50 protein-coding genes (1 of these 50 only partly in view) are annotated in these 55821 nt (G+C 66.7%); 17 read left to right on the top strand and 33 right to left on the bottom strand.

Annotated features, from left to right (window positions below; genetic code table 11):
- The 3 genes from Q8M13_RS05465 to Q8M13_RS05475 all read right to left on the bottom strand — a co-directional run.
- Positions 1–2065 (bottom strand): AAA family ATPase (locus Q8M13_RS05465; RefSeq protein WP_305298738.1); only part of this gene is annotated, 2065 nt, incomplete at its 3' end.
- Between the two features lie 141 nt (positions 2066–2206).
- Positions 2207–4117 carry a S9 family peptidase gene (locus Q8M13_RS05470; protein WP_305298740.1) on the bottom strand — a complete coding sequence of 637 codons (1911 nt, stop codon included), beginning with the start codon at positions 4115–4117 and terminating at the stop codon, positions 2207–2209.
- A 76-nt stretch (positions 4118–4193) separates the two neighbouring features.
- Complete coding sequence (locus Q8M13_RS05475; RefSeq protein WP_305298741.1) at positions 4194–6434, bottom strand: sulfatase-like hydrolase/transferase; 2241 nt, start codon at positions 6432–6434, stop codon at positions 4194–4196.
- A gap of 154 nt (positions 6435–6588) precedes the next feature.
- Between Q8M13_RS05475 and Q8M13_RS05480 the strand changes: the two genes are divergently transcribed.
- Positions 6589–7878: an OmpP1/FadL family transporter gene (locus Q8M13_RS05480; RefSeq protein WP_305298743.1), complete on the top strand. Its 1290-nt coding sequence runs from the start codon at positions 6589–6591 to the stop codon at positions 7876–7878.
- A gap of 70 nt (positions 7879–7948) precedes the next feature.
- Here the strand turns inward: Q8M13_RS05480 and Q8M13_RS05485 are convergent, their stop codons facing one another.
- The 5 genes from Q8M13_RS05485 to Q8M13_RS05505 all read right to left on the bottom strand — a co-directional run bounded on the left by Q8M13_RS05485 (position 7949) and on the right by Q8M13_RS05505 (position 11795).
- Positions 7949–9358, bottom strand: coding sequence for a M20/M25/M40 family metallo-hydrolase (locus Q8M13_RS05485; protein ID WP_305298744.1), 1410 nt, complete (start codon positions 9356–9358; stop codon positions 7949–7951).
- 190 nt (positions 9359–9548) lie between these two features.
- Complete coding sequence (locus tag Q8M13_RS05490) at positions 9549–9974, bottom strand: DUF1178 family protein (RefSeq protein WP_305298746.1); 426 nt, start codon at positions 9972–9974, stop codon at positions 9549–9551.
- Positions 9971–10804 carry a carbon-nitrogen hydrolase family protein gene (locus Q8M13_RS05495; RefSeq protein WP_305298749.1) on the bottom strand — a complete coding sequence of 278 codons (834 nt, stop codon included), beginning with the start codon at positions 10802–10804 and terminating at the stop codon, positions 9971–9973. Before Q8M13_RS05495 ends, Q8M13_RS05490 begins: the two co-directional genes overlap by 4 nt.
- A gap of 38 nt (positions 10805–10842) precedes the next feature.
- Positions 10843–11100 carry a glutaredoxin 3 gene (grxC, locus tag Q8M13_RS05500; protein WP_305298751.1) on the bottom strand — a complete coding sequence of 86 codons (258 nt, stop codon included), beginning with the start codon at positions 11098–11100 and terminating at the stop codon, positions 10843–10845.
- 32 nt (positions 11101–11132) lie between these two features.
- A complete protein-coding gene (locus tag Q8M13_RS05505) occupies positions 11133–11795 on the bottom strand; it encodes a ComF family protein (RefSeq protein ID WP_305298753.1) in 663 nt (220 codons plus the stop codon).
- Between the two features lie 146 nt (positions 11796–11941).
- Between Q8M13_RS05505 and Q8M13_RS05510 the strand changes: the two genes are divergently transcribed.
- Positions 11942–12853 carry a methyltransferase domain-containing protein gene (locus tag Q8M13_RS05510; RefSeq protein WP_305298755.1) on the top strand — a complete coding sequence of 304 codons (912 nt, stop codon included), beginning with the start codon at positions 11942–11944 and terminating at the stop codon, positions 12851–12853.
- A gap of 41 nt (positions 12854–12894) precedes the next feature.
- The gene (locus Q8M13_RS05515) at positions 12895–13191 is read left to right on the top strand and encodes a sulfatase-like hydrolase/transferase (protein WP_370869959.1); all 297 of its coding nucleotides are present in this window, start codon (positions 12895–12897) and stop codon (positions 13189–13191) included.
- Between the two features lie 48 nt (positions 13192–13239).
- Here the strand turns inward: Q8M13_RS05515 and Q8M13_RS05520 are convergent, their stop codons facing one another.
- The 3 genes from Q8M13_RS05520 to Q8M13_RS05530 all read right to left on the bottom strand — a co-directional run bounded on the left by Q8M13_RS05520 (position 13240) and on the right by Q8M13_RS05530 (position 15550).
- Positions 13240–13995, bottom strand: a complete 756-nt coding sequence (locus tag Q8M13_RS05520; protein ID WP_305298759.1) for a hypothetical protein — start codon at positions 13993–13995, stop codon at positions 13240–13242.
- Between the two features lie 29 nt (positions 13996–14024).
- Complete coding sequence (locus Q8M13_RS05525; protein ID WP_305298761.1) at positions 14025–14507, bottom strand: DUF202 domain-containing protein; 483 nt, start codon at positions 14505–14507, stop codon at positions 14025–14027.
- A gap of 146 nt (positions 14508–14653) precedes the next feature.
- Positions 14654–15550 carry a bile acid:sodium symporter family protein gene (locus tag Q8M13_RS05530; protein WP_305298763.1) on the bottom strand — a complete coding sequence of 299 codons (897 nt, stop codon included), beginning with the start codon at positions 15548–15550 and terminating at the stop codon, positions 14654–14656.
- Positions 15551–16034: 484 nt separating this feature from the next.
- Between Q8M13_RS05530 and Q8M13_RS05535 the strand changes: the two genes are divergently transcribed.
- Complete coding sequence (locus Q8M13_RS05535; protein WP_305298764.1) at positions 16035–16418, top strand: DUF4168 domain-containing protein; 384 nt, start codon at positions 16035–16037, stop codon at positions 16416–16418.
- Here Q8M13_RS05535 and Q8M13_RS05540 read toward each other — a convergent pair.
- The 8 genes from Q8M13_RS05540 to mutT all read right to left on the bottom strand — a co-directional run bounded on the left by Q8M13_RS05540 (position 16415) and on the right by mutT (position 23041).
- Positions 16415–17281, bottom strand: coding sequence for a kinase (locus tag Q8M13_RS05540; RefSeq protein ID WP_305298766.1), 867 nt, complete (start codon positions 17279–17281; stop codon positions 16415–16417). The genes Q8M13_RS05535 and Q8M13_RS05540 overlap by 4 nt on opposite strands.
- On the bottom strand, positions 17268–18032 hold the full coding sequence (locus Q8M13_RS05545) for a LytTR family DNA-binding domain-containing protein (RefSeq protein WP_305298767.1): 765 nt from the start codon (positions 18030–18032) through the stop codon (positions 17268–17270). The genes Q8M13_RS05540 and Q8M13_RS05545 overlap by 14 nt, the downstream gene beginning before the upstream one ends.
- 4 nt (positions 18033–18036) lie before the next feature.
- Positions 18037–19128, bottom strand: a complete 1092-nt coding sequence (locus Q8M13_RS05550) for a sensor histidine kinase (RefSeq protein WP_305298768.1) — start codon at positions 19126–19128, stop codon at positions 18037–18039.
- A gap of 151 nt (positions 19129–19279) precedes the next feature.
- Positions 19280–20158, bottom strand: a complete 879-nt coding sequence (locus tag Q8M13_RS05555) for a LysR substrate-binding domain-containing protein (protein ID WP_305298770.1) — start codon at positions 20156–20158, stop codon at positions 19280–19282.
- Between the two features lie 263 nt (positions 20159–20421).
- Entirely contained in the window at positions 20422–21495 is a 1074-nt protein-coding gene (rsgA, locus tag Q8M13_RS05560) for a ribosome small subunit-dependent GTPase A (protein ID WP_305298772.1), read from the bottom strand.
- A gap of 194 nt (positions 21496–21689) precedes the next feature.
- Positions 21690–22007, bottom strand: a complete 318-nt coding sequence (locus Q8M13_RS05565; RefSeq protein ID WP_305298774.1) for a hypothetical protein — start codon at positions 22005–22007, stop codon at positions 21690–21692.
- Positions 22007–22537: a phage baseplate assembly protein V gene (locus tag Q8M13_RS05570; RefSeq protein WP_305298776.1), complete on the bottom strand. Its 531-nt coding sequence runs from the start codon at positions 22535–22537 to the stop codon at positions 22007–22009. The genes Q8M13_RS05565 and Q8M13_RS05570 overlap by 1 nt, the downstream gene beginning before the upstream one ends.
- Before the next feature lie 93 nt (positions 22538–22630).
- Positions 22631–23041, bottom strand: a complete 411-nt coding sequence (gene mutT, locus Q8M13_RS05575; RefSeq protein ID WP_305298778.1) for an 8-oxo-dGTP diphosphatase MutT — start codon at positions 23039–23041, stop codon at positions 22631–22633.
- Between the two features lie 306 nt (positions 23042–23347).
- Here mutT and Q8M13_RS05580 point away from each other — a divergent pair, with 306 nt between their 5' ends.
- Positions 23348–24829, top strand: a complete 1482-nt coding sequence (locus Q8M13_RS05580) for a DEAD/DEAH box helicase (RefSeq protein WP_305298780.1) — start codon at positions 23348–23350, stop codon at positions 24827–24829.
- A 92-nt stretch (positions 24830–24921) separates the two neighbouring features.
- On the opposite strand, the gene argJ is transcribed toward Q8M13_RS05580, so the two are convergent.
- Together argJ and Q8M13_RS05590 are read right to left on the bottom strand one after the other, a co-directional pair.
- Positions 24922–26340 carry a bifunctional glutamate N-acetyltransferase/amino-acid acetyltransferase ArgJ gene (argJ, locus tag Q8M13_RS05585; RefSeq protein WP_305298782.1) on the bottom strand — a complete coding sequence of 473 codons (1419 nt, stop codon included), beginning with the start codon at positions 26338–26340 and terminating at the stop codon, positions 24922–24924.
- Entirely contained in the window at positions 26337–27314 is a 978-nt protein-coding gene (locus Q8M13_RS05590) for a peptidylprolyl isomerase (protein WP_305298784.1), read from the bottom strand. The genes argJ and Q8M13_RS05590 overlap by 4 nt, the downstream gene beginning before the upstream one ends.
- A 153-nt stretch (positions 27315–27467) precedes the next feature.
- Between Q8M13_RS05590 and Q8M13_RS05595 the strand changes: the two genes are divergently transcribed.
- From Q8M13_RS05595 to Q8M13_RS05605, 3 genes are all read left to right on the top strand, one after another.
- A complete protein-coding gene (locus Q8M13_RS05595; RefSeq protein WP_305298785.1) occupies positions 27468–28640 on the top strand; it encodes an acetyl-CoA C-acyltransferase in 1173 nt (390 codons plus the stop codon).
- 274 nt (positions 28641–28914) lie between these two features.
- A complete protein-coding gene (gene secA / locus Q8M13_RS05600; protein ID WP_305659450.1) occupies positions 28915–31623 on the top strand; it encodes a preprotein translocase subunit SecA in 2709 nt (902 codons plus the stop codon).
- Positions 31624–32448, top strand: coding sequence for a bifunctional 2-polyprenyl-6-hydroxyphenol methylase/3-demethylubiquinol 3-O-methyltransferase UbiG (locus tag Q8M13_RS05605; RefSeq protein ID WP_305298788.1), 825 nt, complete (start codon positions 31624–31626; stop codon positions 32446–32448).
- Between the two features lie 36 nt (positions 32449–32484).
- Here Q8M13_RS05605 and Q8M13_RS05610 read toward each other — a convergent pair whose 3' ends face one another.
- Complete coding sequence (locus Q8M13_RS05610; RefSeq protein WP_305298790.1) at positions 32485–32949, bottom strand: hypothetical protein; 465 nt, start codon at positions 32947–32949, stop codon at positions 32485–32487.
- 8 nt (positions 32950–32957) lie between these two features.
- Complete coding sequence (locus Q8M13_RS05615; protein ID WP_305298792.1) at positions 32958–33755, bottom strand: DUF4198 domain-containing protein; 798 nt, start codon at positions 33753–33755, stop codon at positions 32958–32960.
- Positions 33756–33925: 170 nt separating this feature from the next.
- Here Q8M13_RS05615 and Q8M13_RS05620 point away from each other — a divergent pair, with 170 nt between their 5' ends.
- Both Q8M13_RS05620 and Q8M13_RS05625 read left to right on the top strand, forming a co-directional pair.
- Positions 33926–35992, top strand: coding sequence for a TonB-dependent receptor domain-containing protein (locus tag Q8M13_RS05620; protein ID WP_305298794.1), 2067 nt, complete (start codon positions 33926–33928; stop codon positions 35990–35992).
- A gap of 1 nt (position 35993) precedes the next feature.
- Positions 35994–36716, top strand: a complete 723-nt coding sequence (locus tag Q8M13_RS05625) for an energy transducer TonB (protein WP_305298795.1) — start codon at positions 35994–35996, stop codon at positions 36714–36716.
- A 176-nt stretch (positions 36717–36892) separates the two neighbouring features.
- On the opposite strand, the gene Q8M13_RS05630 is transcribed toward Q8M13_RS05625, so the two are convergent.
- Genes Q8M13_RS05630 through Q8M13_RS05645 form a run of 4 tightly spaced genes read right to left on the bottom strand, consistent with a single transcriptional unit; the run spans position 36893 to position 40751 of the window.
- The gene (locus tag Q8M13_RS05630; RefSeq protein WP_305298797.1) at positions 36893–37267 is read right to left on the bottom strand and encodes a nuclear transport factor 2 family protein; all 375 of its coding nucleotides are present in this window, start codon (positions 37265–37267) and stop codon (positions 36893–36895) included.
- Complete coding sequence (locus Q8M13_RS05635) at positions 37264–38244, bottom strand: NADPH:quinone reductase (protein WP_305298799.1); 981 nt, start codon at positions 38242–38244, stop codon at positions 37264–37266. Before Q8M13_RS05635 ends, Q8M13_RS05630 begins: the two co-directional genes overlap by 4 nt.
- A 42-nt stretch (positions 38245–38286) precedes the next feature.
- On the bottom strand, positions 38287–39675 hold the full coding sequence (locus Q8M13_RS05640) for a carotenoid oxygenase family protein (protein WP_305298801.1): 1389 nt from the start codon (positions 39673–39675) through the stop codon (positions 38287–38289).
- A gap of 26 nt (positions 39676–39701) precedes the next feature.
- On the bottom strand, positions 39702–40751 hold the full coding sequence (locus tag Q8M13_RS05645) for a DUF2855 family protein (protein WP_305298803.1): 1050 nt from the start codon (positions 40749–40751) through the stop codon (positions 39702–39704).
- 81 nt (positions 40752–40832) lie between these two features.
- On the opposite strand from Q8M13_RS05645, the gene Q8M13_RS05650 reads away from it, so the two are divergent.
- Together Q8M13_RS05650 and Q8M13_RS05655 are read left to right on the top strand one after the other, a co-directional pair.
- Positions 40833–41435, top strand: a complete 603-nt coding sequence (locus tag Q8M13_RS05650) for a TetR/AcrR family transcriptional regulator (protein WP_305298804.1) — start codon at positions 40833–40835, stop codon at positions 41433–41435.
- 63 nt (positions 41436–41498) lie between these two features.
- Positions 41499–42644, top strand: a complete 1146-nt coding sequence (locus Q8M13_RS05655; protein ID WP_305298806.1) for an epoxide hydrolase family protein — start codon at positions 41499–41501, stop codon at positions 42642–42644.
- Here the strand turns inward: Q8M13_RS05655 and Q8M13_RS05660 are convergent.
- Positions 42641–44959, bottom strand: coding sequence for an ATP-binding protein (locus Q8M13_RS05660; RefSeq protein WP_305298808.1), 2319 nt, complete (start codon positions 44957–44959; stop codon positions 42641–42643). The two genes, Q8M13_RS05655 and Q8M13_RS05660, sit on opposite strands and share 4 nt — an antisense overlap.
- 97 nt (positions 44960–45056) lie before the next feature.
- Between Q8M13_RS05660 and Q8M13_RS05665 the strand changes: the two genes are divergently transcribed.
- Complete coding sequence (locus tag Q8M13_RS05665; protein ID WP_305298810.1) at positions 45057–46067, top strand: low specificity L-threonine aldolase; 1011 nt, start codon at positions 45057–45059, stop codon at positions 46065–46067.
- 33 nt (positions 46068–46100) lie between these two features.
- Here the strand turns inward: Q8M13_RS05665 and Q8M13_RS05670 are convergent, their stop codons facing one another.
- The 4 genes from Q8M13_RS05670 to Q8M13_RS05685 form a co-directional block, all read right to left on the bottom strand.
- A complete protein-coding gene (locus Q8M13_RS05670; RefSeq protein ID WP_305298811.1) occupies positions 46101–47096 on the bottom strand; it encodes a nitronate monooxygenase family protein in 996 nt (331 codons plus the stop codon).
- 74 nt (positions 47097–47170) lie between these two features.
- On the bottom strand, positions 47171–48133 hold the full coding sequence (locus Q8M13_RS05675; protein ID WP_305298813.1) for an acetyl-CoA carboxylase carboxyltransferase subunit alpha: 963 nt from the start codon (positions 48131–48133) through the stop codon (positions 47171–47173).
- Positions 48134–48225: 92 nt separating this feature from the next.
- Positions 48226–49137, bottom strand: coding sequence for a site-specific tyrosine recombinase XerD (locus Q8M13_RS05680; protein WP_305298815.1), 912 nt, complete (start codon positions 49135–49137; stop codon positions 48226–48228).
- Positions 49134–50435 (bottom strand): hypothetical protein, encoded by a 1302-nt coding sequence (locus Q8M13_RS05685; RefSeq protein WP_305298817.1) that lies wholly within the window; start codon positions 50433–50435, stop codon positions 49134–49136. Before Q8M13_RS05685 ends, Q8M13_RS05680 begins: the two co-directional genes overlap by 4 nt.
- Positions 50436–50504: 69 nt before the next feature.
- Here Q8M13_RS05685 and Q8M13_RS05690 point away from each other — a divergent pair, with 69 nt between their 5' ends.
- The 4 genes from Q8M13_RS05690 to Q8M13_RS05705 all read left to right on the top strand — a co-directional run bounded on the left by Q8M13_RS05690 (position 50505) and on the right by Q8M13_RS05705 (position 54013).
- Entirely contained in the window at positions 50505–51053 is a 549-nt protein-coding gene (locus Q8M13_RS05690) for a shikimate kinase (protein ID WP_305298818.1), read from the top strand.
- A complete protein-coding gene (gene aroB, locus Q8M13_RS05695; protein WP_305298820.1) occupies positions 51050–52162 on the top strand; it encodes a 3-dehydroquinate synthase in 1113 nt (370 codons plus the stop codon). Before Q8M13_RS05690 ends, aroB begins: the two co-directional genes overlap by 4 nt.
- A gap of 2 nt (positions 52163–52164) precedes the next feature.
- Entirely contained in the window at positions 52165–53448 is a 1284-nt protein-coding gene (locus Q8M13_RS05700) for an HlyC/CorC family transporter (protein WP_305298837.1), read from the top strand.
- Positions 53449–53635: 187 nt separating this feature from the next.
- A complete protein-coding gene (locus Q8M13_RS05705) occupies positions 53636–54013 on the top strand; it encodes a response regulator (RefSeq protein ID WP_305298822.1) in 378 nt (125 codons plus the stop codon).
- Here the strand turns inward: Q8M13_RS05705 and Q8M13_RS05710 are convergent.
- A protein-coding gene (locus tag Q8M13_RS05710) for a xanthine dehydrogenase family protein molybdopterin-binding subunit (RefSeq protein ID WP_305298823.1) crosses the window boundary here: on the bottom strand, positions 54010–55821 show its 3' portion. 453 nt of this gene lie beyond the right edge of the window; 1812 of the gene's 2265 nt are visible here — the last part of the coding sequence; its start codon lies beyond the right edge, outside the window; the stop codon is at positions 54010–54012. The genes Q8M13_RS05705 and Q8M13_RS05710 overlap by 4 nt on opposite strands.

Raw genomic sequence — 55821 nt, forward strand, 5'->3', positions numbered from 1 at the left:
GCACGTTGAAGACGTCGGGGTGAGCCTTCTCGACCTCGTCGAACAGCACGACCTGGTAGGGCCGACGCCGAACGGCCTCGGTCAACGCCCCGCCTTCGTCGTAGCCGACATAGCCGGGAGGCGCGCCGATCATGCGGCTGACCGAGTGCTTTTCCATGTACTCGCTCATGTCCATGCGCGTGATGGCGCTCTCGTCGTCGAACATGAAGCCGGCCAGGGCCTTGGTCAGCTCGGTCTTGCCGACGCCGGTGGGACCAAGGAACAGGAATGAGCCGATCGGACGGTTGGGGTCCTGCAGGCCCGCACGCGCGCGGCGCACGGCGTCGGACACAGCGACCAGCGCTTCTTCCTGGCCGACGACCCGCTTGCGCAGGGCGTCCTCCATGGCCAGCAGCTTTTCGCGCTCGCCTTCCAGCATCTTGTCGACCGGGATGCCGGTCCAGCGGCTGACCACGCCGGCGATCTGCTCGGCGTCGACGACCTCGGGACTGACTGGGTTCTCGGCCGCTGCAGCTTCTTCCTCGGCCAGGCGCCGCTCAAGCTGCGGGATCTCGCCATAGGCGATCTCCGACGCACGCTGGAGGTCGCCGCGACGCTGAGCGGTGACCAGTTCGGCGCGTAGCCGGTCCAGGGCCTCACGGGCCTGCGCGGCCTGCCCGACCTTTTCTTTCTCCGAACGCCAGCGGGCGGTCATCTCGGTGGACTGGCCCTCGAGATCGTCGAGTTCCTCGTCCAGCTTTTCCAACCGCGCCTGGGAGGCCGCATCGGTTTCCTTGGCGAGGGCCTCACGCTCGATCTTCAGCTGCACGATGCGGCGGTCGATCTCGTCCAGTTCCTCGGGCTTGGAATCTACGGCCATCCGCACGCGGCTGCCCGCCTCGTCGATCAGGTCGATGGCCTTATCCGGCAGGAAGCGGTCGGCGATGTAACGGTTCGACAGGGTGGCGGCGGCCACGATGGCGCTGTCGGAGATGCGGACCCCGTGGTGGACCTCGTACTTCTCCTTCAGGCCGCGCAGGATCGAGATCGTGTCCTCGACCGTGGGCTCGGCGACGAACACCGGCTGGAAGCGACGGGCGAGGGCCGCGTCCTTTTCGACATGCTTGCGGTACTCTTCCAGCGTGGTGGCGCCGACGCAGTGCAGTTCGCCCCGCGCCAGGGCGGGCTTCAGCAGGTTGGACGCGTCCATCGCCCCGTCGGTCTTCCCGGCCCCGACCAGGGTGTGCATCTCGTCGATGAACAGGATGATCGAGCCTTCGGCCTGGGTGACCTCGTTCAGGACCGCCTTCAGGCGCTCCTCGAACTCGCCGCGATACTTCGCGCCAGCGATCAACGCGCCCATGTCGAGCGCGTGGAGTTGCTTGTCCTTCAGGCTTTCCGGCACGTCGCCATTGACGATGCGCAGGGCCAGGCCCTCGACGATCGCGGTCTTGCCGACGCCAGGCTCACCGATCAGCACCGGGTTGTTCTTGGTTCTCCGCGACAGGACCTGGATCGTGCGGCGGATTTCTTCGTCGCGGCCGATCACCGGGTCGAGCTTGCCGTCACGGGCGACCTGGGTCAGGTCGCGGGCGTAGCGCTTCAGCGCGTCATAGCCCTCCTCGGCCGAGGCGCTGTCAGCGGTCTTGCCCTTGCGCATGGCCTTGGCGGCTTCTTCCAGAGCCGCGGCGTTCGCCCCGGCGTCCTTCAGGGCCTTGGCGGCGTCGCCGCCTTCCTTGGCGATGGCGATCAGCAGGCGCTCGGTCGTGACGAAGGCGTCGCCCGCGGCCTTCGCGCCGGCCTCGGCCTCGGCGAAGATGCGCGCAGTTTCGGGCGCCATATAGAGCTGGCCGGAGCCGCCCTCGACCTTGGGCCGTTTGCCCAGCAAGGTGTCAGCAGCCTTGTCGGCGTCATCGGGCCGTCCACCGGCGCTCTGGATCAGAGCGCGGGACAGACCGTCCTTTTCTTCAAGCAGCACCTTCAGCAGATGCTCGGGACCGAGCTGCTGGTGACTGCGGGCGAGCGCGAGGCTCTGGGCCGACTGGATCGCCTGCTTGGCCCGGTCGGAATAGAGATCGATGTTCATGGCTTCCCCTCGATAGGCGGACTTGGGGCGTCGCCTCATGCAAGCACGACACCCTCATCCAGGGATGTAGTGTTGCTTTGCCGCCACACAAGACAATCCGGCCAGGACCGGAGAGTTCCCCGCGAAAACCCTCGGCCCGATCTAATGCGGCGGGTTGTGCTGCTCCACGAAGGCGACGACCGAGTTCAGCATTTGCAATCGGGTGTCGCCCCGCGAGAGCCAGTGGTCCTCACCCGCCATCACCACCAGCTCGACGGGCTTGCCGGCCTTCTTCAATGCGGTCTCCATCAACCGGCTCTGTTCCAGGGGAACAACGGTGTCGTCCTTGCCGTGGATGAGCAGGATGGGGATGGCGACCTTGTCGACGTTCAGCGCCGGCGAGATCTGTTGCAGGACCGGATCGGACTGGCTCTGGGCGCCCATGAACCGCGACCAGTAGCGCTGGGCCTCCACACCCGAGCCCATCTTGGACCAGGCCACGAAGCGGCGCAGGTCTGAGAGGCCCGCGATCGAGGCGGCGCAGCGATAGACCCCGGGATCCAGGGTCGCGCCAGCCAGGGCGGCGTACCCCCCATAGCTCGCCCCGACGATGCAGACACGCTTGGGATCGATCGTCCCTTCGGCGGCCAAGTGACGGACGCCATCGGAGAGGTCGGTCTGCATCTTGCGGCCCCACTGGCCAAAGCCGGCCTGCATGAAATTCCAGCCAAAGCCCGCCGAGCCGCGATAATTGACTTGCAGCACCGCATAGCCCCGCGAGGCCATCGCCTGCGCCCACCAATCGAAGCCGGGCGTGTCGCGAGAGGCCGGGCCGCCGTGCGGATGGACGATCAACGGCAGGTTCTTCGGCGCCCGACCGTTCGGCAGGGTCAGATAGCCGGTCAGGGGAAGGCCGTCGGCGGCCTTGAAGCTGACAGGGCGAACAGGAGAGATGTCCGCCGGCTTGAGGTTCTCATATTTGACGCCCAGCCAAACGCCTTTGTGGGTCGCGAAATCCACCAGGGCGTAGGCCGGCCCCTCGGTCGGGGAATCGACCAGGGCGACCACCTTGGAGCGATCATCCGACCAGGCGACCAAGGTGACCCGATCTCCCGGATAGGCCTTCACGATCTTCGCCCAGGCCTTGGCCGACTCAGGATCGAAGAAGACATGACGGCTTTCATCGCCGACCAGCCCCCTAAAGCCGATCAGGGCGTGGGTCTTGGGATCGAAGATCGGCTGGCCGTTCTCCAGTCTGCTGAAGGGTTCGCCCCATACGCCATCGGCAGGCGCGATCTCGCGCATCACCGCCTGGTCCTCGTCGCTGTCGGCCACGAGAACCGATTGCCCATCGCGGCCCAGCCCGAGCAGCACCGGCCGCTCGTTGGCCGCCTCCACGACACGCACGGTGCGCCAGCCTGAAGGAGCCTTGATCTTCAGCGTCCAACGCGCCTTGTCAGCGTCGTATTCACTCTCGGCCAGCGGCTCGCCATCGGGGCCGACCAGCCAGTCGCGGGTGTTTTCATATCCCTCATGCACCAGCTTTGAGCGCGAGGTCTTCAGGTTCACCTGGAACAGCGCCGTGCGGCCGCGGTTGTTCACGAACCTGACGCCCTCCAGGAATACGGTCGGCTGACCATCGACCCGGCGAACCACCGGCGGTCCCTGGATTGTGTTGAGCGCTCGCTCCGCGTCGCGGAGCAGCAGCTTCATTCTCTGCTCGGGCACATTGTAGTGGAAGGCCTGGAAATACTCCCGCGCCGGGCCGGTCAGCCCCATGATCAGGGCGGTGGTCGAGGTGGTGACGAGGAGGTTTTCGCCGTCCGCCCATTTCAGATCCCGCACCTTGGCCGGCCCGACGCCTAGGACGCTGAGCTTACCGTCCGCCTGGTTGCGCAAGACGATCTGGCGATCTTCGCCATTCGTGTAGATCATCGCGACCATCCCTCCATCCGGCGAGATCGCGACATCCTCGATGTTGGGCAGGCGCCCGTAGAGTTCGAGCGGCGCGGCGAACGCGGGCAAAGCCGTGAACGCGAGACAAACGGCGGCGACAAGCAATCGAACTGACATGGACCCAGCGCTCCCCCCGGAGATCGGGGACAGTGGCGAGATACGAGAGTTCGATCAACCCCTAGTTGGAACGACGTTACTGCCGCGCCATCTCGGCTTCGCCCACGGCGTCGCCGTCAAGGTCCTGGTCGGCGTCCATCTTGACGGTCACGGTTCGCAGCGCGCCCGTGAAGCTGAACGGATGGGCGTAGTCGCCGACCGCGCTGCCCCGGTCGCGGCCGATATCGAGCCCGGACCAGGAAATCAGGGTCATGAAGCCGAGATGGGTCGACAGCTTGCCCGCCGGCTCACCGTCGATGGTCAGGGTGAAGTGGCGACCATCGTCCTGGATCACGCGCACGCCGAGCTTGCGGCGCCCCGGCGCGATCTGCTGCTCCGAGCTGACCGTAGTGCGCAGGCCGCCCACGTTCAGGGTGTGGTGCAACCGGCCGTCGCGGACGAACAGGCTGTAGCCGCTGGTGGCGTCGCCATGGGCGATCAGCACCCCCTCGTCGCCCTCGCCCAGATTGACGTCGGCCTCGATGAAGTAGGAGCGCGAGCGCACATCTGGCGCGCAGTCGCCCGGCAGGTGGCCCATGCCCTTGTGGAACACGAAGGTCTTGCGATGCCCCTGGTGACGCAGGGCGTTCTCGGCGAAGCGCGGGCCAAAGCGGTCATCCAGCGGCAGGACGTTGCAACGCTCGGCCTGGGTCCACCACTCATCGACCAGGGCCTTCAGGCGCTCGGGCTCCTGCTCGGCCAGGTCCTGGGTTTCCGAGAAGTCGGCGTCGAGATGGTAAAGCTCCCAACGATCTGCGTCGAACGGCGCGCCGGGCGGGTGGAAAGCGACGGCCTTCCAGCCATCCTTCCAAAGGCCGCGGTGCCCAAACATCTCGAAGTACTGCGGACTGGCCTTCGACGGCGCGGCCGGGTCGGTGATCGAGGCGGCGAAACTGACGCCTTCGATCGGCATCTGCGGCACGCCGGCTATCACCTGCGGCGAGGTCAGGCCCAGCATGTCGAGCAAGGTCGGGGTGAAATCGCTGGCGTGGGCGAACTGGTCACGCGTCTCGCCCCGGGCGGCGATGCCGTTCTTCCAGGAGATCACCAACGGATCGCGGATCCCGCCGCCGTGGGTGTTCTGCTTGTAGCGGCGCAGCGGCGTGTTCGACGCCATGGCCCAGCCGTGCGGGAAATTCGAGTGGCTGTCGGGCCCGCCGATGTTCTCGATGTTGGCGAGCTTCTCCGGCATCGGCTCGAACTTCATGTTGTAGGGGCCCATGGCGTTGACGAAGCCGAGAGGGCCGCCCTCCTGGCTGGCGCCATTGTCCGACAGCACCAAGATCAGGGTGTCGTCCTTGACACCCGCCTCTTCGAGGAAGCTCACCAGCCGGGCCAGCTGACGGTCGGCGTGGTCAAGCATGCCGGCGAAGGCGCTCTGCAGCCGGGTGAACACCCGCTGCTCGTCCGGGCTGTGGTCCGCCCAGGGCTTCACCCCGTCGTTGCGAGGCGGCATCTGGGTTTCCGGCGGCACGATGCCCAGCGCCTTTTGGCGCTCCAGCCGGCGCTCGCGCTCGACATCCCAGCCCTCGGCGAAGACGGCGTCGTAGCTCTCGATGATCTCTTTCGGCGCCTGGTGCGGCGCGTGACAGGCGCCCAGGGCCAGCCACAACAGCCAGGGCTGGTCCGGTGCATCGGCGATGTGGTCGGCGACGAAACGGATGCTCTCGTCCACCAGATCGGCGGTCAGGTGATAGCCGTCCGGGAAGTGGCCGGGCGCATCGATGGGCGTGTTGTCGCGAACCAGCTCCGGCGAATAGTGGTCCGTCTCGGCGTCCATGAAGCCGTAATAGCGATTAAAGCCGCGCCCCAGCGGCCACCCGTCGAACGGCCCCCTGGCGCCGACCTGGCTGAGCGGCGTCGCGTGCCACTTGCCGACCATGTAGGTCCCGTAGCCCTGGGCGCGCAGCATCTCGGGCAGGGTTCCAGCCTCATGGGCGATCTTGCCGCGATAGCCGGGGAAGCCGGAGTCGAAGTTGGCCAGGCAGCCCATGCCGACCGAGTGGTGGTTGCGCCCGGTCAGCAGCGCCGCGCGCGTGGTCGAGCACATCGCGGTGGTGTGAAAGCCGGTGTAGCGCAGCCCCTCGCCCGCCAAGGCGTCGATGGTCGGCGTCTTGATCGGCGAGCCGTAGCAGCCGAAATCCGAGAACCCGACATCGTCGAACAACACCACCAGCACGTTGGGCGAGCCCTTGGGCGCCTTCACCCGCTCAGGCCAGTACGGAACCGAGTCCGCCAGAGTCCGGCCGATCTTCGCGGTAGCGCTCGAGATAGTCATGGCATGCTCCCTGCCAATTTATTTCTTTGTGGCCCAGCGGCAACGGGTTGGCAAGGTTCAGACCAGGGTTCTGCAACGAAATCGACGCGCTCGGTGTTCTGCGCCTAGCCATCCGGTGGCCGAAGCAGCTCATCTTCCCGGAAAGACCCGCGTCATGACCCGATTGAAAACCCTCGCGGCCACCACCGCGCTCGCTGGCCTGATGGCCTCCCAGGCCCAGGCCGCCGGCTACTATCTTCAGGAACAATCGGTGCGCGGCGCGGGCCGCGCGTATTCCGGCGAGGTCGCCGACCAGGGCGTAGCCTCGCTGTGGTGGAACCCCGCGGCCATCGCGCGCTCGCCGCGGGAAGTCTATGGCGGCGCCCACGCCGTCTTCGTGGACGCCAGGGTCGAGAACCACGGCTCGACCATCACCTATCCCGGCGGCCTGACCGTTCCGGTCCAGGGAGAGCCGCGCGCCTTCAACCCGATCCAGGACGGGGTGGCCCCGAACTTCGCCATCGCCACGCCGATCGGGGAGCGCTTCGCCCTGGGTCTGTCGGTAGCTGCGCCGTTCAACTTCACCACCGAATACCGCCGCAACGCCTGGGCGCGGTACGACGCCCTGACCTCGCGCCTGACCACCGCCGACATCCAGGTGACCGGTGCGATGCAGGTCACCGACTGGCTGGACGTCGGGGTCGGCGTCAGTTCCCAATACACCGAGGCCAAGCTGCAGACCGCCTATCCGAACCTGTCGCCGCTGCTGCCCGACGGGATCTCGCAGCTGAGCGGCGACGGCTGGGACTTCGGTTGGTCGGCGGGCGCCCAGGCCCATCTGGGCGCGGTGACGCTGGGCGCCAGCTATCGTTCAAAGATGGAGCACGACCTCGATGGGCGCGTGTTCGTCGGCGGGCTGCTCGGGCCACTGGCCCCGGCCAATCGCGACCTGAAGGGCTCTGCCGCCTTCACCACCCCTTGGATCGCCACCCTGGGCGCGCGCTGGCAGGCGACCGACAAGCTGGCCCTGAACGCCCAGGTCCAACGGATCGGCTGGGGCGAGTTCAAGTCCATCGACGTGAACTTCGAGGGCGGCGGCGGCGAGACACTGTTCCAGGGCTACGAAGACACCACGTCGGGCGGCGTCGGCCTCGACTATGCGGTCAATGACCGCCTCACCCTGCGGACCGGCGTCCAGTACGATCCGACCCCGACGCCGGACGAGGCTCGCACGGCGCGGGTTCCGGACGGCGACCGCTGGCTCTACAGCGCCGGCGCAACGGCGCAGCTGACCGACAGCCTGAAGCTTGACGCAGCGCTCACATACATCAGCTTCGCCGACAGCGACGTCCTGCACGACACCACCTTCTATGAAGGCACGCCGGCCGCCACCACGACCCGCCTGCGCGGCGAGGTGCAGGGCCAGGGCTATGTGATGTCCCTGGGTCTGCGGAAGACGTTCTAGGCCACACCACCAATCCTCATCCCCCGGATCTCGCTTCGCGAGCCCGGAGGATGAGGAGGTGTGTGGGTCCCTACTTCTGGTTCGCGTAGATCTTGACCACCTCGTAGAGGAAATCACGGCCTTCATAGAGCGAGCGGACCCGCATCTTTTCGTTCAGACCATGGGCGCCATTGCCGGTCGCCTCGCTGAAGAAGCCGGTCAGGCCATAGGTTGGGATGCCGACCGCGTTGAGGAAGCGGCCGTCGGTGGCGCCGGTCGCCATCACCGGCACCAGCGGCACGCCCGGCCAGAGCTTGGCGGCGACCTTCTCGACCGGATCGGTGATCGACTTGCCAAGCGTCGGCGGCGGCGACACCGGGCTCGGCTCACCAACCGTCGTCACCTTGATCGCGTCGTCAGCCAAGACCTTCACGAGGGCCAGGCGGGTTTCCTCGACGCCTTCGCCGGGCAGGATGCGGCAGTTCACATTGGCCCGCGCGCGCTGCGGCAGAGCGTTGGGCGCATGGCCGGCATTGACCATGGTCGCCACGCAAGTGGTCCGCATCATCGAATTGCGGCCCGGCTCCTTGGCGACGATGGCCACCGCCGCGGCGTCGGCGGGGTTCTTGGCGACGGCGGCCAGGGCCTTGCCGGTCTCACCGCCGTCGATCACCGCCATGCGCTCGAAGTTGGCGCGGACAGCATCGTTCAGCTTCACCGGGAAGTCGTAATCGCCCAGGCGCGAGAGGCCGGCCGACAGGTGATAGACGGCGTTGTCACGCACGGGGGCCGACGAGTGCCCGCCCTTGTTGGTCACCTCGAGGGTGTAGTCCTGGTAGACTTTTTCGCCCGCCTGGATGCCAAGGGAGACGCGGTTTCCGTTGGCGTCGAGCCGCCCGCCCGAGCCTTCGTTCAGCACGAAGGCGGCGTCCATCAGGTCGCGATGGTTCTGGATCAGATACTGCACGCCATTGAAGGTGTCGGGTGTTTCCTCGCCGCAGGTCAGCGCCATCTTGATGGTGCGGCGGGGCTTGAAGCCCTCCTGCTTCATGCGGATGAGGCTATCGGTCCAGACCGCCGCCTGGGCTTTGTCGTCGCTTGAGCCGCGGGCGTAAAAGTAGCCGTCTTCCTCGATCAGCTTGAAGGGATCGCGCTCCCAGTCGGCGCGATTGGCCTCGACCACGTCGATGTGGGCCAGCAGCAGGATCGGCTTGGCCTTGGGATCGGAGCCCTTGAGGGTGGCGACGAGATTGCCGTCCTTGGGACGGTCTGGAGCGACGATGATCTTCAAGTCCGCGTCGGCGAATCCAGCGGCTTTCAGGCGCGAGGCCATGGCCTCCGACGCCGCGGTGCAGCTTCCCACCGACAGGGTCGTATTGATCTCGATCAGCTCCTTGTAGAGCTCGCGGAAGGCTAGCTGGTCGGGGCGCGGGGACTGCGCGGCGGCCGGCGAGGCCAAGGCGGCGAACGCCAGGGCGGCGGCGGAAATTGAACGGATCATTATCAGCTCCACAACAATGGGAGCGACCCTATGGGGCGTACGGATGGCCGGCAACGGGAATGGTGAGGCTTGCCCCCTCCGTCGCGCTGCGCGCGCCACCTCCCCCAAATCGCGCTTCGCGCTGGGGGAGGATCTGAGGAATAGATGCTCCCCCTGTGGGGGAGCTGTCAGCAAAGCTGACTGAGGGGGACTAGTTCACTTCCGACTTCTTCGGCGGCGCGGGCGGCATGGCGGCGATCGGCACGCCGTCCTCAGTCAGGGATTTGATCTCGGCGGGCGTCGCCTCGCCATAAATGCCGCGATCCTCCGAGCGGCCCTCGTGGATCGCACGCGCTTCGTCGGCAAAGGTGTCGCCCACATAGTCGAAGTTGTCCTCGACGTGTTTTCGTACCCGGCCCATGGCTTCCATCACCATCGAGCGCACCTGCGGGGCCAAGTCTGTGGTCTTCTTAGTCCCCGCGACGGAGGGCGCCATGATCTGCTTGGTCACGGCCTTGGAATCGCAGATCGGGCAGCCGACGAGGCCGCGCTCCGATTGATCGTCGAAGTCACCCGACGAACCGAACCAGCCCTCGAACTCATGGGCCTCGTCACAAACAAGCGCATAGCGGATCATAGGATAGATATAGGCGCCTCGAAGGCCCGCGCATTGGCCAGGGCCGGAATTGCAGTCCGCGCCTTGTCCACCGCCTCGATATCCAGATCCACGACCAGCACGCCCGGCTCATCGTGGTCGAGCTTGCCCAGCACCTCGCCCCAGGGACCGATCGCCAGGGTCCGGCCATAGGTTCCGCGGCCGTCCTCGTGGAAACCGCCTTGGGCGGGGGCCAGCACGAAGCTGCCGGTTTCGATGGCGCGGGCGCGCAGCAGGATCTCCCAATGCGCCTCACCGGTGGGACGGGTGAAGGCGGCGGGCGTTACGATCACCTGGGCGCCGGCGAGCGCCAAGGCGCGATAAAGGGCAGGAAAGCGAACGTCGTAGCAGATGGTCAGGCCAAGCCGCATCTGGCCGGCCTGCACGGCGATGGCCCGGCCGCCGGGCTCGTAGGTCGCGCTCTCACGGGCGCTCTCGCCGGTGGGCAGATCGACATCGAACATATGGAGTTTGTCGTATGTCGCCACGATGTCGCCGAGCGGCGAGATCAGGGCGGCACGGTTGGCGGCCTTGCCGTCCTCGCGCTTCACCAGGGCCGAGCCGACCAGGATCGTCACAGAGAGCTCGGCGGCCAGGGCTTGCAGGCCCTGGACGACCGGGTCGTCCTCCAGCAGCGTCAGTTGGGGCAGCAGCGACTGCTTGTCCCGCTGGAGGATGTTGGTTCCCTCGGGCGTGGCGATGAAGGTCGCGCCCTGGGCGGCGGCCTGCCGCACCAGCGGCGCCACATGGGCCAGCGCCGCGGCGTGGGCGGCCGGCGTCCGGGTCTGGATCAGTCCAACGCGCAGGATCATGAGCTCACCCGTAGGTCACGCCGGACGGAAGCTCAAGGCTAGGCCGCGAGCAGGGCGTCCAGCTTGCCGTCGTACTCCAGCGCCATCATGTCATCGCAACCGCCGACATGCTGATCGCCGATGAAGATCTGCGGGAAGGTCGCCCGGCCGTTGGAACGCTGGATCATCTCCTGGCGCTTCTCGGGTTCGAAGGCGGCTTCGATCTCGGTGAATTCCACGCCCTTCTTCTCGAGCAGCGAAACCGCTCGGATGCAGTAGGGGCAGTAGGGCTTCGTGTAGATTGTGACTTGGGCCATGGCTCGTCTAACGCGGGAAACAGGGTTCGGATCTATATGGAGCGGTTTGCGGCTTCTTTCACCCTCGCAACCACTGCGACATCAACGCACGTCGCACCGGCGGCCAGCAAGGCCCTGGCGCAGCCCTCCAAAGTGGCGCCCGTGGTCATAACGTCATCGATCAAGAGGATGCGCTTGCCCGCCACCTGAGCCGCGCGGCCAGCCGGCACGGCGAAAGCCGCGGCGACGTTGCGCCGCCGGCCCGACCCTGACTTGCCGCCCTGCGTCTCAGTCGCTCGCACCCGAACCAGGGCGTCGGGCAGATAGGGGACGCCAGTCAGGCGGCTGAGCGGCCGGGCGATCTCGGCGGCCTGATTGTAGCGCCGGCCCAGCAGACGTCCGCGATGCAAGGGCACCGGCGCGATGGCGTCGGCGTCCTCCAGCAGGTCGCGGGCCGAACGGCTGATCCAACGCGCCAGCATCGGCGCCAGGTCGGTGCGGTCGGCGTGCTTCAATTGCAGGATCACGCCGCGCGAGGCGTCGTCATAGAGGCAGGCGGCGCGGCCACGGGAAAAGGCGCGCGGCTTGGCCATGCAGTCGGCGCAACGCACGCCCTCGCCAAGGTCGTATTCGAACGGTGTTCCGCATCCATCGCACAGCGGGCCGTCGATAAAGGGAATGCGGCTCCAGCCCTGGGCGGTGAACCCGGTCGACATCGGCGCGGGCCCGTCGTCCAGCGATTGAGGTGGGAAAAGCAGATCGAGCGCGGTACGAAACGCGGCCTTCGCGCGCGGCCCGGGTTTCCACCAGGGGCTCGCATCGCCATCTGACAGGCTTCCAGTCGAAAAGCGTCCCGCCGCCAATGTCCGCCCCGCCCCGCCTCTTCAACCGCGACCTGCTTCGCACCCGCCTGAACAGGGCCGCGGCCGTCTACGCCAACGCCGACTTCCTCAAGCGGCGCGCCGCCGAGGACGCCGTGGTGCGCCTGGAAGCGATCATGCGCGACTTCCCGCTCGCCGTCGATCTCGGCGCGCGCAACGGGGCGTTCGCCGACGCGCTGGCGCTCAGCGACGCCAAGCCGCGCGTCGGCCATCTGATCGAGGCCGACCTTTCGAGCGCCATGCTGTCGGGCCGCGCGGGACCGCGCCTGGTGGCCGATGAAGAGCGCCTGCCCTTCGCGTTCGGCAGCCTGGACCTGGTGATCTCGACGCTTTCGCTGCACTGGACCAACGACGTGGTTGGGGCGCTTATCCAGATCCGCCGGGCGCTGAAACCGGACGGCCTGTTCATCGGCTCGATGCTGGGGGGCGCGACCTTGACCGAGCTGCGCCAGTCAATGCTGGCGGCAGAGGCCGAGTTGACCGGCGGCGCCGGCCCGCGGGTTTCGCCCTTCGCTGACGCCTACGACGCCGCTGGCCTGCTGCAACGTTCCGGCTTCGCCCTGCCCGTCGCCGACGTTGATCGGGTGACGGTGCGCTACGCCCACCCCCTGAAGCTGCTGGCCGACCTACGGGCCATGGGCGAGACCAGCGTGCTGGCCGAACGCCACCCACGCCAGCTCACACGGCAAGTCCTAGCCCGCGCATTTGAGCTCTACATCGAGAAGTTCGCCGAGCCGGACGGCCGCGTGCCCGCCACCTTTGAGATCCTAACCCTGACCGGTTGGGCGCCCGATCCCAGCCAGCAAAAACCCCTGAAGCCCGGTTCGGCCAAGATGCGCCTCGCCGACGCCCTGGGCGTGGTCGAAAACCCGCTGCCGCGCGAAGAGGAATAGCCCAGCAGGGCGCGAACTTCAGCTGCTACACGAGGGGACTGATGGGGTGCGGGACGCCCAACATTGATCGGATCGCCAAGGAAGGCATGATCTATACAGACCACTATGCCGAGCAGAACTGCACCGCTGGTCGGTCATCCTTCATCACAGGACAGTGCGGGTTGCGCACCGGCCTGACCAAGGTGGGGCTACGGAGTGGTGATCTGGGCTTGAAGGCCGAAGACATAACTATCGCCGAAGTGCTGAAGCCGCTCGGCTATCGCACAGGCCAATTTGGAAAGAACCACCTCGGAGAACGAGTAGACCCCCGTGCGAACCAGCTGCGCTGGTTGGCCTGAGCCAATGTTCCTTGAGGGGTTCAAAAGGATCAGCCGCCGAACGGCCGCTCACCAGCGGAAGGTGACGCCCATGATCGGGCCGCTCTGGGTGACGTCGTAAACGAAGCCGTCCTCTTCGTAGTCAACGCCGTAGTGTCGCCAGCCGGCCGACAGCGCCCACCGGTCGTTGAAGGCGTAGCTGGCGGTGGCCAGGACTTGGTAGGTCAGGTCGGATGACACGCCAAAGCCGCCGACGTCGCCATACGCGGCCAGCGACCAGCGCGGGCTGAGCTGCACGCTCGTACGGGCGCCGATAACCGGATCGAACCAGCTCGCGTCAGGATTGGCGCGCCGGACGACGGTGTCCTGCACGATCAGCGCAAGGTCGGGCGACACCTTCGAGAAGCGCACGCCGCCGACGAAATCGATGCTGTACTGCGGCTCGTCCACCGCTCGCCATGCGCCGGCCAAGGTCGCCGTCAACAGTTCGTTCCCGAGCGTCACACCGGTGAACCGGGGATCGCGGATCGTGACGTCGTCGGTGCTGCTGTCGGTCTTCACATAGCCTACGTCCATGATCAGGCCGAGCCGGCCACGCTGGGCCTCGGCTTTGACCATAATCGCGCCGTCCAGTTCCTCAAGGACGTCGCCGAAGGATAGGTCGACCTCGGCCGTTGGAAGGTTCGGGAACGCGCCTATGTCGCCTTCCAGCCCCGCGGCCCAGAGGTACGGCGTCACGCTGAACTTCCACTCCTGCGCCGCCGCAGGGGAAGCCAACATGGCCAGCGCCAGAGTCGGTACGACAGGATTCCTGAAGAGTCTCATCTCTTGCCTTTCACTGCCGAGAGGGCGCCTCATCCAAACGGCCCGGTGCGCGCGATCATCCCAAGCACGGCCAACAGGCCGACCAGCAGAAGCAGCAGGGCGAGCACCGATGTGAGAGACGTTCGATACTGGGGCGCGGTCCGTAGCAGCTTCAGATCGTGCAACCGGCCCCGCCGGACTCTTAGGTTGGTGAGGAATTCATAGTGGGTGAAGAGGCCCGCTATCAGCAGGCCCACACCCAGCAACACCAAGGCCAAGCCAAAATTGCGCGCCGATTGCTGCGTGACCGCCGGTGAGCCAAGCTCTTCCGCCAGCCTGCCGACAAACTGAAAGATGGTGAAGCCGAAGCTGATCAAGGACAGCGAGGTCCGGATCATCGCCATCAAGGTGCGATCAGAAGCGATGCGCGTGCGCTCGAACGCCAACGCCGTGCGGTTCGACGCGAGTTCCGTTCCTGCATCGCCGAGCACCAGGTCGCCTGCCGAATTTGCGGATTGGGGCTCCGCCGCCATGGGCTCCTCCTAATGAGCGCCGACGTCCGAGCCGGGCCCTGCTCGGCCGTTTCCAGTTGGGCGCGCGGTCGATCAGGGACGATCGAGCAGGGTGAGCCAATCGGGCGTGACCCGCACGCACCTCCGTGAAAACCCCTGGCAGGTATTCAAATGACGCCGGGCGGCGTTCCCCTCGGCGCAGGCGCCAGCCGCATACGTCGCATGAGCCGTCTCTTGTAGAGCTCAGCCGTAAGCATTGCGGCGACCAGGAACAGCAGAATGACCGCCGATACCTGCTCATCGACGACGTTGGCGCTCGCGATCATCGTTGCGATTCCGGGGTGGCGGGTGGCGCTCGCCAGGGCTAGGGCGCCTCGCTCCCCAAGGTCCGGGCCACCGAGCAAGTGGCCGGAGAAAAGCCCGATGGCCGAAATCACCACCATCACCAGCACGGTTCCATCGCCAACCAGGGCCATCATCATTGGCCAACTGGTTGCGAAGACCGGTACTTCGCCAACGAACAGCAAGGCTAGGCTGAGCCTCGACACCCACGGCGCTGCGCCTGCCGCCAGCCTGGGCGCGAGCCGGCGCAGCGCCAAGCCCGTGCTGAGTGGCAGCAACACCTGCCATCCCACCTTACTGGCTACCGCCTCCACAGGAACCGAGGCCGCCACGCCGTAGACCCAACCAGCGACAGCGACCCACATGGGCACGACCAGCACGGTGACAAGCGCAAGGGCGGCATAGAGGCCGTAGGCGTAAGCTTTCGTCGCTCCCGCCTTAAGCTCCTCCGCCGGCAAGATGGGCGGTACGGCCGAAAGCGCCATCAGCACGATGCCCGTCTTGACGACCGGCGTAAGCGGGAGGAAGGCGATCAGCAGGCCGGCAGCCACGGGCATGATCACGTTCACCGACAGCATACCGACGAAGAACAGCTTGGGCCGCCGAAGAACGTAGAGCAAGTCGTCGGCGGTCGCATCGAGGCCGACAGCCAAAATGAGCGCGATGAGACTGCCCGAGACCACGATATCGGAAATAATCAGAACGGAAGCAATGTCATCCATTTGCCGTCCATAGTCGAAATCTCCAAGGAGACGCGCTCCTCTTCAGTATACGCGACTGGATCATTACTCCACCAGGGTGGAGGCTGAGCGATCAGAGATCGCTCGTTGTGAACGGCGAGGCGTCAAATCGTAGTCTGCCTGACCCAAATCGCACTCCGGTGAAACCCTCCGTCTAGCGGACAAGAGCTTGCTTCCGGGGGCATCGAAGGCGCGGCGTTCGCGATCGTTCCCCATCACCCCACTGAGACCATCCCGGGGTCCACTTCTCGGCGAGGTGATGACCGCGGGGCGCAGCCTGCCGGATAGGTCTGCTAGTCGTAAACGGGAATTGGGCCGGCGTTGGAGGCGCCACTCGCCGATCTGCCTGCCCGCTGCGCACAATCGTCGCAGACCGGTGTTCGGCGCATTCCGGTCGTATTTTCGTCCAGACGCTCGCTTTAGGATGGGAGGGCTCGATCCCCAATTAGGTTAGGAAACCCTCCGTATGCGTATTGCTATTCTGGCCGCTGGCCTGCTCGGCGCCGTGTCCTTCGGCGCCTCGGCTCAAGCCCAGACTGCTCCGGCTGCTGAAGCTCCCGCCGCCGCCGCTCCCGCCGCTGGCGGGTTCACCGACGCCGAGCTGAAGTCGTTTGGCGCAGCGATGACCGAAATCCAGAAGATCAACAGCGAGTACAGCCCCAAGCTCGCCGGCGCCGACGGCCCGACCAAGGCCACTGTGCAGAAGGAAATGATCGGCAAGATGGGCGCGGCGGTCCAGGCCAGCGGCCTGTCGCCAGACAAGTACAATGAGATGTCCGCCGCCGTCCAAAAGGACAACGCCCTGCGCCAACGCCTGACCCAGGTGCTGAACGCCGAGCCGGCCGCCTAAAGCGACGCCCGTCGCTGTTTGTCGAGGCGGACCACGATGTCGGCCCGCCTCGGCATTTCTTCCAATATCCAGCGCGTAAGGCGCTCATAGTGGCGAATGAAGGCTTCGACCTGATCGTCGCTCATCACGCGGGACGCATCGCCCCCCTCGCGGGTTAGACGTTCGCGCAGCTTGCGCTCCTGCTCGATCCGCCAGTCCAGGACGACCTCGAAGCCGGGCGCCTGCAACAGCACCAGCATGCCGAGCCTTGAGAACAGGTCCCGGTAAGGACCCGCCAAGGCCGCATTGGCGTAGGTCCGCCAGACGCCGCCCGGGTCGAGGTACCGCTCAAGATCGTTGATCGGCTGGGCCAGGGCGGACGGACCCTGCGGCGCGGCGCCGACGCACCAGCCTTCGAACAGGACCACGTCGGCAGGCCCCTCGAACACTGCGCCTGGCTTGCGGTCGTCACTGGCCTTGTCGAAGGCCGGCAGCAGGGTCGGGCCCGGCTTGCGCAAATCCTCAAGCAAGGCCTCGCCCCAGGCGACGTCATGAGTGCCCGGCACGCCCCGCGTGGCCAGCAGCGGATGGACCTCCGCGGCCAAGGCCTGGCGCTCGGCGCGGGTCAGGTAGATATCGTCCAGCGAAAACAGCGCGACCTTGAGGCCGCGAATCTCCAGCAGTCGTTTGACCACAGCCGTGAGGGTCGACTTGCCGCTGGCCTGGGCGCCGCAAACGCCGACCACCAGGGCGCCTGCTTGCTCCACCCTCCCAGCGATCTGCTGAGCCAAAGGTGCGGCCACGGCTTCAATGGTCTGCGCGTAGGAGGCCGGCAGCCGTTCGGCCGCCAGGAAGCCCGCCAGCCAATCGTCAGTCGGCGTCATCATGGACCTTCAGGTCGAGCTCGCGGCGGACCGCGTGGGTGTAGGTGTTTCCTACCGCCACTTCGGCGCCGTCGGAAAGCTCGAGCGCCAAGGCGCCCCGGCCGCGCCTTTGCACGCGCACCACCGCCGCGCGGCGAACAAAGGCCGAGCGACTGACCCGCAGCATCAGCGCCGGATCCAGCCGACGGGCCAAGGCGTCCATCGTGCTGCGATACATGTGCGAGCGATTGAAGGTGTGTAGCAGCACGTAGTCGCGAGCCGCCTCGATCCACGCCACGGTGTCGATCTCCACCCGGACCAGCCCACGCGGGCGGCGAACCCAGAACGTGGTGGCGTAGGGCTCGGCCGGCGGCGGCTCTTCGACCTCGAACGCCGGCTCATCGCGCCCGCCGGCCAGGCGCCGACGCCCGGCGCGATCAATGGCCAGCCGCAGCCGGGCAGGCTCGACGGGCTTCAAGAGATAGTCGATGGCGTCGACATCGAAGGCGGCCACAGCGAAGTGGTCGTAGGCGGTGACGAACACCACCTCGGTCTCGGGCTGGCCCTTCAGCGCCCGGGCCAGGGACATGCCGTCGCGATTGGGCATCTGGATGTCCAGCAAGGCCAGGTCGGGACGCAAGGCCTCGATCATTTCGGCCGCCTCGTCGCCGTCGCTTGCCCAGCCGACCACCTCAACGCCGGCGATCTCGGCGATCAGCGTCTCGAGGCGCTCGAGGGCCAAGGGTTCATCGTCCACCAGCAGGATACGCATCGCTCTAGGCCGCTCCAGGGATCGGGGTTGGGAGGCTGAGCGGCAGGCGAAGGGTTGCGGTGAAACCCGCCGCGCCGGCCGCGGTCTCCAGACGGCCGGCCGCGCCATAGAGGGCTGCAAGCCGCGTGCGGGTGTTGTTGAGGCCGACGCCCGTTCCGCTGGCGGGCGCCAAGGCGCCGCCACGCCCGGTGTCGGCGACCGAGATTTCCAGGTCCGGCCCGACCTCGCGCGCGGCGATACAGATCCTGGAGCCCAGCCGCGAGGGCGCCACCGCATACTTCACGGCGTTCTCGACCAAGGGCTGGAGGACGAAGCTAGGCACCCGCGCCAGCAGCAGCCGTGGCGCGCAATCGACTTCCACCTGAAGACGTTCGCCAAATCGGACGCCCTCGATGTCCAGATAGGCCTCGATGGTCGCCAGCTCGTCCGCCAGGGAGATCGGCGCCTTTGGATCGGTGTCGAAGCTGGTACGCAGGAAGCTGGCCAGCTTGGTGGTCATTGCCTCCGCCTCGGCGTTCCGGTTCTTGATCACCAGGCTGGAGATGGCGTTCAGGGTGTTGAACAGGAAGTGCGGGTTGAGCTGGAAGCGCAGCGCCTCGATCTTGGCTTCCTGGGCCGCCGCCTCGGCCTCGGCGGCTCGCCGCGATTGGGCCTTGGCCTGCTCTTCGGAGTTCAGCGCCCAGAACAGCGTGGCGTTGAGGCAGAAGGTCCAAGAATAGAGAATCGAGACGAACGCGACCCGCGAGATGTCGATCTCCGTCCAGTTCCGCCACTGCGGGAAGAACGCCTTGGTCAGCCAGGCATAGAGGCTGAGATCGGCCAGACTCTGGATCGCTCCCGCCGCCAGGCAAGCCAGGGCCATCAACGGCCAGCGGATCGCCGGCGGGCGGGTGTCGAGCCGCCGCCAAACCGCGTAGAGCCCGGCGACAAGGGTCACGGCCACGCACCACAAGGGAACCTGGACCAGGAGCTGGATCAGGAAGCCCCGGCCCATCATCGCCGCCAGCACCGCGACCAGCACATAGCCGAAGGTCCAGAGGATCAGCGAAATCTTGGCGATCGCGCCGCCGGGAAGCGTTCGTGCGGCGCTTTCCATCGCTCCCCCTCCCATCGCAGGCCGCCGAGTGACCCCGCCACCATAGCCGCCACCGGCGTTCGCGGAATGGAGATATCTCACCGCCTTCGCGGCGCTGCCTTAGTCCAGGCTGCGACGAAGATGGCGCGCAAGGCGACGAAATCGGCCGAATTCACGACCAGATCGGCGCGACCTCGTCACGCACCCGCGCGACGATCTCCTTGAGTTGCTTCTTGCGCGGCGAGCCAGCGCGCCAGGCCATGGCGACCGTACGGCTGGGTTCTGGGGCCGGGAACCGCGCCAAGGCGATCCGGGGATCGGCGATCTCGGCCGCCGCCATGCGCGGCAACAGCGTCACGCCCTGCCCGTGGGCGACCAGATGAAGCAAGGTCGTCAGGCTGGTCGCGCCGAAGGTGGAGAGGTCGCTGATCGCGCACGCGCCCAGCGCCTGTTCGCGCAGGCAGTGCCCCTCCTCGAGCAGCAGCAGGCGGTCCGCAGGCAGGCCGCGGGGGTCAGTCGCGGCCAGAGGCGCGGCGGTGGAGCTGGCGAGCAGGAAGGGATCTTCAAACAAGGCTATCGCCTCCACGTCATCGCCCTTCAGCGGCAGGGCGGCGATCACAGCGTCCAGATCGCCGGCGGCGAGCTCGGCCATCAGGGCTGTGGTCTGGGTCTCGCGGATCTTCAGATCCAAATCGGGGATCACCGCCTGCAGCACCGGCAGTAGGTGGGGCAGCAGATAGGGCGCTACCGTCGGGATCACGCCCAGGACCAGCCGTTTGGCGCGAACGCCGCGCCGCTCGCGGGCGAAGTCCTCCAGATCCTTGACCCCGGCGGTGAGGCTCCGCGCGCGTTCGGCCAGGGCTTCGCCGTCCGGCGTCAGGGTCACCCCGCCCTTTCCGCGCTCGACCAGGGTGAGGTCGAGCTCAGCCTCCAGTTCGCGAATCTGCATCGATAGCGCCGGCTGGGTGACATGACAGGCCGCCGCCGCACGCCCGAAATGGCGCGCCTCGGCCAGGGCGGTCAGATAACGAAGCTGTCGAAACGTGGGCATGTCGATCAGATAGCCTTATCGCTCTCCCCTGTGAACTGACCGGCCGAAAGCCACCCAGATCGAGCGGGTGCGTCATTTCGCCCTCGCAGAACGCGAATATGGGACTGGCGTCGCGCGCAGACTCGGGCTCAACTCTGAGGCGTTCGATGCGCACGTCGCAGGCGAACCGGTCGAGGTTTAGCTTCGGCCCCTGAAGATGGCCCGCGGTGATCCGAGCTCACCGCGGGCCTTTTCATTTCGGGCAAAGCTGGGCCGCTACACCCCTAGTACGCCTCCCGATCTCGATGCTTGAGCCGCTGGCGTGAAGCCTTGTGGCGCTGCATCCAGAGCTTGCGGTTCTCGATCTGAGCCTGAGGATCGTCGCGACGATCCAGGTGGGCCAGTTCGCGCTGGAGCTTGCCGTAGCTCTTCCACCTCCCCGCATCGAGGTCGCCACTCTCCAGAGCCAGGCGGACGGCGCAGCCGGGCTCGGCCTGATGGCTGCAATCACGAAACCGGCAGGCCGAACCCAGCGCCTCAATGTCGGCGAAGGCGGCGGCCACACCCTCGTCAGCGTCCCACAGACCCAGCTCGCGCATGCCGGGCGTGTCGAGGACGAGCGCCCCGGTGGGCAGCACCACCAGTTCGCGATGGGTGGTCGTGTGGCGACCGCGCGCGTCGTCCTCGCGGATGCCGCCCGTGGCCATCAGCTCGGCCCCGGCCAAGGCGTTGACCAGGGTGGACTTGCCCACGCCGGACGAGCCGAGCAGCACCGCCGTCTTGCCCGGCGCCAGCAAGGCCGAGACTTCGGCCACCCCCTGCCCCGTCACCGCCGAGACGGCATGGACGGAGACGCCGAAGGCGATGTTCTGCACCGCCGCGACCAGAGCTTCTGCGTCCGCGCACGCATCGGCCTTGGTCAGCACGATGACCGGCTGGGCGCCGCTCTCCCAGGCGGTCGCGAGATAGCGCTCCAGTCTGCGCAGGCTGAGGTCGGCGTTGAGCGAGGCGACCAGCAGGACAAGATCGACATTGGCCGCGACCACCTGGGAGCCGCCGCCTGGCCCGGAGGCCCGGCGGATGAACACGCTGGAGCGCGGCAGCAGGTGATGGATGGTCGCCGCCCCTTCCTGCGCACGCACCATGCAGGCGACCCAGTCTCCGGCGACGGGATGGTCGCCGGTCAGGGCCTCGTGGAGGAACTTGCCCGAGAGCTCAGCCGAAACCTCGCCCTCTTGGGAGGCGAGCCGGTAGAGCCCGCGTTGTTGAACGATGACGCGAGCGGGCAGCAAGCCGCGCGCCGCGAGGTCGGTGAATTGGCGTTGGAGCGTCTGGCTCCAACCGTATGTGTCTAGCAAGGCTGGACATCCTTCGGTTCGAAGGCCTGGTCAGGCGTTCGCCGAAGGGAAAGACCCTAAGGTATCAGGATACCATATCGGCGACGCAGCGAAGGGTGGTGCGGCTGAGAACAATCATGGCTACCCTCCTTTTCGCGTCGCGCTGGGGACCTATTAAACCTAGGGGCGGCCGCCTTATCGGTCAAGGCGGCGCCTCAGACTCCACGCACGCGGTTCTGCGCCGAAGCGACGATCAACGGCGCGCCGGTGGGCGCGGCGACGGCGAGGCTGTCGGCGAGCAAAACAGGCTGGCCGCCGGAGGTAATGCGGGTCGCGGCGGTGGTGAACTGGGCGATCAGGCAGGGACCGCCTTGTTGCGGCGGTAAGGCGCAGCCGGCGATCATCCATGGTCCGGGCGAAGTGGCGATCGGCGCGCCGTTCACGCGCACCCGGGCGTTTGGTGCGGCCGGATGGGCGCTGCCGCCGTGCGCGCACATCACCGCTGCGGCGGCATCGAGGAGCCGACCAGCCATCAGATGATCTCCAACGCGCCGCCGTTGATGGTGACCGACGGACCGTGGAGTACGATGCTCGCGCCCTGCCCGTTGTCGATGGTGATGCCGGCGTCGGTCACCCGGATGGTGGCGCCCGAGGCGCTCTGCAGTATCACCCCGCCGGCCGGGCCGGGCAGGTCGCTGATCACCAGCCGGTTTTGCAGGGCGCTTTGCAACACGATGGGCGGCCCTGACGGAGATGCAGCCTGGGACGCCGCGGGCGTCTCGGCGGCGCTGGACCAATAGCCGCCGACCCAAACGGGCCGGTCCGGATCACCGGCCTCGAACTGCAGCCAAACCCCCGCCCCGACCGGCGGCACGAGCACCGCGCCCATGCCGGGACCAGCCAACGGCATACACGGCATGGCCCAAGTCGCGGCCTCAGCCACATCAGGACAGGAGACGGAAAGGCGGCCCACCCCCTGGGGATCCAGGTTCGCGACCACGACGCCGCGATAGAGGCCGAAGAACTTTGCGGCCGCCTTGGGCCGGGGTCTCGACGGGGGCATGGCCAGTTTCCTCGCGGCGGACTCATCGTCGCCTGAAGAAAGGCTAGCGGCAGACGGCCGGGCCGTCGCGCGCTTAACTCACGGCCGCCAGGCTCAGATCAGGTCGCGCAACCAGGCGACCAGCGGCTCGTCCGCAGGCGGCATCGGGTAGTCGGTGAGCTGGGCTGGCTTCACCCAGGCGATGGCGTCATGCTCCTTCGCCGTCACAAAGCCCTCCCACCGCCGGCATAGATAGAGCGGCATCATCAGGTGGAATTTCTCGTAGGCGTGACTGGCGAATACGAACGGCGCGAGGCAGGCGTGCGACACCTGGATCCCCAGTTCCTCATCCAGTTCGCGGATCAAGCACTGCTCGGGCGATTCGCCCGGCTCGACCTTGCCGCCCGGAAACTCCCACAGGCCGGCGAGTTGTTTGCCTTGGGGGCGCTTGCAGATCAGCACGCGACCATCGGTGTCGATCAAGGCCGCGGCGGCGACGAACAGCATGGGTTTGGTTTCAGCCATGGGGTTTCCTCGCGGGCCAAGGGCGAAAATGCAACAGGCGGCGAACCTGGATCAGCCGCAAATCCCAGTTCTCCTTGACTTTTCGCCCGTGAACCGTCATTTCCACGCTGCGCTGCAGCAAATGCGGCGATATCGGCGCTCCAGTCGCGTGATGGGTTCCAAGACGAACCCAGCCTGTCGAGCGCTTGAAGAGATCGCATAGATCGCCCCGCCACGCGGGGGCTTTCCACAACTGACCCGCGCCCCCGCGACCCTCGGCACAGCCGAGCGGCCGGGCACGGCGCATATGTGAAAGACACATACGTTTTGACCAAGTTTACTGACCTCGGCCTCGACAAATCCTTGCTCAAGGCCCTGGCCGACGAGGGCTACGATACGCCCACCCCGATCCAGGCGCAGGCCATTCCGGGCGTAATGAGCGGCCGCGACCTGCTGGGCATCGCCCAGACCGGCACCGGCAAGACCGCCGCCTTCGCCTTGCCGATCCTGCATCGCCTCGCCGCCGACCGTAAGCCTGCGCCCCGTCGCGGCTGCCGCGTGTTGGTTCTGTCCCCGACCCGCGAACTGGCCACCCAGATCGCCGAAAGCTTCAAGACCTACGGCAAGCACATGGGCGTCTCCGTCGCCGTGGTGTTCGGCGGCGTGAAGTACGGCGGCCAGATGCGCGCCATGGCGCCGGGCGTCGACGTGCTCGTCGCCACCCCGGGCCGTTTGATCGACCACCTGGGCGAGAAGTCCATCACCCTGCAAGGCGTCGAGATGTTCGTTCTCGATGAAGCCGACCAGATGCTGGACATGGGCTTCATCCTGCCGATCCGCCGGATCGTGAAGCACCTGCCCAAGGATCGCCAGAACCTGTTCTTCTCGGCGACCATGCCGACCGAGATCGGCAAGCTGGCCAGCGAACTGCTGAACCCCAACCCGCACAAGGTCGCCGTCGCCCCGGAATCGACCACGGTCGAACGCGTGACCCAGAAGGTCATCTTCGTCGAGACCGCCCGCAAGCGCGCCCTGCTCTGCGAACTGTTCGCCGAGAAGAACTTCAAGCGCGTGATCGTCTTCACCCGCACCAAGCGCGGCGCCGACCGGGTGGCCAAGTCGCTCGAAGCGGCCGGCGTCGAAGCTGCGGCCATCCATGGCGATAAGAGCCAAGGGCAACGCGAACGCTCGCTGGCGTCCTTCAAGGCCGGTGAAGTGCGCGCCCTGGTCGCCACCGACATCGCCGCCCGCGGCATCGACGTCGACGCCGTGACCCACGTGGTTCAGTACGAACTGCCGAACGTGCCGGAATCCTACGTGCACCGGATCGGCCGGACGGCTCGCGCCGGCGCCAACGGTTCGGCCGTGGCCTTCTGCGCCGACGACGAACGCAACCTGCTCCGCGACATCCAGAAGGTGACGCGCCAAACCATTCCGTCCTTCGACCGCCGCAACGACAAGGGTCTGCACGTCATGACCCAGGCCATGCCGGAAATCGCCGCTGAACGCGCCGAAGCCGGACGTCGCGAAGGCGACCGCGGTGATCGTGGCCAGCGCAAGCCGCAAGGCCGCAGCGACCTGCCCGGCGGCCTGCGCCAGCAACGCAACCGTCCGAGCGCCGGCGGCGGACAACGTCAAGGACAGGGCGGCGGCGATCGCCATCCGCACGGCGCCCGCACGGGTGGCGAACGGGCCTCCACCACGCCTATCAGCCAAACTCAGTTCAAGGGTCCGAAGCGCGAAAAGGCTCAAGGCCAAGGCGGCGGCGGCCAGGCGGCTCCCGCCAAGCGTTGGACCCCGCTGGACTAATATCCCGCATCCTGGCGACGGCCTAAAACCGCCGACGGCCTTGCATCTATCAATCCCCGGCCGCCCACGCGGCCGGGGATTTTGATTCCGCCCTAGGAGCGGTAGTCGCCGTTGATGGCGACGTATTGCTTGGTCAGGTCGCAGGTCCAGACACTGGCCGTTCCGCGTCCGACGCCGACATCCACCGAGACCTCAAGCTCCTGGTTCTTCATGTAGGCGCTCATCTTGGCCTCGTCGTAGGTGGGCGAGATCAGCCCGTCCTGGGCGGCGACCAGCGGACCGAACTGGACCTTCACGCGATCGCGGTCGATCGGCTCGTCGGCGCGGCCGACCGCCATGACGATCCGGCCCCAGTTGGCGTCCTCGCCGGCGAAGGCGGTCTTGACCAATGGGCTCTCGGCGATGGTGCGCGCGATCTTGCGCGCGGAGGCCGGGGTTTCAGCGCCGGTCACGTTGATCTTCACGAACTTGCTCGCGCCTTCGCCGTCCCGGACGAGTTGCAAGGCCAGGTCCAGCAGCACCGCCTCCAGCTTCTCGCGGAAATCGGCCAGGCGCTTGTCGCCCGCGCGGCTGATGTTCGGCGCCCCGGACTGGCCGGTGGCGAACAGCAACAGAGTGTCGTTGGTCGAACGGTCGCCGTCCACAGTCACGCAGTTGAACGTCGTGCGCGTATAGAGACTGGCCAGCGTCTGCAGCGCCGTCGGCGAGATCGCCGCATCGGTCGCGACAAAGGCCAGCATGGTCGCCATGTCCGGCGCGATCATCCCCGAACCCTTGCAGATCCCGGCGATGCGCACCTTCTCGCCGTCGATCATCGCCTCGGCGTATGCGCCCTTCGGAAAGGTGTCGGTGGTCATGATCGCCCGCGCCGCGCCGGCCCAGCCGTCGTCGGCCAGCTTGGCTTCGACGTCCGGCAGACGGTGGGTGATCTTGGCGTCGTCCAGCAACACGCCGATGACCCCGGTCGAGGCCACCATGACGTCACGCTGGCGGCAATCGAAGCGCTTGGCGACCGCCGAAGCCACCCGCCGTACGGCGTCGCCGCCCGGCTTGCCGGTGAAGGAATTGGCGCAGCCGGCGTTCACCACCAGGGCGCGGACATCGGCGCCCTTGGTCATTTCCAGATGCTTTCGGCACCAGTCGACCGGCGCCGAGCCGATGCCGTGCCGCGTGAAGACGCCGGCCGCCGAGGTGCCGCGCGCGAATCGCATGACCAGCAGGTCGTCACGCTCGGTCTTGTAGAAGCCCGCCCGGCCGGTCGCGAGCTGCACGCCCGCGATCGGCGGCAACTCAGGGAACGGCACGGCCAGCGGCGAGACAGGCAACGCCGCCTTGGCCGGAGTGGCCGCAGGCTCCACCTTTTGCTTGGTCGTGGCGCGCTTGATGGCGGTCGTCAGCGGATCCAGGGCGCGTTCCAGCGCCTCCACGGGCTTGGTGGCGACCTCCAGGGCCTTGCCTGCCGTGGACTTCTTGGGTGCGGCGGTCTTCTTCGGAGCTGGCGTGCGGGTCATGGCTTGGCGGCCTTGGCTGGAGCGGAGGGCGCGGCCTGGACGGGCGCGGCTGGCGTGGCGGCGGGCGGAGCATCGGCCGGTTCCTTCGGCTGGCCCGGCACGTCTTGCGGCGTGCCGATCAGCGTCTGGACCTTGGCCCTGCTTCGCAATTTCTCGAGCAGGTCGCGGACCTGGTCATAGGTCAAGAAACGGACGATCTGCGGACGGGCGGCGTCCAGGGTGATCGGCTGTTCCATCCGGCGGTCCTCGACCTTCAGGATCGCCCAGCCGCCCTCGGTCTGGAACGGGCCGACGATGTCGCCCACCTTGGCGGTCTTCAGATTGGCGGCGTAGGCCTCGGGCATGACGTCGGTGGTGAAGTGTCCGAGATCCCCGCCGTTGAAGCGAGTCGCCGCGTCAATCGAACGCTCCATGGCCAAAGCCTCGAACGAGGCCCCGGTGGCGAGCAGCTTTTCGATGGCCTGAGCCTCGGCCTCGGTCGCGACCAAGATTTGCCGCGCCTTGATCTCCTCGGACTGCTTGGCGAGTTTGAGCTGCTCTTGGTAGAGCCCGCGAATAGCGTTGTCATTGACCGCGCCGGAGACCACGTTCTCCACCAACATGTCGCCCAGGATACGTTCGCGAGCGGCCGCCAGCCGCTTCTGAGCGATGGGATCCTTGTCCAACTTGCGCTCGATGGCCTCGGCCGCCAGCAGCTTCTGGTCGATCACCTCGTCCAGCACACGGCGGAACAGATCCGAAGAGATATCAAGGGGTTCACCCTCGCCGATCAGACCTTGCGCCACGGCCTCGCGCTTGACGTCGGACGCCCAAACCGTCTTGCCGTCGACCTTCGCCACGGCGGTGTCGCCCGCTTGCGGCGCGCCCTCGGTCCCGCCGCGATCGCCGCAGGCGACCAGCATCAGACTGGCGCTCAGCATGACGGCGAAGACGCCCAGGGCGTGCGGGAGACGACGGAAGCTTGAGTGCGTCATAGAGGACGTACCTCGAATGTAAAAACGGTCCGCGAGCGTTCGCCCGTCCCTAGCCAACTAAGCGCTGGGATGCAAAGGTCGCGCCCGATCAAACAACCCTACGGATCTCATAGTGACCGTGGTGGTCCTAATTTTTTGACGGAGAACTTATTCATGACGCGTGAAGCCGTAATCGTTTCCTACGCCCGGACGGGCATGGCCAAGTCCGGCCGCGGCGGGTTCAACATGACCCCGACCGTGACCATGGCCGCTCACGCGATCAAGCACGCTGTCGAACGCTCGGGCGTCGACAAGGCCGCCGTCGAAGACGTCATCCTGGGCAACGTGGCGCACGGCGCCGGCAACCTGGGCCGTCAGGCCGCTCTGCTGGCCGGCCTGCCGATCACGACCTCGGGCGTCACCGTCAACCGCTTCTGCTCCTCGGGCCTGCAAACCATCGCCACGGCCGCCAACTACATCCGCAACGACGGCGCCGACGTGGCCATCGGCGCGGGCGTCGAGTCGCTGTCCTTCCCTGGCGCCGGCGGCGCGCGTGAGAACAACGACCCGGCTCTGTACGCTCAATACCCCGCCATCTTCATGCCGATGATCGACACCGCCGACATCGTGGCCGAGCGCTACAAGGTCAGCCGTGAAGCCCAGGACGAATACAGCCTGGAATCGCAGCGCCGCATGGCCGCCGCTCAGCAAGCTGGCAAGTTCAAGGACGAGATCGTCCCCCTGGCGACCAAGATGAAGGTCGTCAACAAGGAAACGAAGGAAGAAAGCATCGTCGACTACCTGGTCGACCGCGATGAGTGCAACCGTCCCGACACCACCCTGGAAGGCCTGCAAAAGCTGCAGCCGGTTCGCGGTGAAGGCAAGTTCATCACCGCCGGCAACGCCTCGCAGCTGTCGGATGGCGGCGCCGCCGTCATGCTGATGGAAGCCAAGGCCGCCGCCAAGGCCGGCGTCGAGCCGCTCGGCGCCTTCCGCGGTTGGGCAGTGGCCGGTTGTGCGCCCGACGAAATGGGTATCGGCCCGGTCTTCGCCGTGCCGCGCCTGCTGGAACGTCATGGCCTAAAGGTTCAGGACATCGACCTGTGGGAACTGAACGAAGCCTTCGCTTCGCAGTGCCTCTACTCGCGTGACCAGCTCGGCATCGAGCCGGAAAAGTACAACGTCAATGGCGGCTCGATCGCCATTGGCCACCCCTACGGCATGACCGGCGCCCGTCTGACGGGCCACATCCTGCAAGAAGGCAAGCGTCGCGGCGCCAAGTGGGGCGTCGTCACCATGTGCATCGGCGGCGGCATGGGCGCGGCCGGCCTGATCGAAATCTACTAAGACGATCAGAGACTAGACGATTTGGCCCTCCCCTCACCGGGAGGGCCTTTTCATTTGAGGAATTCACCCGCGGCTCACGCACCCGTCACCCTAGCCGCGTTGACACTGGCATGGCCGCTGCTTAAGTCTCGCGCGCCCCTAAAAGAGCGGAATTTCCGGGCAGGCGAAGGGCTGGACAAGGCCGCCGCCGGTCCCATCCCGCAGATCCGGAACGTTTTCCTTGAGCATCTTCCAACGCTTCTTCGGCTCTTCCAACGACCGCAAGGTCAAGGCGATGGCCTCTCGGGTCGCGAAAATCAACGCGTTCGAGCCAAAGATCCAGGCGCTGTCCGACGACGAGTTGCGCGCCAAGACTCAGGAATTCAAGGACCGGCTCGCCAAGGGCGAAACACTTGAGGACCTGCTGGAAGAAGCCTTCGCCGTGGTTCGCGAGGCCGCCAAGCGTGTCCTGGGGCAGCGACATTTTGACGTACAGCTGGTCGGCGGCATGGTCCTGCACGGCGGCGGCATCGCCGAGATGCGGACCGGCGAAGGCAAGACCCTGGTCGCCACCTCGCCGACCTATCTGAACGCGCTATCCGGCAAGGGCGTCCACGTCATTACGGTGAACGACTATCTGGCCCAGTTGCATGGCGACTGGATGGGCCAGGTCTATGCGTTCCTCGGCCTTACGACCGGCACCATTGTCCACGGCCTGTCGCAGAACCAGCGCAAGGCGGCCTACCAGGCCGACATCACCTACGGAACGAACAACGAGTTCGGCTTCGACTACCTGCGCGACAACCTGGTCTACGACCCCGAAGAAATGGTCCAGCGCGGCCACCACTTTGTGATCGTCGATGAAGTCGACTCCATCCTGATCGACGAAGCCCGTACGCCGTTGATCATCTCTGGCCCGACCGAGGACCGCAGCGAGCTCTACAAGACCATCGATCTGGTCGTGAAAGAGCTGATCAAGGACCCCAAGACCTTCGACCACGACGAGAAGCAGCGCCAGGTCATCCTGACCGAGGAGGGCTCGGAAATCGTCGAGGAGATGCTGGCCACCGGCGGGCACCTGGAAGAAGATTCCGCCGGCCTCTACGACGCCGCCAACGTCTCGATCGTCCACCACGTGAACCAGGCGCTGCGCGCCAACGTCCTCTACACCCGTGAGAAGGACTACATCGTCCGCGCGGGCGAAGTGATCCTGATCGACGAGTTCACCGGCCGGATGATGCAAGGCCGCCGCCTGTCCGAGGGCCTGCACCAGGCCATCGAGGCCAAGGAAGGCGCCCAGATCCAGCCCGAGAACCAGACCCTGGCCTCGGTCACCATCCAGAATTACTTCCGCCTCTACACCAAGCTGTCGGGCATGACCGGCACCGCCGCCACCGAGGCGCAGGAGTTTGGCGACATCTACAAGATGGACGTCGCCGAAATCCCGACCAACCGCCCGGTCGCCCGGAAGGATGACGACGACGAGGTCTATCGGACCAACGCCGAGAAGAACCAGTCGATCCTGAAGCAGGTCGCCGACTGCTATGTGCGCGGCCAGCCGATCCTGGTGGGCACGGTCTCCATCGAGAAGTCGGAACAGCTTTCCGAGCTGATGAAGACCCACAAATTCGAGCACCAGGGCAAGACCGTCACCGGCATCCCGCACAACGTGCTGAATGCCCGCTATCACGAACAGGAAGCCATGATCGTGGCCGACGCCGGCATTCCCGGCGCCGTCACCATCGCCACCAACATGGCCGGCCGCGGCACCGACATTCAGCTGGGCGGCAATATCGACATCCGCGTGCTGAAGTGGCGCGAGGAGCAACGTGGCCTGGGCATCGAGGTTACGCCCGAAGCCGCCGCCGAAGAGCGCGCCCGCATCGAAACCGACACCAAGGCCCTCAAGGAAGCTTCGCTCGCAGCGGGCGGCCTCTACGTGCTGGGCACCGAGCGCCATGAAAGCCGGCGGATCGACAACCAGCTCCGCGGCCGTACCGGTCGCCAGGGCGACCCGGGCCACTCGAAGTTCTTCCTGTCCTGCGAGGACGACCTGCTGCGGATCTTCGCGGGCGAACGCCTCGATTCGATCATGCGCACCTTCGGCGTCCAGGAAGGCGAGGCGATCACTCACAAGTGGCTGAACGCGGCCATCGAGAAGGCCCAAAAGCGGGTCGAGCAGCGCAACTACGAAATCCGTAAGAACCTGCTCAAATACGACGACGTCGTGAACGACCAGCGCAAGGCCGTGTTCGAACAGCGCGCCGAGTTTATGACGTCGGCCGATCTGTCTGACGTGATCAACGAGATGCGCCAGGACACCATCGAGGACCTGGTCAATCGTCACCTGCCGCCCAAGGCCTATGCCGAACAGTGGGACATCGCCGGCCTTACCGAGCGGGTCACCGAGCTGCTGGGCCTGGAGCTGCCGATCGCCGAGTGGGCCGCTGAAGACGGCATCGCCAACGAAGAGATCCAGGAGCGCCTGCAAAAGGCGGCCGACGCCCGCGCCGCCGAGCGCGAGCAGATGATAAGCCCCGATCAGATGCGCAACATCGAGAAGAGCTTCCTGCTGCAGATGATCGATCTGCAGTGGCGCGAGCACTTGATGCACCTTGACCACTTGCGCAACGTCATCGGCCTGCGCGGCTATGGTCAGCGCGACCCGCTGAACGAGTACAAGACCGAGGCCTTCTCCCTGTTTGAGAAGCTGCTGGTCGATCTGCGCCAGAACGTCACCCGCTGGCTGATGACGGTGGAGTTCGCGTTCGCCGAGCCGGAACCAGTCGCGCCGCTGGCCGGCCTGACCGAAGTGCACATGGACCCGCTGACCGGCGAAAATATCGCCCAGATGGGGGCCCTGCCGGACGGTCTGTCGGCCGAACAGCGCGAAGCCCTACCGATCACCTCCCTGCCGGACGGGTGGGAGCAGACCGGCCGCAATCAGGCTTGCCCGTGCGGCTCCGGCAAGAAGTTCAAGCACTGCCACGGGGCCTTGATCTAGGTGGCGGCCGTCCAGGACGAATACGTCCTCAAGGTCGACGGCTTCTGCCCGGTCTGTGAACAGGACAGCACGTTCGCGGCCAGGGATCCCTGGCTGCGTGATCACTATCTGTGCCTGAGCTGCAACTCCCAGCCGCGGGAACGCGCGCTGTTCTCGGTGCTGACGCAGTTGCGTCCCAACTGGCGCGAGCTGTCGATCCACGAGAGCTCGCCCGGCACCGCGGCCAGCCGCCGGCTGCAAGACCAAGCGCCGGGCTACCTCGCCAGCCAGTACGATCCCTCCATTCCGTGGGGCTCGGTCCATCCGCGCGGCTGGCGTTCGGAAGATCTGGAGCGGCAGACCTTCGCCGACGCCAAGTTCGACCTAGTGATCACCCAGGACGTCATGGAGCACGTGTTTGCGCCCGACCTGGCGATCACCGAGATCGGCCGGACCTTGAAGCCGGGCGGCCTGCACATCTGCACCGTGCCGATCGTGAACAAGGAAGGTCCCTCGGTCCGCCGCGCGCGTCGCAAGGCCGACGGGACGGTCGAGCATCTGCTCGAGCCGTCGTTCCACGGCAATCCGATGGATCCGAACGGGTCACTGGTCACGGTCGACTGGGGCTACGATATCGCCGCCTATTGGGACGCGGTCAGCGGACTCTCGACGACGATTTTCACGATCGACGATCCGGGTCGCGGCATCCAGGCCGAGTACATCGAGGTGTTGGTTTCTCGGAAGGGCGGCCTGCCCGATCTGACCGGCGATGTCGCGCCGACGCCCGTGCGCGAGAGCGAGTTCCGCAAGCTCGCCCGCCGGATCAAGCACCGGCTGATGCATTAGGAAACAGGCGGCCCGCCGGGCCGCCTGCTGGCGTTCCTACTCGCCTTTCTTCTTTTCGCCGACCGAGACGACGCCGTCGCCGTCGCCGTCCTGTTCGGCGAAAGCGCGCACGCCCGACGCGGCGAATTCCTCCGTCGACATCTTCTTGTCCTTGTCGGTGTCGAGGACGCCGAAGCGGACGTGGGCCTGACGGATCTGGCGCACCTCCTGCTCGGCCTTGCGTTCGGCCGGCTCGGTAGAGGCCGCAAGCTGGGTGGTCAGGCGGCCCTGGTACTCGCTGACATATTCCGCCTCATCGACGAAGCCGTCCTTATTGGCGTCCATCGCCGCGAAGCGCTGGTCGCGAACGGTCTTGAACTCGGCGGCCGTGACCTTGCCGTCCTTGTCGATGTCGTAGTCGGTGATGAAGGCCGAGTGCTCGTGCGGGGCGGCGTGGGCGGAGGCCGCACTGAGCGCCAGCAGGGCCGCGGTAAGGGCGAGGGGAAGACGCAAAGCGGTCATGAGCTGTCCTATTCAGTCGCTTCGAAGGTCAGGGTGTAGCTGTAGCTGCGGTAAGGGGTCTCAGCGCCGGCCGGCGAGGCCGTGCGGTGACGGATCAGCGCCAGATAGGTTCCGGCGTCCGGCGCCGTGATCGAGAAACGCCCGGCGGCGTCGGTCGTGATCTGTCCGTCGATCTTCTTCTTGCCGTCATAGTTCCCGGCGCTGCGATAGACCTCGACATTGGCGCCGGCGACCGGCTTGCCCTCGAACAACAGCTCGAAGGTCGCCGGCTGGGCGGCGAAGATTTCGCTCGGATGAGTGATGGGCCGCAGCTCCAGGCTCTTCCCGGTCGGCGCCAGGGCGTCCTTGGTCGGGGAGCCACGGGTCACATAGGCCTCCGCCAAGGTCATGCTCTGGACATCGACCAATTGAGCGCTGGCGGGCTTTTCGACGCCCTCGCCGATCACCCATTCGCCGGCGGCCGACTTGTACATCTTGCCCTTGCGGCCGAAGCGCTCACCCGAAGAGATGCGATATGTGCCCTTCTCCGGTACCTGGGCCTCGAACACCGCCAGGTCGCGCAGGTAGGTGACGTCCTTGATCGGCGCGACCGCGCCGCCAGGGCCCTGGGTGTGGAAGGCGTCGGACTTCATCACCACCTCGGAGATGAACGGATCCTCCGCGAAGCCGGCCTGAATCGTGACGTGGTCACGGTCGGTCAGGTCGAACATGTTGGGCAGCATGAAGGGCATGTGCGCCAACGCCACGCCCGGCGCGGCCGTCAATAGTCCAGCGCCCGTAAGCGCCGCGAAGCTCAATCGCCCCATAGATTTCCCCGTCCCATCATTCTCGAAACTAAAACTCGGATAATGCAATTGAGAGTCACTTGCAATTAGGTTTTTGATGGCGCATTGACTGCGGCGTCGACCGCCCACGGGGGGCGTTACGCGATCATTATGCGAATGACTCGCACTTGCATACAAATACGGAGAGTTTCATGGGGCGATCGATGTGGTGGAGCCGGGCCGCCCTTCTGGCGGGGGCTTCCTGCCTGCTGACGGCGGGGACCGCTCAAGCCCAAGAGACGGAGGCCAAACGCGCTGACAGCGCCGCCGCGCAACTGTCGCTTGGTCGCATCGTGGTCTCGGCCGGGGCCGAAAAGGTCGCCATAGATACGCCCCAGGCGGTCACCGCGCTTGATCAGGAAGACATCGACCAAACCCAGGCGACCACCATGGGCGACCTGCTGGAAGCCATTCCCGGCGTCAGCGTGGTCGGCGGCGTTTCGGCGCTGGGCCAGGGCTTCAACATCCGCGGCATGGGCACCGGCATCGCCGATTCCGACAGCCGCATCCTGACCCAGATCGACGGGGTGACGAAGTTCTACGAGCAATACCGGATGGGCGCGCTGTTCAGCGAGCCTGAGCTCTACAAGCGCGTCGAAGTGCTGCGCGGCCCCGCCTCCTCCACCCTCTACGGCGCCGGCGCCCTGGCCGGCGTGGTGAACTTCACGACAAAGGACGCCTCGGATTTCCTGAAGGGCGACGACCGCTTCGCCGTCCGACTGAAGGGCGGATACGAGAGCAATTCAGAGGGATTGGCCGGTTCGGTGATCGTGGCCGGCAAGCCGGCCGAAAACCTCGACCTGCTCGGCGTCTACACCGCCCGCGACGCCGGCAACTACACCAGCGGCGACGGGACCGAGGTCGATCCATCGGGCGTGAAGTCCACGTCCTACCTGCTCAAGGGCCGGTATTATGTGGGAGGCGACAAGAAGCACAGCATCTGGGCCTCGTACCAGAACTGGCGGTCCGACAGCACCCAGATGTACGATCAGGCCGAGGCCTTCGGCGCCACGCCGGTGCGGCGCAAGGTCGACGACATCACCGCGGTCGTCGGCTACGAAAACGACTTCAATGGCAGCAAGATCTTCAACCTCGAGGCCCAGGGATCCTACGCCAACTCGAAGGTCGAGCAGCGCGAAACCACCTTCCTTCCCGGCCTGACCTATTCAGAGTTCTCCTACGAGACCTGGCAGGCCCGCATCCAGAACACCTCGCGCTTCAACTGGGGTGACGACTGGGCCGGCTTCCTCTTCGTCGGCGTGCAGGCCTACACCCAGGAGCGTCGCAACCCGCGCGTGAACGCCGCGGGCGTGACCAATCCGGGGGCGGCCACCCACCCCGAAGGCGACATGGACAAGTATGGGGTCTACGCCCAGGCCGAGCTGATCTGGTCGGACAAGCTGACCATCATTCCTGGCGTCCGGGTCGACAAGACCAAGCTGAAGCCCGGCGCCGGAGTGCCGCTGACCGAGGCCGTCGAGGACACCGCCGCCTCGCCGAAGCTCGCTGTGCTCTACGCGATCAACGACAATCTCTCGGTGTTCGGTTCGGTGGCCCACACCGTGCGCATGCCGGTGCTGGACGAGGTCTTCAGCCGCACCAGCGCCACGGCTTCGAACTTCAGCCTGAACCTGAAGCCAGAGGAGTCCGACAACTTCGAAGGCGGGATCACCCTCTCCTTCGACGACGTGATCGCCCAGGGCGGCGCGGTCCGGGTGAAGGTCACCGCCTTCCGCAATGACGTGTCCAACCTGATCACACGCGGCACGGCCAACTCGCCGTATTTCGTCAATATCGGCGAGTCGCGGTTCGAAGGCGTCGAGATCGAGGCCGAATACGCCGCGCGCAACCTGTTCGCCCGAGCCGGCCTGTCGGTGATCGACGGCGAGAACCGCATCACCGGCCTGCCGCTGAACACCATCCCAGCCGACGAGCTGGATGTCACGATCGGCTACCGTTTCACCGACCTGAACCTGCAGGCCGGATGGCGGGGTGAATTCGCCGCCGACCAGGAAGACATCGGGCCGGGCGGCCGGCGCACCGGCGGCTATGGCGTCCACAACCTGTTTCTGACCTGGACGCCAGACGACGGCGCCCTCTCGGGGCTCGAGGTGCGGGCCGCGGTCGACAACCTGTTCGACAGGCAGTTCCGTCGCCACCTGTCCTCGCTCGACGCCGAGGGCCGGACGTTCAAGCTCACCCTGGCCCGGACCTTCTAGGGTGAAGCTCACCCGTACACGCGCGACGGCGGCGGCGGTTTCGACCGTCTTCAATGTCGGGCTGATCGCACTGGTCATGCGGACCGGCGCGGAGGCTCCGCCTGTATGGGACGAAACCGTGGTGATCGCGGAACTGGTTCAAGTTCGAGGCGGAGAGACGCACGCCCCGAGCCAGTCGGCGCAGGCTCCTTCCTCCCCTCCTCGGGAGCCTGCGCCGGCGCCTACTGCGCAGACGCCAAGCCCGCCACCGATAACGCCGGAGGCTCCCCGAGCCCCGGCGCAGACTGCGGCGGCGCCCAGCGCTCCTGCTTCCTCGCCGGCCTCCGCACCCTCGGCATCGGCCGCCACCGCCACCGCCACCGCCCAACGCGCGAGCACGCCGCCGCAGCGGGCTGGGACGCGCGAAGGCCTGGATATCGACGCGCCGGGCGGCGCCAGCATGGACTACGCCTCGCGCCTGCGCGCCTGGCTGGAAGCGCACAAGACCTATCCCAAGCGCGCGCGTATGCGGCGCGAGGAGGGCGTGGTGCATGTCCACTTCGCCGTCGACCGTGACGGGCGGCTGCTGCGCGGCGACGTGGTCTCCAGCTCCGGTTTCGCCAGCCTGGACGCCGAGGCGATGGCCATGCTCGACCGCTCCAACCCGTTCCCCGGCGCGCCGCACTCGGTGCGCGGCGAGCGGATCGAGGTCTCGACGCCGGTGGAGTTCTTTTTGACCCGGTAGGTAGCTCGGCCCCACCTGCCAGGTTCGTCATGGTCGGCCTTCGCGTCGGCCGTTCAATCAAGAGACGACGTCGTCTTGTCCGCGATCGCGCCCACGATTGGATCTTCGAGGAAAGCTCGAGGGTGACGGCTTTGGATGTGAGAGGCGCGGCGCGAACCGCGCCTCTCACGCCAAGGTCACGCCAGAGTTACGAACGTCTCGCTCTCGATCACCCACTGGCCAACCGACTTCTTCCAGACCGCCAGATAAGGGCCAGACGATGTGGCGTCCTTCCAGGTCGCCACCCAAGTTCCCGTCTCGGCGGCGCGGGCGCCCTCTGCGTCCAGCGTGACGCTTGCGGTTGTGCGCGCGTAGGTGATGAAGCTTGGATCGCCGAACTGGGCCTGGAACGCCGCCAGCACCGCCTGAGCGCCCATCAGCAAGCCGCCCTCGCCCGAGATCAGGTTCACTTGAGTGTCGAAGAATGGCGCGAGCCGCCCGGCGTCATGGGCCGCGATGATCTTGTTGGTGAGCTTGCGCCGAGCGCGAATGGCGTCTTGCGGCGTGGTCACGGCTCGACCACCGCCGTGCCCACCTTGCCGCCTGCCTCGACCAGTTCGTGGGCGCCGGCGCAGTCGGCCAGCGGGAACCGCCCGGCGACCGACAGTATGCGCTCGCCCGTGCCGATCCAGCGGGTGATGTCCTGCTGCGCGCGCTTGCGAGCCTGATGCGGCGAGACCGGCAGATAGACCCCATGGATCATCAGGTTCAGCCCCATCGCCGCGCCCGCCGGAACGACCGGCGTCGGTGCGCCCTTGGTGGCGTAGTAGGCGAGTGAACCGTTCATGGCGATGCTGGCCAGGGTCGAGGCGATGTTGCCACCGAAGTCGACCTCGACCACGTGATGAACGCCCTGGCCGTCCGTAAGCTCGCGCACCCGGGCGGCGACGTCCTCGCGGCGATAGTCGATGACGTGATGGGCTCCGCCCGCGCGGGCGCGCTCGGCCTTTTCCTCCGAGCTGACGGTGGCGATCACCGTGGCGCCGGCCCAGACGGCGAGTTGCACCGCATAGTGGCCGACCGCGCCGGCTCCGCCGGTGACCAGCACCGTGCGCCCCTGGACCGGCCCGGCCAGGAACAGCGCGCGATGGGCGGTCATGCAGGGGATGCCGAGCGTCGCGCCCTCAGCGAACGACACGCTGTCGGGCAGCACGCTCAGCAGGTCGGTGTCGAGTTCGATGTACTCGGCCGCCGAGCCGAACGCCCGGCCGTTGCGCTGGCCATTGTAGAACCAGACGCGCTTGCCCGCCCAAGATGAGGAGACACCAGGTCCGACCGCCTCGACGATCCCTGCCCCGTCGCTGTTGGGGGTAATGCGGCGATAGGCCATCGGCGCCGGGCCGCCCCGCATCCCGACATCGGACGGATTGACGCCCGAGGCCTTGATGCGGATCAGCGCCTGACCCTGGCCAGGCGTGGGTGTCGGCAGATCGCCGTATTGCAGGACCTCACGGGCCGGACCCGTGCGGTCGTACCAGATGGCTTTCATGCGCCCCTCCCACTCGCTCCAACAGGCGGAGCGAGGAGAAGTCTAGCCCGCCACCCAGTTGCCGTGGAAGCCGAACGGCACCCGGCGAGGAAGTTCGGCGATGGCGATCGGACCCTTGGCGATGTCGAGCGCCTCGAAGACCAACATGTCGCTGCGATCCTCGGCCGCCCGCCAGACCACCGCGGTGACCCAGCCGTCGCCCTCGGCGGCGTCAGCCGAACGCGGGGTGAAGACCGGTTCGGAGGTCATGTCGCCGCCGGTCAGTTCGTAGACCTGGCGTTTGCCGGTCACCAGGTCGAGGTGGGCGATGGCGGTCTGCTTGATGGTCTTGGCGTTGCCGGGATCGGCCGCGTACCAACCGTGACGATGGGCGAGGCCGGCATAGCGTTCGTCGAAGCGCGGGAACTCGCCGTCCAGATCGTCGATGGCCTCTTCCTTGATGGCGTCGCTGTTTCCATCGAGGTCGAAAGTCCAGCGCACCATGCGCGCGGCGCTGCGTAGGCCGGGCGAACCGTCGGCGTTGGGGAACAGCGGCGCGGTGTCATAGCGGAAGACGTCGGCGATGATCTTGCCGCCCTCCTCCCAGGCGTTCATCGGGTGGAAGACATAAGACGGCGGGGCGTTGAACCAGCGGATCGAGGACACTTCGCCGTCGCGGCGCATGACCCCGACATGGCTGCCCTTGTCCGGTTCCCAGGCATAGGCCGGCAGGCCCTTCATCGCTCGGTCCAGGCTGCCTGTCAGGGGCAGGATCGGGAACAGGGCGTAGTTCTCGGTGACCAGGAAGTCGTGGACCATCGAGGAGAACGGGGCCTGGAAGTCGTCACGGCGGACCACCTTGCCGCTCGCATCGGTCACGCCATAGCTCATGCCCGCCGACAGCGGCATGTCGCCGACGCCATAACCGAACCAGACCATCTCGCCGGTCTTCGGGTCGATCTTCGGGTGAGCGGTGACCCTGCCGTTGTACTCGGTGGCGTAGCCCTTGGATTCCAAGGTGCGCTCAGCCATCTCGAACGGCGCATGGGCCTCTTCGAGCGCCAGCAGCCGGCCGGCGTGGAACAGGATGTTGGTGTTCGCCACCCCGCTTTCCTTGCCCTGAGCGATCGGGTCGGTGGTCATCGGATTGCCGAAACCGCCGAACAGGGCGCGTCCTTCGGAGTTCTCCAACTCCCACTTGGGCGTGCGGACGTAGCGGTTGCGGTAGGTGACCTTGCCGTCCTCGACATGGAAGGCGTGGATCATTCCGTCGCCGGTGAACCAGTGGTACTCGCCGCGCGGTTCGAACTGCGGGTTCGGGCCGGTGCGATAGAGGGTGCCCTTCAACTCCTTGGGGATCTCGCCCTTCACGACGAGGTCGAAGTCGTCTTCGCTGCGGATCGGCGCGAAGTTGCCGGACAGGTACGGGTTGATGCGAACGTCGCCGTCCATGGTGCTTCTCCCTTTGAAGGCCGGCTTCAGACCGGTCTGATGATGTGCCCCTCGTCCGGCCGCGCGCGGCCCTCGAGGACGTCGTGATAGGCGGCCAATAGAGCCTCTGGTCCGACATGCTGGCGGACGTTCAGCCAGGTGGCGTCGGCCACAAAGGCGCGCAGCGCGCTCATGAAGCGGGCTTCCAATTCCTCATAGCCCCACTCCCCGGCCCGCTTGCGGATCTGGTCAGGGGCGAAGAACAGCACCGGCGTCGGGCCGGGCAGATCGACCGGCGTGCGGTCGGCCTGCCAGCGGGTCGCGCCGACGATGATGCTGCGCGACAACCCCTCGCCAAGCGCAGTGTGCACCGCGGAGGTCACCTGCGGATCGCCCGCGAAATCGACAAAAACAGCGGGCGCCTTGGCGCTCAGGCTGCGAGCTTCGTCATAGGTGACGATGCGGTCGTAGAGGCCAAGCTCGGCCAGCTTGGCGGCGTTGGATGGCGAGGTCAGGCCGACCACCTCCAGACCGCGGCGGCGCGCGAACCAGGCCAAGCCCATGGCGGTCTTGCTGGACGCGCTCGACAGCACCAGCGAGCCGACGCTCTCATCCTCGGCCAGGAAGTCGTCCAGCAGCCAGGACGTCATCAACAACGGCCGCAGCAGGGCGCGATGATCGTCCATCTCGTCTTCGGGCGCCTCCGAGTAGGCGTTGTAGGTCGGCGGCAGTTCGGCCCGGTGCGCGGCCGTATCGACCAGCCCGTTGCGCCCCTTGGACAGCCGCGCCGTGAAGTGGCTCGACATCGGCAGATAGCCGAAGATCCGCAGCCCGACCGGCGCATCCGGCGCCTTGGATTCGATGACCTTGGCGAAGCCCCAGACTGGGATGCGGCCCAGACCGTCCGGCGCCGGGAAGAACTTCCAGTAGCCGAAGCTGTCGCCCATTATCCCATAGGTGATGTTGTTGGCGGTCAGGGCGAAACGCTCGACCTCCAGCAGCACCTCACCCTCAGCCAGATCGATCTTTTCGGCGGCATGGCGCAGCTCCGCACGGCGCAAATCGTCCCGATTGATCAGCACATCCCAGGCAGTCATCGCTTCCTCGCCTTTTTACGTTGTAAATTTATTACGTAAGAGCTACCTCAGGACAAGCCTTTTCTTTCTCTGAGTTTATCAATGCCCCGCGTCTTGTCCGAGTCCGATGTCGCCGACTTCCGCGAACGTCTTTGCGAGGTCGCTGAGAAGCTGTTCGCCGAGAAGGGGCCGGACGCGGTGACCATGCGCCAGCTGGCCTCCGAACTGGGGGTCAGCCCCATGACGCCGTACCGCTATTTCGCCGACAAGGAAGACATCCTGGCCGCCGTGCGGACCAACGGCTTCAACCGGTTCGCCGCGTCCCTGGAAGGCGCGCTCGCCAACACCCAAGGCAGCGCCAAGGCCAAGAGCTCGGCGGTGGGCGAGGCCTATCTGAACTTCGCCTTCGAACATCCGCAGACCTACAAGCTGATGTTCGACCTGAACCAGCCGCACGAAGAGGACTATCCGGACCTGGTCGCCGCCGCCGCCCGCGCCAACGCGATGCGGTCGGCCTACATCAAGGGCCTGGTCGAGGCCGGGGTGATGGAAGGCGACCCCGAAGAAATCGGCCGCATGTACTGGGCCGCCACCCATGGCGCGGTGAGCCTGGAACTGTCCGGCAAGCTGCCCAAGGGCATGGCCCGGATCATCAACCGCCAGCTCGGTCACACCCTCGCAAAGGGCCTGCGCCCCGGCGCCTGAAGCGACTTGACGGCCCTTGCGGTAAGACCGCCATCTTCCCCGCAACAAGAGGGGAAGCGCGCAATGGTTCAACCGTTTGAGGTCAAGTGGAGTGAAGCCTCCGTCCAGGCGGTGTTGGATCAAGTGAGGGCCTATCCCTGGCCGCCGATCCCGGAGGTTCCGGACGGCTGGGCCTATGGCTGCGACGCCGGCTATCTGAAGGACCTCTGCGCGCACTGGACCGAGACTTATGACTGGCGCTCGGCGGTGGCCGACCTCAACCGCTTTCCGCAGTTCACCGCCCGTGTGGAGGACTACGATCTGCACTTCCTGCACGTGGTCGGCGAGGCCGGCGGCAAGCGGCCGCTGATCCTGACGCATGGGTGGCCCGGCTCGCACTACGAGTTCTGGGACAGCATCGAGAAGCTGGCCTTCCCCTCGCGCTTCGGCGGCCGAGCCGAAGATGCCTTCGACCTGGTGATCCCGTCCCTGCCCGGCTTTGGCTTCTCGTCCAAGCCAAAGCGCCCGATCGGCCAGCGCACCACCGCCCGGCTGTTCAACACCCTGATGACGCAGGTGCTGGGCTATGAGCGCTATCTCGCTCAGGGCGGCGACTGGGGCGCGATGGTCACCTCCTGGCTTGGCCACGACCACGGCCAGCACGTCCGCGCCATCCACCTGAACATGATGGGCTTCCGCCCGCACGGCGGCCCCAAGACCGAGGCCGAGATCGCCTGGATGACCCGCCAGGGCGCCATGATGGACGTCATGGGCGCCTATTTCCGGCTGCAGGCCTCCAAGCCGCAGTCGCTGGCGTGGATGGGCGCGGGCAATCCGGTCGGCCAGGCCGCCTGGATCGCCGAGCGTTTCCACGACTGGTCCGACCTGCGCGAGAAGCCCTTCGACGAGGCCCACCCCAAGGACCGGCTGCTGACCAACATCATGCTCTATGTGATGACCGACAGTTTCGCGACCGGCGCCTGGTACTATCGCGGCCTGCTCGAAGAAGGCGGCGTGGCGTTCGCGGAGGGCGAGCGCTGCGAAACCCCGACCGCCTTCGCCAACTTCCCCGGCGAGCCGCTCTATACCGCTCCGCCCCGGTCCTGGGCCGACCGCGCCTACAATATCAGCCGTTGGACCGAGCAGCCGCGTGGCGGCCATTTCGCGGCGATGGAAGAACCGGACCTATTCGTCGCCGATGTGCAGGCCTGGGGCGCGGAGGCCGGCTAGGCAGCCTCCTCCATCACCGCCTGGATCGCGCCGATCAGCCGTTCGAGTTCGAGCGGCTTGGGCACCAGCACGTCCATGCCGGCCGAGGTGTACTCCGCCGCATGATGGGCCATGGCGTTGGCGGTCAGGGCGATGATCGGGGTCCGCCGCAGGCCCTCGGCTTCCTCACGCTCGCGGATCCAGCGGGCGGCGGTCGGACCGTCCATCACCGGCATCTGGACATCCATCAGGATGACGTCCCACTCCTGCTCGGCGGCGGCGTCGCAAGCGGCCTGACCGTCATTGACGCACCGAACCTCGACGCCGAGCTGGGCCATCAAGGTCTTAAGGACCAACTGGTTCATCGGGTTATCTTCCGCCGCCAGGATGCGGAGATCGCCTGACGGGGCCGTGATCTCCATCGACACGCTGGCCGGCAGCGCCCCTTCGGCCCGAGACAGGGGCAGGCGGACGGTGAAGGTCGACCCTTCCCCCACGCTTGACACCACACCGACCTCGCCGCCCATCAATGTCGCCAGCTCCCGACAGATGGCGAGGCCCAGGCCCGAGCCGCCGTAGCGCCGCGTGGTGGACGCATCCTCCTGCACAAACTTATGAAACAGCGATCCCAGGCGGTCCTCGGCGATGCCGGGACCGGTGTCCGCAACCTCGAACACCAAGGCTCCGCCCTCGCGGCGCACGGCCACCCTGACCTCCCCGCGAGCGGTGAACTTCACCGCGTTGGAAACAAGATTGTAGACGACCTGCCGCACGCGGGTCGGGTCGCCCCGCCAGAGGCCGAGCGCCTTGGGCGACACGGCCAAATGGAATGACACATCCTTGTCGCTGGCCAGGGTCGTGAAAGTGGCCTGCACGCCGGTCATCAGCGACTCGATGTCGATCAGCCCGTCTTCCAGCTCCAGGCGACCCGCTTCGATCCGCGACAGGTCCAGCAGGTCGTTCAATAGCGCCAGCAGGGTCTCGCCGGCTTGGCGCACGACGGTCAGGCGTTCGCGCTGGCGGTCAGACAGCTCGTCGCGCGCCATGGCCTGGGCCATGCCCAGCACCCCGTTCAAGGGCGTGCGGATCTCGTGGCTCATCGTCGCCAGGAAGGCGGACTTCGCTGCATTGGCGGCGTTGGCGTCGTCGCGGGCTCGCTTCAGCGAGACGTTCAGCGCCTTAAGCCGCTTCTCCGAGCGTTTCAGGTCGTCGATTGATTGGGTGATGACCACGCAGCGCACCGGTCCGGCCCCCTGGAAACGGGCGGCGGTCAGCCGAAACCACTCCCCGCTCCGCGACTGGTAGGCGTAGGCGAAGGTGTCCGCGCCGCCGGCCAGCACTCGTTTCACACCTCTGGTCAGCGACTTGCCCCGTCCGCCCGGCAAACGATCGAACACCTCGAAGAGATTGCGGCCCATCGGATAGACGTCGGCCTGCGCGACCTCCGCGCCCAGCTTCCTGAACGCCGAATTGGCGGCGATGATCGCGCCGGTCTCGTCGATGACCGTGAGCAGGGCCGCCAGCCCATCGATCACGCCACGGCCAAAGCGCTCGGATTCGCGCAGCTCGGCCACGGCTTCGCGCTGGGCGGTGACGTCCTGGCTGGCGCCGTGCAGCGCCACGCAACGCCCGTCGACCATGCGCGGTTCACCCATGACCCGCAGCCAGATCCGCTCTCCCGACCCGGTGATGGCCGGGGCCTCGAAATCAATGCGCTCGCCCGTTTTGATGGCCTGGCCGATGTGGGCCTGCACAGCCTCCTGCACCTCGGGAGCGTAGACATTGAGGGTGTCTAAGGCCCCTTCCACGACATACGGGCGGCCGAGCAAGTCGGCGAGCTCGGGGCTCCACCGGACGACCTGCTGAACGACGTCGACCTCCCAGGCGCCCAGTCTGGCGAGCCTTCCAACCGCCTTTAGCGCCACCGAGGTGGAGTTCAACCGGTTGCGGTCATTCCGCGCGGCGGTGATGTCGGCCTGGATGGCCATGAAGCCGTCCAGTTCTCCCCGGGCCGAGAAGGTCGGGCGGACATCCAAATCCAGCCAGAAGCGGCGCCCGTCCTTGGCGCAGTTGAAAACTTCCACCCGAAAGCCCTCGCCGGCTGCAACGCAGGCCGACATCATCGCGATGGTCGCAGGATCGGTTTCGGGGCATTGCAGCAGCGCGCCCGGCGTGCGGCCAGCGGCCTCGGCCAAATCAAAGCCGGTCATGGCGGTGAAGCCGTCATTGACCCAGTCGATCCGGCCCGATGCGTCACAGAGGACAATGGCGTGCGGCGTCAAGCGCGCCACGTTCGCCAGCCTCGCAGTCAGGTCCTCAGCCTCGGCGCCTCGCATCACGTTCCCCCTAGGGAAAGGATGAGGCGCCCCGATGAAGAAAGCACGAAATTACGGACTTCGTCGGCCCGACGACGCGTTCTAGAATCCAAAAGACATGGCTCGCTACGATTTCGCATCCGACAACACCGCCCCGGCCGCTCCTGAAGCGATCGAGGCCCTGATCGCCGCCAACACAGGCTTCACGCCCGGATATGGTTCCGACGCCATTAGCGCGCGGGCCGCCGATGCAGTGCGCGGCCTGCTGGACGCCGACGCCGAGGTTCGATTTGTCGCCTCCGGTACCGCGGCCAACGCCATCGCCCTGTCGGCCCTGTGCCGACCGTTCGAGGCGGTGCTGGCCCATGAGCACGCGCACGTCTGCACCGACGAGACCGGCGCGCCGGGCTTTTTTGGTCAAGGGATCGGCCTTATCGGCCTGACCGGCGCCTCGGGACGTATCGATCCGAAGGCGCTGACGGCGCCCCTGGCCGAACCCGATGTCGCCCACCGCCAACCCTTGGCGGCGATGTCGCTGACCAACGCCACCGAGTACGGCACGGTCTATTCCCGCGAGACCCTTTCCGCCCTGATCGCGCCCGCCAGGGCCAAGGGGCTGGGCGTTCACCTGGACGGCGCACGCCTGGCCAACGCGGCGGCGGCGGGCTTTGACCTCAAGGACATCCAGCCGCTGGGCGTCGACATCCTGGTGGTCGGCGGCACCAAGGCCGGCATGACCCCGACTGAGGCGGTGGTGATCTTCGATCGCAAGCTGGCCCGGCGGTTCGACGCACGCCTGAAACAGGCCGGCCAACTTCCCTCCAAGGGTCGCTTCTACGCCGCCCCGTTCATCGGGATGCTGGAGAGCGGCGCCTTTGTCGAGCGCGCCGCCCACGCCAACGCCATGGCCCAGCGCTTGTCGAAGCTGACGCCCTTCCCCGTGCGCCACCCGGTGGAGGCCAATGCGGTGTTCGTGGAGATGGACGATGAGACGCTCGGCCGCCTACATGCGGCGGGCTGGTTCGTCTACCGGTTCCTGGACGGTTCGGTCCGCTTCATGTGCTCTTGGGCGACGACGCCGCAGGCGGTCGACGAGCTTGGCGGTGTGTTGGCCGAGATCAGCCGCTGACCGAAGCCAGCGGCTGAGGAAGACAGGCCTAGCCTAGGCCGGGACCGCTTGCTTGGTGGGTGCAAAGCGCGCCAGGCGGCCGTGGATCAATTCTTCGGCTTCACGGACGATGCGGTGGATCAGTTCCTCGCACGACGGCACGTCGTGGATCAGGCCTTGGATCTGACCGGCCGACCAGATGCCGGCGTCATTGTCGCCCACTTCGTAGACGTTGCGGCCGCGAGAGCCGGCCACCAGCTCACGGACATCCTCGAACTTGGCGCCCTGACGCTCAAGCGCCACGACCTGCTGGCTGACGGCGTTGCGGGCCACCCGGCTGGTGTTGTGCATGGTGCGGAAGATCAGGTCGGTGGCGCGTTCATCGTTGGCGACGATCTGCTGCTTGATGGCCTCGTGGATCGGGCTTTCCTTGGTCGCCATGAAGCGGGTGCCCATGTTGATGCCCTCGGCGCCCAGCGCCAGGGCCGCGACCAGGCCGCGCGCATCGCCAAAGCCGCCTGAGGCGATCATCGGAATCTTGATCTTGTCAGCGGCCGCCGGGATCAGGATCAGGCCGGGAACGTCATCCTCGCCTGGGTGACCGGCGCATTCGAAGCCGTCGATCGAGATGGCGTCCACGCCCATCCGCTCGGCCGACAGGCCGTGGCGGACCGAGGTGCACTTATGGATGACGATGACGCCGTGCTTCTTGAATTCTTCGACGTGCTCGGCGGGCTTGTTGCCGGCCGTCTCAACGATCTTGATGCCGGAATCGATGATCGCCTGGCGGTATTCCGCATAGGGCGGCGGGGTGATGGCCGGCAGGATGGTCAGGTTCACGCCGAACGGCTTGTCGGTCAGGGTCCGGCAGCGGGCGATTTCCTCGCGCAGCTTTTCCGGCGTCGGCTGGGTCAGGGCGGTGATGAAGCCCAGGCCGCCCGCGTTGGCCACGGCGGCCACGAGCTCGGCCCGACCGACCCATTGCATGCCGCCCTGCACGATCGGATGTTCGACGCCCACGAGCTCGGTGAAACGGGTCTTCAAGGCCATGGCGCCCTCCCAAACGGTTGTTTGGAAGACAATGAACCCGCAGACGCAGGGTCAGGCAAGCCGTTAGATGGGCGCTATTGCAGTCCGCTGCGGCCGATGGCGTAGAAGCGGTCGGCCCGCTGTTTGCGCAGTTGATCGGGGGTGAGGTTGCTTAGGCCTTCGAGCTCTTGTTCGACGGCGTCGCCCACAGATTTGATCGTGGCTTCCTTGTCGGAATGAGCGCCGCCGATCGGCTCGGGGATGATCCGGTCGACGATCTTGACGCCCAGCAGGTCCTGGGCCGCGACCTTCATGGCCTTGGCCGCTTCTTCGGCCGTGCGCGCGCCACGCCATAGGATCGAGTTGGCGCCCTCAGGGGTGATCACCGAATAGATAGCGTGCTCGAGCATCAGCACTCGGTTGCCGGCGGCCATGGCGATGGCCCCGCCCGATCCGCCTTCGCCGGTCACAACGGCCACCATCGGCACGCCGAGCATCAGGCAAGTTTCCGTCGAGCGCGCGATGGCCTCGGCCACGCCGCGCTCTTCCGAACCGATGCCGGGATAGGCGCCGGGCGTGTCCACAAAGCTGATCACCGGCAGATTGAACCGCTCGGCGAGCTCCATCAGCCGGATAGCCTTGCGGTAGCCCTCAGGCCGAGCGTAACCAAAATTGTGCTTCACGCGGGAAACGGTGTCGCGCCCACGCTCGTGGCCGATCACCACCACCGGCTGGCCGCGGAACCGGCCCAAGCCGCCCATGATCGCCTGGTCGTCGGCGAACCGGCGGTCGCCGCGCAGTTCAACGAACTCGTCGATCAGGCCGCTGACATAGTCGACGAAGTGGGGCCGCTCGGGATGGCGCGCCACCTGGGTCTTCTGCCAGGCGTCGAGCTTGGAATAGGCCTGGCGGCGAACTTCCTGGGCGCGGGACCGCAACGCCTCGATCTCGGCGTCCAGAGCGCCCGAGCCGGTGGTTTCGGAAAGTTTCGACAACTCCTCGATCTTCGCTTCGAGGTCGGCGATCGGGCGCTCGAACTCGAGATAGTGTGCGGCCATACGAGGAATCTTCTCTGCGTTCCGTTTGCGGAAGGGGGAAATTAGGCGCGAACCTTGCGCCTAACAAGTGCGAGGAGCAGCCGGGTGGTCGATCAGCGCTTCTTGGCGAGCGGGTGTTTGGTGTCCATCACCTCGCGAAGCCGCTCCCCAGCGACGTGGGTGTAGATCTGGGTCGTCGAGATATCGGCGTGTCCGAGCAGCTTTTGCACCACCCGTAAATCGGCGCCGCCTTCCAACAGATGCGTTGCGAAAGCGTGACGCAGGACGTGGGGACTGACCCTGGCCGGATCGATGCCGGCGTCGGCGGCCGCCTCGTCCAGCAGTTGAGCGAAGCGACGCGGCGTCAGGCGGCCGGACTTGCCGTGCGAAGGGAACAGCCACGGATTAGCGGCGTCGCCCTTGGGCAGGAAAGCCTTGCGCGCCTCCAGATAGGCCTTCACCGCCGCGCGCGCCGCATCGTTGAGTGGGGCCAGCCGTTCCTTCCCGCCCTTGCCCTTGACGATCAGATAGGCCGGATCCTTGGCCAGGACCGAAAGCGGCAGGGCGGTTAGCTCCGAGATCCGCAGGCCCGAGGCGTAGGCGAGCTCAACCATGCAGCCAAGCCTCAGGCCCTGGCCGCCGTCTCGCGCCGATGCAGCAGCGATGATGCGGTCGACCTCGTCTCGGCTCAGCACCTTTGGCAGCGGCCTGCCTTTTTTCGGCGCCTCGACGCGGCGGGAGGGATCGTCCGCCCGCCATCCCTCGCCCAGCACGAAGCGGTAAAACTGGCGGACAGCGGCGCGGCGGCGAGCCGCAGTGGCGGGCGACAGGCCCCGATCACTCAGGGCGTTGAAATAGGCTTCGACGTCCTCCGCCGAGGCTTGGGCCAGGCCGTTGCTGCGCGACGCCAGAAAGGCCTGGGCGTCGGCGAGATCCTTCCCATAGGCGGTCAGGGTGTTCTTGGCCGAGGCGCGCTCGACCGACATCATCTCAAGAAAGGCTTCGACCCAGCCGGCACCGCTCATCGTTGCGCCAGCAGGCCTTCGACCGCGAAGGCGCGGGCGTCCTCCTCAAGGCCTGAAGCCTTCAGGGCGCGAATGATCCGGGCGCGATCGCCGACGGGAGGCCCAGCGGCGCCGGCGTCGGCCGACAGCCAGAGAGCCAGCATGGCGGTCTCGCCCTGCAGTTTGGCGTCCCCTGCGAGATCGAGCGCCGTGGCCTTGGCCACGGTCGCCTTGCCCGGCTCGACGGCGCTGAACTTGGCGAATTCGCCGCGGGTATGGGCGGTCATCGGAGCGTCCAGGGCCGAGAGAAGGACGGCGGCGTTCTGCATCTTGGTCCGGCTCTTGGCGTCAGACACCGATCCGCGCTCGACCAGGCGATCCAGGGTCGGGCCGTCAGGCTTGCCGGACGCCGCCGCGATCAGAGCGTCGAGCAAGGCAAGGTCATTGGCCGCAATGCCCTCGGCGGTCAGGCCGCCGCGTTGGACTTTCGCGCCGGCCAGATCGCCCGCGGCCACGGCCGCCATGGCGGTTCGCACCGGATCGGATCCGTCGATGGTCCAGGTCGCGAGGCCAGGCTCGCTGGGCCGCAAGGCTGCGGCGACCGCTGGCGATGGCTGGGCGGCGGCCACGTCGAGCCCGAGGCTGCGGGACAGGGCGTAATCCAAACCATTGCGGGCCGAGGCCGCGCCGGGATCGCCCCCGCCCGCGAGCTTGGCGCTCATCAGCCGGCCGAAGGTCGCGTCACGCCCCTGGCCCTGGGCCAGATCGAAGGTGAGTTGCGCCGCGCCGGCCTGACCGCCGCGCAATTGGCAATAGGCCCGCAGGCGCAGCCAGTAGATGTCCTCGCGTCCGCTCACCAGGCTCTCGGCGATATCGCAGGCGCGCTCGTCGGCGCCCGACAGCAACGCCGCCTCGGCCCCGGCCTGGGCCAGCACAGGGCTGCGCTCCAGATTGGCGGTTCGCGACAGGATCACGCCTGCGTCCTTAACCGCGCCCGTGGCGATCAAGGCGTTGATGCGAGCGCCAGCCATCTCCGGGTCCTGACCAGCGCCGTCCGGCCCGCTGGCGGCCGTGGCGAGCACGCGCCGGGCCAGGGCCTGGGCCGCTGGCGACAGCGGCTTGGCGGCGATCAACGGGATGACGGTCCTGGCGGTCTGTGCTGACGATCCGGCCCACAGCTCGGGTCCAAGACCAGTGTCTCGCGCGCCGTTGGAAAAGAAATCGGGCGCGCTCAATGTCGCCACCTCGATCGGCTGAGCGCCAGCGGCGGTTGCGAAAGCAAGAGCGCCAAGCGCCGTACTGAGAAGTCCCCGGCCCATCATCCCCTCGTCTTGCACCATCCGCGAAATTGGCGCGAATGACTTTGCTCGTGTAGACCTTCGCCGTTCATGGACCGTTACACACCGCTACGCGCCCGCACCATCACCCTCGTCGGCCTGATGGGGGTCGGAAAATCAAGTGTCGGCCGCCGGCTCGCCAACGCGCTCGAGCTGCCTTTCAAGGACGCCGACGTCGAGATCGAAGCCGCCGCAGGGCGCTCCATTCCCGAAATCTTCGCCAGCCTGGGCGAGCCAGCCTTCCGTGAGGGAGAGCGCCGGGTGATCACCCGGTTGCTGGAAGATCCGCCCCACGTCCTGGCGACCGGCGGCGGCGCCTTCATCACCCCTGAGACCCGCGCCCTGATCAAGGAACGCTCGATCTCAGTCTGGCTCAAGGCCGACCTCGAGGTGCTGGTGCGCCGGGTGGGCCGCAAGGACAACCGCCCGCTGATCACCGGCAAGGATCCGCTGGAGGTCCTGACCGATCTGGCGGCCGTCCGCTATCCGATCTACGCCGAGGCCGATGTGACGGTCGAAACCGGCGACACCGCCCACCATGTCACGGTCGATCAGGTGATCCAGGCGCTGACCACATACCTGCAGGGACAAAATCCATGAGCCGCACTGTCCGCGTCGGACTGGCCGAGCGCGCCTATGACGTCGTGGTCGGCGAGGCCCTGCTGGACCGGGCCGGAACCCTGATCGCCCCGTTCTTCAAGAACATGCGGACCGCCATCATCAGCGACGCCACGGTCTGGGCCCTGCATGGCGAGCGGTTGACCGCCGCCCTGGCCGCGGCAGGCATCGCGTCAAGCGCCATTGTCGTGCCGCCGGGCGAGCCGTCGAAGAGCTGGGAAGGCCTTGCCGACGTCTCGGACCAGCTGCTGGAGCTGGAGCTTGATCGCGGCGACGTCATCATCGCCTTTGGCGGCGGGGTGGTCGGCGATCTCGCGGGGTTCGCGGCGGCCATCTACAAGCGCGGCATCGACTTCATCCAGATCCCGACCACCCTGCTGGCTCAGGTCGACTCCTCGGTCGGCGGCAAGACCGCCATCGACACCGCGCGCGGCAAGAACCTGATCGGCGCCTTCCATCAGCCGAAACTGGTGCTGGCCGACCTCGACGTCCTGGCCACGCTGCCCGACCGCGAGATGCGGGCCGGTTACGCCGAGATCATCAAGTACGGCCTGCTCGGCGACTTCGCCTTCTTCGAGTGGCTGGAAGCCAACGGCCAGGCCGTGCTGGCCCGCGAGCCGGACGCCCTGGCCTATGCGGTCGCCCGCTCAATCGAGATGAAGGCCGAGATCGTCGTCGAGGACGAGAAGGAGGCTGGGCGCCGCGCGTTGCTGAACCTTGGCCACACCTTCGGCCACGCCCTCGAAGCCGAGACCGGCTACGGCGAAGCGCTGCTGCACGGCGAGGCCGTGGCCGCCGGCTCGGCCATCGCCTTCCGGTTCTCGGCGGCTCAAGGCCTTTGCGACAGCCAGGACGCCCAGCGCGCCGAGGCCGCCATCGCCGCCGTCGGCCTGCCAACCCGCCTGACGGCGGTGTCCTCAGGCCAGTTCGGAGCCGACCAGTTGGTTCGCCACATGGGCCAGGACAAGAAGGCCGAGGGCGGCAAGCTGACCTTCATCCTCGCCCGCGCGCTCGGCGACACCTTCGTCGCCAAGGACGTGAGCGCGCAAGCCGTGCGGGACTTCCTGGTCTCCGAAGGGGCGCTTCCGTGACGATCGTCGCCGTCCTCGCCGGTCTCGCGCCGGCGCTGGTCGTTCTCCTAAGTCTCTCAGGCCTGATCTCGGCGGCCGAAACCTCGATGACCGCCGCCAGCCGCGGCCGGATGCACCAGCTCGAACGCGAAGGCGACCGAGCGGCCAAGCGCATCAACAAGATGATGGCCGATCAGGAGAAGATGATCGGCGCCATCCTGCTGTCGAACAACGTCATCAATATCGGCGCCTCGGCCCTCACCACCGTGGCCCTGTCGGCGGTGTTTCCGGGTCCGGTCGGGGCGCTGATGGCCACCGCCATCATGACCGTCCTGATCGTGATCTTCAGCGAGATCCTGCCCAAGACCCTGGCCATCGCCCGCGCTGACGACGTGGCCCGCGCCCTGTCGGTGCCGACCTATTGGGTTGTGCGGATCTTCGGCCCACTGGCCAACGGGGCCCAGTGGGTCGTGCGCCACACCTTGCGCCCGTTCGGCATCAAGCTGTCGATGGAGACGGACGTGCTGGCGGCTCACGAGGAGATCCGCGGCGCGGTGGAGTACCACCATTCCGAAGGCCTGGTGGAAAGCCGCGAACGCCACATGCTGGGCGGGGTGCTGGACCTATCGGAGATGGATGTGACGCAGGTGATGGTCCATCGGCGCTCGATCTCGATGCTGGACGCCGACCTGCCGGCCCGCGAACTGGTCGCCGAGATGCTGGAAACTGGCCACAGCCGGGTGCCGCTCTATCGCGACGAGCCTGAAAACGTCATCGGCATCCTCCACGCCAAGGACCTGCTGGCGTCCCTGGCCGCCTGCGGCGGGGCGGTGGACAAGCTGGACATCCCAGGTATCGCCCGCGAGCCGTGGTTCATTCCCGAGACCACCAGCCTGAAGGACCAACTCGGCGCCTTCCTGAAACGCCAGGCCCACTTCGCTCTCGTGGTGGATGAATATGGCGCCCTGCAAGGGCTGATCACCCTGGAGGACATCCTCGAGGAGATCGTCGGGGAGATTGAAGACGAACACGACAAGGCCCTGGAGGGCGTCCGCCGCCAGACCGACGGCTCGGTCGTCGTCGACGGCTGGGTCGCCATCCGCGACTTGAACCGCGCGCTGGACTGGGACTTGCCGGACGACGACGCGGTGACGGTGGCAGGCCTGGTGATCCACGAGGCCCAGACCATCCCCAAGGTCGGCCAGACCTGGACCTTCCACGGCCATAGATTCCAGGTTGTGAAACGCGAGCGGAACCAGATCACCGCCTTGCGAGTTTCACCGCGCCAAGAAATCGCGAGTGACTAGAAGAGTCGACAATCCGACAGACAACCGCCGTTCAACAACGTCTTTTGAACGCTGAAGCTCCCGCATCACGGGAGTTTGCCGAACGGCGTTCTCCAGATAACTCGCTGTAGGCGAGAAACTGCACTATGGTCTATCTCGCGTTTCCGTTCGAACCACAGTTTTCCTTACAGGATTTGGAACTTCCAGAATGACGGGACTACCCGACCTTGCCGGCCTCCGCGTTCTCGTCGTGGAAGACGAGATGATGGTCTCGATGCTGATCGAGGACATGCTGGAAGACCTTGGCTGCACGGTCGTCGGCCCCGCCTCGCGTCTGGACGAAGCCATCGAGCTGGCGAACACCGCCGAACTCGACTGCGCTGTTCTCGACGTGAACCTGGGCGGGCAGCCGATTTTCCCGCTGGCCGATCTGCTGCGCGCTAAGGGCGCGCCCTTCGCTTTCGCCACCGGCTACGGTGACGCGGGTCTCCGGGAAGCCGATCGCGGCTCCCCGGTCCTGCAAAAGCCCTTCCGTGAAGGCGACCTCGCCCGGATCCTGGGCGAGCTTCGCCTTCGGGTCGGCTAGAGCCCCACCGCCAGCATCCCCTCGAGGACCTTCTCCGGCGTCATCGGATAGTCGCGCAGACGCACGCCGGTGGCGTTGTAGATGGCGTTGGCCACCGCCGCCCCGGCCCCGCAGATGCCCAGTTCGCCGACGCCCTTGATCCCCATCGGATTGGCCTTGTCGTCAGCCTCGTCGAGGAAGATGGCGTCCAGGTCGACGATGTCGGCATGGGCGGGCACCAGATAGCCGGCCATGTCCTGGTTGATGAACGAGCCATAGCGGGCGTCCACGACGTTGCTCTCGGTCAAGGCCGTTCCCACGCCCCAGATCATGCCGCCGGTGATCTGGCTGCGTGCGGTCTTGGCGTTAAGGATGCGGCCGGCGGCGAACACCCCGAACATCTTCCGCATACGGACTTCACCGGTGACAGTGTCCACGCCGACCTCGGCGAAGTGGGCGCCGTAGGTGTGCTGGGAATAGTCGCGGGCGTCGGCGGCGGGCGAGATCGAGCCCTCCACATAGACGCCCTCAGGCGCGGCCCGGGCGACCAGGGCCGCCAGGGTCTCGCTGCGGTTTTCGATGGCGATGTTGCCGTTTTCGAAGGTCACATACTCAGCCGGCCCGCCGTAGAGCGGCGAGTTGGGGTCGCCGACCGCCAGCTCGGTGAGCGCCTTGCGAAGGTTCATACCGGCCTCGTAGGCGGCCGACCCGGCCGTGGCCGCGCCGAACTGACCGCCCGATCCAGGGGCTGGAGGGAAGTTCGAATCCCCCATCTCGACCTTCACCTGTTCCATCGGCACGCCCATGGTTTCGGCGGTGATCTGTGCAAGGATCGTATAGGTGCCGGTGCCGATGTCGGTCATCCCCTGGCGCAGGGTGATGGTCCCATCAGCGTCGATGCGAACCCCCGCCTTGGCCGGCAGCAGGAAGTTGCCGCGAATGGCCGCCGCCATGCCCATGCCGACCAGCCAGCGGCCATCGCGAACCTGGCCCGGCTTTGGATTGCGACGCTCCCACCCGAAGCGGGCGGCGCCGTCGCGCATGCACTGGACCAATTGGCGGACGGAGAACGGCTTGCCGGTTTCCGGATCCACGTCCGGCTCGTTGCGGATGCGCAGCTCGATCGGATCGAGGCCGAGCTTCTCGGCCAGTTCGTCCATCGCGCATTCCAGGCTTAGCATGCCCGGGGCTTCGCCCGGCGCGCGCATCGGCCCGGCGCCCGGCAGGTCCATCTTCACCAGCCGGTGCCCGGTCAGGCGATTTGGGGCGGCGTAGAGGTTGCGCGAGAAATTGGCCGCGTGCTCGGTGAAGATCGCGTTGCGGGCGCAGTGGGTAATCGCCTCGACCGCGAAAGCCGTCAGCCGCCCGTCAGGCTGGGCGCCCAACCGAACCCGCATGCTGACCGCGGGACGGTGGATAGTGCCGTGGAACATCTGCTGGCGGGTGTAGGCGAGCTTGACCGGCTGGCCCAAGGCGCGAGCCGCCAGCGCCGATAGGATCAGGTCGTCATAGGCCTGCCCCTTCCCGCCGAAGCCTCCGCCGATGTAGCGCGTCAGCAGGTGGACGTGATCTGAGGGGATTGCGAGCGTTTCGGCCAGGGCGTGCTGTCCGCCCTTCACCATCTGGATCGAGGTGTGGACCGTGACCTTGTCCCCATCCCACCAGGCGGTGGTGGCGCAGGGCTCCATCTGCACGTGGTTCTGGACCGGGCTTTCGTAGGTCTCATCGACCGTCACCGGCGCAGCGGCGAAGGCGGCGGGGAAGTCGCCGATATGGACGTCCTCCTCACCCGGCGGCTGGTCGGCCTGGTCGAAGCTGGCGACGAAATC

It is taken from the genome of Phenylobacterium sp., assembly GCF_030681155.1.
Lineage (GTDB): Bacteria > Pseudomonadota > Alphaproteobacteria > Caulobacterales > Caulobacteraceae > Phenylobacterium.

What these genes read in the sequence shown, in the direction of transcription:
- Q8M13_RS05535 (WP_305298764.1), top strand. Translation starts at nt 16,035, where the DNA reads ATGCGTATTGCTATTCTGGCCGCTGGCCTGCTCGGCGCCGTGTCCTTC.
- secA (WP_305659450.1), top strand. Translation starts at nt 28,915, where the DNA reads ATGGCCTCTCGGGTCGCGAAAATCAACGCGTTCGAGCCAAAGATCCAG.
- Q8M13_RS05665 (WP_305298810.1), top strand. Translation starts at nt 45,057, where the DNA reads ATGGCTCGCTACGATTTCGCATCCGACAACACCGCCCCGGCCGCTCCT.
- mutT (WP_305298778.1), bottom strand. Translation starts at nt 23,041, where the DNA reads ATGGCTGAAACCAAACCCATGCTGTTCGTCGCCGCCGCGGCCTTGATC.
- Q8M13_RS05705 (WP_305298822.1), top strand. Translation starts at nt 53,636, where the DNA reads ATGACGGGACTACCCGACCTTGCCGGCCTCCGCGTTCTCGTCGTGGAA.
- Q8M13_RS05595 (WP_305298785.1), top strand. Translation starts at nt 27,468, where the DNA reads ATGACGCGTGAAGCCGTAATCGTTTCCTACGCCCGGACGGGCATGGCC.
- Q8M13_RS05635 (WP_305298799.1), bottom strand. Translation starts at nt 38,244, where the DNA reads ATGAAAGCCATCTGGTACGACCGCACGGGTCCGGCCCGTGAGGTCCTG.
- Q8M13_RS05490 (WP_305298746.1), bottom strand. Translation starts at nt 9,974, where the DNA reads ATGATCCGCTATGCGCTTGTTTGTGACGAGGCCCATGAGTTCGAGGGC.
- Q8M13_RS05475 (WP_305298741.1), bottom strand. Translation starts at nt 6,434, where the DNA reads ATGACTATCTCGAGCGCTACCGCGAAGATCGGCCGGACTCTGGCGGAC.
- Q8M13_RS05610 (WP_305298790.1), bottom strand. Translation starts at nt 32,949, where the DNA reads ATGACCGCTTTGCGTCTTCCCCTCGCCCTTACCGCGGCCCTGCTGGCG.
- Q8M13_RS05505 (WP_305298753.1), bottom strand. Translation starts at nt 11,795, where the DNA reads ATGTCGACCGGGTTCACCGCCCAGGGCTGGAGCCGCATTCCCTTTATC.
- Q8M13_RS05645 (WP_305298803.1), bottom strand. Translation starts at nt 40,751, where the DNA reads ATGACTGCCTGGGATGTGCTGATCAATCGGGACGATTTGCGCCGTGCG.
- Q8M13_RS05515 (WP_370869959.1), top strand. Translation starts at nt 12,895, where the DNA reads ATGGGGTGCGGGACGCCCAACATTGATCGGATCGCCAAGGAAGGCATG.
- grxC (WP_305298751.1), bottom strand. Translation starts at nt 11,100, where the DNA reads ATGGCCCAAGTCACAATCTACACGAAGCCCTACTGCCCCTACTGCATC.
- Q8M13_RS05680 (WP_305298815.1), bottom strand. Translation starts at nt 49,137, where the DNA reads ATGAGCGGTGCCGGCTGGGTCGAAGCCTTTCTTGAGATGATGTCGGTC.
- Q8M13_RS05470 (WP_305298740.1), bottom strand. Translation starts at nt 4,117, where the DNA reads ATGTCAGTTCGATTGCTTGTCGCCGCCGTTTGTCTCGCGTTCACGGCT.
- Q8M13_RS05570 (WP_305298776.1), bottom strand. Translation starts at nt 22,537, where the DNA reads ATGCCCCCGTCGAGACCCCGGCCCAAGGCGGCCGCAAAGTTCTTCGGC.
- Q8M13_RS05615 (WP_305298792.1), bottom strand. Translation starts at nt 33,755, where the DNA reads ATGGGGCGATTGAGCTTCGCGGCGCTTACGGGCGCTGGACTATTGACG.
- Q8M13_RS05670 (WP_305298811.1), bottom strand. Translation starts at nt 47,096, where the DNA reads ATGGCCTTGAAGACCCGTTTCACCGAGCTCGTGGGCGTCGAACATCCG.
- Q8M13_RS05540 (WP_305298766.1), bottom strand. Translation starts at nt 17,281, where the DNA reads ATGACGCCGACTGACGATTGGCTGGCGGGCTTCCTGGCGGCCGAACGG.
- Q8M13_RS05555 (WP_305298770.1), bottom strand. Translation starts at nt 20,158, where the DNA reads ATGCCCACGTTTCGACAGCTTCGTTATCTGACCGCCCTGGCCGAGGCG.
- Q8M13_RS05485 (WP_305298744.1), bottom strand. Translation starts at nt 9,358, where the DNA reads ATGATCCGTTCAATTTCCGCCGCCGCCCTGGCGTTCGCCGCCTTGGCC.
- Q8M13_RS05685 (WP_305298817.1), bottom strand. Translation starts at nt 50,435, where the DNA reads ATGGGCCGGGGACTTCTCAGTACGGCGCTTGGCGCTCTTGCTTTCGCA.
- Q8M13_RS05545 (WP_305298767.1), bottom strand. Translation starts at nt 18,032, where the DNA reads ATGCGTATCCTGCTGGTGGACGATGAACCCTTGGCCCTCGAGCGCCTC.
- Q8M13_RS05675 (WP_305298813.1), bottom strand. Translation starts at nt 48,133, where the DNA reads ATGGCCGCACACTATCTCGAGTTCGAGCGCCCGATCGCCGACCTCGAA.
- Q8M13_RS05650 (WP_305298804.1), top strand. Translation starts at nt 40,833, where the DNA reads ATGCCCCGCGTCTTGTCCGAGTCCGATGTCGCCGACTTCCGCGAACGT.
- argJ (WP_305298782.1), bottom strand. Translation starts at nt 26,340, where the DNA reads ATGACCCGCACGCCAGCTCCGAAGAAGACCGCCGCACCCAAGAAGTCC.
- Q8M13_RS05480 (WP_305298743.1), top strand. Translation starts at nt 6,589, where the DNA reads ATGACCCGATTGAAAACCCTCGCGGCCACCACCGCGCTCGCTGGCCTG.
- Q8M13_RS05620 (WP_305298794.1), top strand. Translation starts at nt 33,926, where the DNA reads ATGGGGCGATCGATGTGGTGGAGCCGGGCCGCCCTTCTGGCGGGGGCT.
- Q8M13_RS05590 (WP_305298784.1), bottom strand. Translation starts at nt 27,314, where the DNA reads ATGACGCACTCAAGCTTCCGTCGTCTCCCGCACGCCCTGGGCGTCTTC.
- Q8M13_RS05550 (WP_305298768.1), bottom strand. Translation starts at nt 19,128, where the DNA reads ATGGAAAGCGCCGCACGAACGCTTCCCGGCGGCGCGATCGCCAAGATT.
- Q8M13_RS05565 (WP_305298774.1), bottom strand. Translation starts at nt 22,007, where the DNA reads ATGGCTGGTCGGCTCCTCGATGCCGCCGCAGCGGTGATGTGCGCGCAC.
- Q8M13_RS05640 (WP_305298801.1), bottom strand. Translation starts at nt 39,675, where the DNA reads ATGGACGGCGACGTTCGCATCAACCCGTACCTGTCCGGCAACTTCGCG.
- Q8M13_RS05525 (WP_305298761.1), bottom strand. Translation starts at nt 14,507, where the DNA reads ATGGCGGCGGAGCCCCAATCCGCAAATTCGGCAGGCGACCTGGTGCTC.
- Q8M13_RS05520 (WP_305298759.1), bottom strand. Translation starts at nt 13,995, where the DNA reads ATGAGACTCTTCAGGAATCCTGTCGTACCGACTCTGGCGCTGGCCATG.
- aroB (WP_305298820.1), top strand. Translation starts at nt 51,050, where the DNA reads ATGAGCCGCACTGTCCGCGTCGGACTGGCCGAGCGCGCCTATGACGTC.
- Q8M13_RS05510 (WP_305298755.1), top strand. Translation starts at nt 11,942, where the DNA reads ATGTCCGCCCCGCCCCGCCTCTTCAACCGCGACCTGCTTCGCACCCGC.
- Q8M13_RS05660 (WP_305298808.1), bottom strand. Translation starts at nt 44,959, where the DNA reads ATGCGAGGCGCCGAGGCTGAGGACCTGACTGCGAGGCTGGCGAACGTG.
- Q8M13_RS05655 (WP_305298806.1), top strand. Translation starts at nt 41,499, where the DNA reads ATGGTTCAACCGTTTGAGGTCAAGTGGAGTGAAGCCTCCGTCCAGGCG.
- Q8M13_RS05530 (WP_305298763.1), bottom strand. Translation starts at nt 15,550, where the DNA reads ATGGATGACATTGCTTCCGTTCTGATTATTTCCGATATCGTGGTCTCG.
- Q8M13_RS05495 (WP_305298749.1), bottom strand. Translation starts at nt 10,804, where the DNA reads ATGATCCTGCGCGTTGGACTGATCCAGACCCGGACGCCGGCCGCCCAC.
- Q8M13_RS05690 (WP_305298818.1), top strand. Translation starts at nt 50,505, where the DNA reads ATGGACCGTTACACACCGCTACGCGCCCGCACCATCACCCTCGTCGGC.